Source organism: Tritonibacter horizontis, from assembly GCF_001518015.1.
GTDB lineage: Bacteria > Pseudomonadota > Alphaproteobacteria > Rhodobacterales > Rhodobacteraceae > Epibacterium > Epibacterium horizontis.
The window spans coordinates 55,946-105,056 of record NZ_LPUY01000135.1; the positions used below are offsets into that span (position 1 = coordinate 55,946).

The following is a 49,111-nucleotide window of genomic DNA, read 5'->3' on the forward strand; positions in this document are numbered from 1 at the left end:
TGCGGAGCTGACAGAGGTGGAGGCGCGGATCAGCCGGCTTACTCAACGTCCGGACCCGGATGGTCTGCCGTTGGTCAAGGTTTCGGCAGGCACCTGGACGACGCTTGTGTTGCTGCGTGGTGTTGACAGCCTGGTGGGCACACCACCAGATATTCGCCTGCGTTTTGTCGCCGCGGAGCAAGTCCTGGATATCGCTCATCGAGAGGTGGTGATCGGCTTTCGCAATCGCCGCCCGACGGAAACGTCGCTGGCCGGGCGCAAACTGGCGGCGGTGGAGTTCGCCCCCTATGCCGCTGCGGGTGCGCCTGACCGCTGGATCCGCGTGGTCGCTGACACCCCATCTGCGCGCTGGGTTGCGCAAACCTCTGGCGGCGATACAGTTTGCGAAGTCAACAGTCCGCGCAATGCCCTGGATCTGGCGCTAGCGGGGCAGGGAACGGCTTTGCTGCCTTGTTTCATTGGGGACACTGAACCGGGGTTGCAGCGAGTTGGCAATGTGGTGTCGGAACTAAGCCACGACCAATGGCTGGTGACCCATGACGCTGACCGCCACCTGCCAGAGGTCCGGCGCGCCATAGATCGGATGTGCCGCTTGCTGTCACGCACCGGCGCCTGAGCTGGGGTCGCGCGCAGATCGGTCTGCTTGCCCAGAGCGATGTGGCAGATTGCTTTGCCACACCATTTAGCAGATTTCGCACCCGGACTAGGCCCGGCCCCCGCATCTGCGCGCGGGGCCGGGCCAGGGATCAGCTGAACAGCAAACCACCATTGATGTCGACGTTGGTACCGGTCAGGAAGGCGGCATCATCGCTAGCCAGATAGGCCACCAGATTGGCGACATCTTCGGGCGTGCCCTGCCGTTTGAGCGGGGTGGCGGCTTCGACGTTGCGGCGCGCCTCATCCTTGGTAAAGATGTTGTGGAAATCCGTGTCGATCATGCCGGGGCAGAGGGCGTTTACACGGATGTCCGGACCCAGCTCTTTGGCCAGGCCACGTGTCAAGGTCATCACCGCCCCTTTTGATGTTGCATAGGCCACCGCGCCGCCGCCGCCGCCATCGCGGCCGGCTTGCGATGCGACATTGACGATCGCCCCTTTGGACATATGCGGCAGGCAGGCCTTGATCATCGTGACCGTGCTGGTCAAGTTCAGGTTCATCACCGCATGCCAATGATCCATCGACATCTCTGCCAGGGTTTTGCGGGCAATAAGGCCCCCGGCGTTGTTGACCAGAATGTCGACGCTGCCGAAAGTCTCAAGAGCCGTCGCCACCAGTGCTTCGGCGCTTTCCGCTTTGTTCAGGTCGCCCTGAACCGCAATTGCGCTGCCGCCGGCCGCTTCGATGTCCTTGACGACCTGTTCGGCCCCCGCAGAGGATGCGAAATAATTGATGACAACGCGGGCGCCCTGTTCCGCCAGTTTCAGCGCACAGGCGCGTCCGATATCGCGTCCGCCACCGGTGACGATTGCCGTCTTGCCTTGGAGGTTCATGGTTTTTCCTTTCACTGTCGTGTTCAACGACACGTCCTGCAATTTTGCCTGGGTGTCTTGTTGCCGGAGCAAGCCCTTCAGAAGAATGAACAGGCGCGACTTCTGGGAGACGCCGCGCCTGTCACCGATGCCGCGCAAGGAGCAGTCTCGATCAGCAAGCTGTCGCAACTCCCCCAGGCGCGGCGCCGTTCCCGCGGAACTGGGCCGCGTTTGGCGACTTCGGCACAAGGGGTGGCGTATTTGTCGCGGCTTGTCAATTCTTGTATCCCAGATTGAATACTAAATACGACCGCTCTATACTAAGGCTGCGTCACTGCGCTCTGGGAAATCAACTGGCATTCATCGCCGCAACCCCATATTGAGCGTCGACGCGGGAGGAGCCACGATGCCGAAAGTTGAAACTGCGCCGGAAGGCCGCTCCAGTGTCGAGCGAATCGTTGATTTCCTGTATAAGGAGATCACCTCCATGCGGATGCTTCCCGGAACGCGAATATCCGAGACAGACATCGCAGGAAAATTCGGCGTGTCCCGGCAACCTGTACGCGAAGCGTTCACTCATTTGGCAAATATGGACCTGATTCTGGTGCGCCCCAAACGGGCCACCGAGGTCAAAAAGCTCTCGATCAAGGCAATCGAAAAGAGCCGCTTCGTCCGCGCCGCCGTTGAGGCTGCCGCTCTGCGCGAAGCCGTTAAACACTGTGATGCCGCCGCCGGCTTTCAGCTGGAAGCCTTGCTGGCCTTGCAGAAAAAGGCCCTTGCAGAGCGCGACTACCGCGCGTTTTCAAAGTTGGACTACGATTTTCACAAGACGGTTTGTGACATCGGCAAGGTCCCCTATGCGTTCGAAGTGATTCGCGAAGAAAAAGAAAAAGTCGACCGGCTTTGTATGCTTGGCCTTGCGAAAGAAGACCGGATGCCTCTGCTGGTAGAGGATCATGAAGAGATCACCGACGCAATCAAGGCTGGCGATGCCGAACGCGCAGTCGACGCCGGCATGCTGCATCTGACTCGACTGGACGACACGATTAAGTCTATCCGCATCAACAGCGCAGCCTATTTCGACGACAACGCATAATTCGCTGCGGCTGTCGCCCAGCCCCGCTTTCCAAGAGGTCCGTGCAGGGAAAACCCCCGCCGCTGACAACTTGAAGACCCAGCGCATAAGATTCTTCTTGTATCCAAGTTTTGCGACAAGTAATCATGATGCTGCACATGGCCGCCAAAGAAAGCGCGCCGATCGAGTTGCATTCATGCAAGGGAGGAATAGCATGACATTCAATTTCCGCACTACATCACTTGCCCTGGCCTCGGCTGTGACGCTCGGGTTGGCATCTACTGCCGGCGCGACCGAAATGCGTGGCTGGAACATTCACGTCGAAGACTACCCCGTGTCCCACGGCATGGAGGCCTTCATTTCCGAGGTCAGCGAAAAGACCGGCGGCGAGATCTCCGGCAAGGTCTATCACAACGGCGTTTTGGGCTCGCAGCCGGACGCCATCGAACAAATGCGCCTCGGCGTCATGGATTTCGGTGTGTTCAGCCTTGGGCCGATGGGCCAATCTGTTCCCGAGACCAACGTCGTATCGCTGCCGTTCATCTTTGCCAGCGTGCCTGACATGTACCGCCTGATGGACGGTGAAGTGGGCGACGCCATCGGCGTTGGAATGGAAGCCAAGGGAATCAAGGCGTTGGGTTGGTATGCCGCTGGCGCGCGCTCCTTCTATAACTCTGTCCGTCCGATCAACACGCCCGCAGACGTCGAAGGTCTGAAGGTCCGCGTGATGTCGAACGACCTGTTCGTCAAAATGGTCGAAAGCATGGACGGCAACGCCACCCCGATGGCCTTTGGTGAGGTCTATCAGTCGATCAAGACCGGCGTTGTGGATGGCGCGGAAAACAACCCGCCGTCCTACGAGTCCACCAACCACTTTGAAGTCGCGAAATACTACTCGCTGACCGAGCACCTGATCATCCCCGAATGCCTCTGCATGAGCCTGAAAACCTGGGAAAAACTGACCCCGGAACAGCAGGACATCGTAATGACTGCCGGCCGCGCCAGCGCCGAGCATCAGCGTGAGCTCTGGGCCGAGCGTGAAGCGGCAAGCATGGAAGCCGTCACCGCAGGTGGCACCGTGGTCAACACCATCGCGGACAAGGCGCCGTTCCAGGAAGCAATGACCCCGGTCTACGAGGCATTCCTGGCCGCCAATCCGGAATTGACGGATCTGGTCAACATGATCCGCAACGCTGAATAAGCGACGCGTAAACCCTGGGCGGGACCTTTCATGGTCCCGCCCTTGTTGAAAGGCATCCCATGACGTCCGAGCCCGTTCTCATCCGCAGGATTGAACACCTGCTTGACCTCCTGCGCCAGGCCTGTCTCGCAGCGGCCTCAGTGGCGCTGGTGACCCTGATCGTCACTTTTGGCTGGCTGGTTTTCGGCCGCTACGTGTTGAACGCAACACCCACCTGGGTCGAACAACTGGCCCTGCTGCTGATCTGCTACATCGCCTTTCTCGGCGCGGCGGCCGGTGTGCGCGATGATACCCATATCGGCGTCAACCTGTTTCGCGACATGATGCCTCCCGTGGTGCAAAAACTTTTGATGATCCTCATCGACATTGCACTTGGCGTATTTGGGGCTGTGATGTTGTTCGCCGGACTGACTCTGATGTCTTTTGGCTGGGACACATTGTTGCCGATGCTGAACATTCCCGAAACCGTGCGGACCGCAGCCATCACGTCGCTCGGCGGATTGATGATGCTCTTTGCGGGAACCCGCGCGCTGTTGCGGATCGTACGGTTTAGCGCCTGGACACCAAACTCCGAAAACGAGGAATTTTAAATTGGGTCTTCTTTTGCTGCTTGGGGTGTTCGCCGTTGGCGTTGTCATCGGCGCGCCCGTTGCCTTTGCCATGGGGATCGCGGCCGCGGTGACCTTCTGGTTCGAGGGCTTCCCGACGCTGATCACGTTTCAGCGCGCCACGGCCGGAGTCTCCGTGTTTTCGCTGCTGGCCATTCCGTTTTTCATTTTCGCGGGCGAGATCATGCTGCATGGCGGTATCGCCAAACGGCTGGTCAATCTCGCCTCGGCGCTGGTGGGCCACTTCAAGGGCGGCCTGGCCATGGTCAACATCTTCTCCTCGATGTTGTTTGGCGGCATTTCCGGCTCTGCGGTGGCGGATATCTCGGCGCTTGGCTCCCTGCTGGTTCCCGTGATGAAAGAGCGCGGCTATCGGCCGGATTTTGCGGTCAATGTCACCGTAACCTCCTCCATTGCCGGCATCGTGATCCCACCAAGCCACAACATGATCATCTTTGCAGTGGCAGCGGGTGGCGGCATTTCCCTGTCCAAGCTGTTCCTGGCCGGCGTGATCCCTGGCATCCTGATGTGTGTCAGCCTGGCAATCGCCGCATGGATCCTGTCAGTGCGTCACAACTATCCCGCCGAACCCTTTCCGGGCTGGGGTGTTGTGGGACGCGCAGCGATGGACGCCATTCCGGGGTTCATGACGGCTGTCATCATCGTCGGCGGCACCCTGTCGGGCGTCTTCACGGTCACGGAATCCGGTGCGTTTGGTGCCATCTACGCGCTACTTCTGACGGCCTTTTATTATCGCAGCCTCACTTGGAAGGCCTTGATGTTGTCGGTGACCGGCGCCGTGCGGACCACCGCGATGGTGATGATCCTGATCGCCTTTGCCAGCTCCTTTGCCTATCTTCTGGCGCTCTATCAGGTACCGGCAAAGCTGTCGGGGCTGCTCGGGGCGATCTCTGACAATCCCATCGTCATCCTGCTGATGATCAACGTGATCCTGCTGGTTCTCGGTATGATCATGGATATGGCGGCGCTGATCCTGATCTGTACGCCGATCTTCATGCCCATTGCGGTGGGGCTCGGGATGGATCCGACACAATTCGGCATCATGATGCTGATCAACCTCGGTATCGGTCTGTGCACTCCGCCTGTCGGCACCTGTCTCTTCGTTGGCTGTGCGGTCGGACGGGTCAAGATCGAGGACGCCGTGCGCACGATCTGGCCCTTCTACCTCGCGATCTTTGCCGCGCTGATGCTGGTCACCTATGTACCCGCCGTGTCGCTCTGGTTGCCGTCGGTAATGGAGTAAGCCGGCACGCCCACGCGCGCCACCGATCAAGTCCCCCGCCGAAACCTCTTCGGCGGGGGACTTTCCATGTCAGCATGCATCCATGCAGGGTTTTGCTTTTGATACAGGAAGTGCACTTTGCTTGGGAAACCACGGAAAGTGCCGAACAAGACGCGTAAGGATGGTTATGTTAAAGATACCTCTCTGGCCGAGGCGATAGCCCAAGCCAGAGAGATTTCCATTCCGGTTCCACCTGTGCCCATCGTCATGAAAACCAGGCGCAGTCTGTGATCGACAGATCAGCCGCGCTGGGGACCTTCCCGTTCGGCCGAGGCCGCCCAAAGGTTGATATCCATATCTTGTGCATAGCCATCAATGCGAGACAGTTCTTCTGCAGTGAACTCGAGATTATCGACTGCTCCGACGCAATCAATAACCTGTTCAGGCTTTGAGGCCCCGATCAGCGCCGAGGTGACACGCCCGCCGCGCAGCACCCAGGCCAAAGCCATCTGCGCCAGTGTCTGGCCGCGCTCCTGGGCGATTTCGTTCAAGCTGCGGATGCTGGCCAAGGCCGTGTCAGACAGAAAATCCTTGCGAAGAGATTTGCCTTGGGTTGCCCGACTGCCCTCGGGAATGCCGCCGAGGTATTTCGAACTCAACATCCCTTGTGCCAGCGGTGAAAAGACAATCGACCCGATGCCGAGGTCTTCAAGCGTATCCACAAGCCCGTCCTCCTCGATCCAGCGGTTGAGCATCGAATAGCTGGGCTGATGGATCAGGCAGGGCGTTCCCAGCTCTTTCAGGATGGCAGCGGCCTCGCGCGTGCGTTGCGCGTTGTAGGAAGAAATTCCGGCGTATAGCGCCCGCCCGGACCGCACGATGTGATCAAGCGCCATCATCGTTTCCTCAAGCGGGGTGTCGGGATCGAACCGGTGGGAATAGAAGATATCGACGTAATCCAACCCCATCCGCTTGAGCGATTGATCACAAGACGCGATGAGGTATTTGCGGCTGCCCCATTCACCATATGGGCCCGGCCACATGCCGTAACCCGCTTTCGAAGAAATGATCATTTCGTCCCGATAGGGCGCAAAGTCACTCTTCATCAGCGCGCCAAAGGCCGTTTCCGCCGATCCCGGCAACGGTCCATAATTGTTGGCCAGATCAAAATGCGTAATACCGAGATCAAATGCAGTCCGGGTGATCTCCCGCTTGGTCTCATGCGGGGTGTCGTCACCGAAATTGTGCCACAACCCCAAAGAAATCGCAGGAAGTTTCAGCCCTGAGCGGCCACAGCGGCGGTAGGGCATCTTGTCGTATCGGGTCTCTGCGGCGGTCCATGTCATTGGTCTATCCTTTATCGCTTTGTTCTTTTGCACCGAAGTGTTGAAACGGGTCGGCCTTCAGCTATTGGTGATATCGCACAAAGGCGAAGGCCTGACTGTCGGGACCCCAGCAGGGGACATTGATCGTGCCCTGCCCGCCAAAAAGATCGGTCAATTTCTCGCTCTTGCCACCCTGAGCAGGCATCAGCCTCAGTTCGACCTGCTTGCCAAAGGGGTGGCCCTGCGTGCCCGCCGGATAGGCCAGGTACAGCACATGTCGCCCGTCAGGTGACGGGTGCGGAAACCAGTTTACCGTGGCCTCATCCGTCATCCGTTCAAGGTCGCTGCCATCCAGACGCACCCGCCAGAGTTGAACCGAACCGTCCTGTTCGCCATTGAACCAGATCCAGGTGCCATCCGGGGTGAAATCCGGTCCGTCACAATGGTCAAACCCTTCGGTCACCTGGGTTTCGTGCCCTCCGCCGACCGGGATTGTGTAGACCTGATAGCCCGCGCCGCGATTTCCGACATAGGCCAATGTGGCGCCATCCGGCGACCAACCATGCCAGTAGGAGGGCGTCTTTTCCGTGACCCGCCGGGGCGTGCCGCCGCCAGCCGGCAGCGTGTAGATCGCGCTTTCGCCAGCTTCGGTCTGGTCACTGATCACCAAGGTATTACCGTCCGGCGAAATACCATGGTCGTTGTTGATCTGACTGGCAAATCCTGTGTCAATCGGGTGTCGCGTCGGCACATCAAGCGGCACGCTAAAGAGCCGCCCGTCACCGTTGACAATCAGCCCCGTGCCGTCGGGTCGCCAGTTCGGGGCCTCGATATGTTCTCCGACAGACAGCAAGATCGTTTCCCTGCGGTGTTGCAGGTCATAGAGAACAATTTCGCTCTTCATCGCCGCGGTCCTTTTTCGGTTGTACCGACGCGTCATGCCATCGCGCAGAGTTGCTAGGCATATAGTTACGCAGAGGCCGTAGTGAAGTTCAAGACGCAGCACGGTGCGTTGCATGGGTGCCGACATCCTGCCGCAGGCTTGCCGAGGTCGGGCCAAAAGACCAGTTCGGCGAGCGTCCAGATGTTCGGACCTTCAGTACAGGCTGTCCCGCAGATCCTCGACCTGCGTCGACAGGCGGTCCGCCGGATAGGTCCCGATTTCTGGCAGCGTACAAACCAACAGGCTCTCGGTCGTGCCCGCCTGGATCAGACTTGAACCGTCGGGTCCAACCAGAACGGAGCGTCCGCCAAAGCGCAGGCCGTTTTCTTGACCGCAATAGTTCGCATAGGCGACAAAGGCGCGGCTCTCATACGCCCGTGCTGGCACCAGAATTTCCTGCACATGTTCGTAACCCTCTGGGTTTGCGGTCGGGACCAGGATCACCTCTGCGCCGTTCCGGGCAAGATGGCGTGCGATTTCCGGGAACTCGATCTCGTAGCAGATCAACAGCCCAAAACGCAGTCCCGCAAAAGAGAAGACCGGAGCAGGCGCGTCACCGGGGTGAAAGACCGATTTCTCCATCTCGCCAAACAGCATATGTTTTCGATGATGCGCCAGGATCTCGCCCTCGGGACCAAATGCAGTAACGCTGTTGAAATGCTGGTCGCCCTCGCGTTCTGACCAGCCCGTTACCAGGGCGCAGCCGGTTTTCCGGGTCAAATCAGACAGATGTCGCATCCAGGGTCCGGTCCTGTCTTGCGCCTGTTGCCGGTGGGCGGCCGGACCGTTGTAGCCGGGCAGCATCAGTTCCGGTGCGACCAGCATATCGGCACCCGCCGCCGCAGCCGCCACAAGCGCCTGCGACAGGGATGCCATTGCGAGCTCGGCCTTTCCTTCGGCAGGCTGTGGCTGCAGTAATGCAAGTTTCATGTTCACTCCTCTTCCGCTGGACGGGGCATGACGCTCAGTCAGGCAAATCAACCGGGCCATGTTCGGGATAAAGATCCCCCGGGCCCGGATTCCCCGCTGCGCTTTGGCCGCCAAGATGGGTCAGGATGCCCCAAACGGCATTGAGCGACGTCTGAACAGCGCCTTCGACCCAGGCCGGTGTCCAACTGACGCCATCGCCGGCAAGAAAGATCCCCCGGTGTTCGGGCGCCATTTGGTCCTGCATGAAATGGCCGAAAATACGGTGGTTGTAGCGGTAGTGTCCCGGCAACGCGCCCTTGAACGCGCCGAGGAAGTTTTCGTCCGATTCCCAGCTGACGCAAATCGGCTCCCCCCGGATGTGAGAGGCGATATCGACGTCCGGGAAAATCTTCGAGAGCGCGCCAAGCGCCAGTTCGACACGGCGTTCCGCACTCAGCGGCAGCACCTTGAGCGCATCCGTCATCCAGGCATAACTCAGACAGATGACGGCCGGCTGGTCCGGGCCGTTGTCAAAAAGATAGGTGCCACGCGTCAGCCGATCCGTCAGGGTCATGGACATGACAGGTTGGCCTGTCGCCGGGTCAATGTCATTCCAGAAAGGTCTGTCGACCATAACAAAGGTTTTGGCGGCCTGCATGTAGCGGGTTCGGTCCAGCGCCATCCAGAGCTTCTGGTCAAACAGGTCTTCTTCGGTTTCAATGGAAGTGGTCAGCAGATGGGTCTGACAGGTCGCAAGCACCGCCGGGTAATCGGTTTCATTCACCCATTGATCGCGCACCCGGATCTGATCCCCGGCCCGGGTCAAGGCCGTGGCCCGACTGCGCGTCGCGCCGCCGTTCAAACTGGCGAGTGTCGTCCCGTCGGGCCAATGGGCGCAGGGCACGGACAAGTTCCAGAGCCGATGCAGGACATTTTCGACACCCCCAACAATATAGCGCTGGTCGTCATCCAGTCTCAGCAAATTCACCCGGAGGATCTCAAGCATCGAATTCGGAAAATCAGAGTCCCATCCGCCGGTGCCAAACCCGACCTGTCCGAAGACTTCGCGGTGGCGGAAATTCAACTTCTGGAACGGCTTGGAATTGACGATGAAATCATAAAACGTCCGCTCGTCCCAGTCACGGACAAGCGGGTTCCACAGAGCTTTGATGCCGGCGATATCCTTGTCCCGGACCGCAGCCTGCAGGTCGGGAAACGCCGCCTGTTCGCGCAGGGCGGTGTCGTAGGCTTCGGCGATTTCCTGATAGAGCGGCGGCAAATCCTGCAATGTGCGGGCAAAATGGCGCTGGCCTTCCAGTTCGATAACCGTCGAACCGGCAGCAGCACTGAGCGGGTTGGGAAACGGCCGACTTTCACAACCGGCAAGATCGACGTAGTGATAAAACCCCCGCGACGAGATTGGAAAACGCATTCCCCCCAGTTCCGCGATGATCCCCTTCGTGCCCTCAAAGGTCCGCGACCGCAGCCGCCCGCCAAACTGCGAGGCTTCATAGACGACCGGGCGCAGCCCCAGTTTCATCAGCTCGAAGGCCGCCACCACTCCAGCCGCACCCGCGCCGATGATGGCGACTTCGGTTCCGTGGACATCTTTGGGGAGTTGCCCAAGCCCCGCAGGATGCGCAATCCACTCTTCATATGCGAATGGAAAATCCGGGCCAAAGGCCGTTATTGCAGTCAAGTCGCCTCTCCTTTGTCAACGACAGAGCCGTGCTCCGTGTGACATCTGTTTTCTGTCGCCGTGACATGTCGCAGCGCGTTTCAAGGCGAGGATTACATGAATGACGGCGGGCCGAAAGGCACATCGCGCACAGGATTTCCACCCGCGGCAAATGTTAGCCAAGAACCCGTTTCAGGCCAGATTGAACCGCCTGAAGAGGCGCAAGATAGCGGTCGATAATGCTCGATGTGGGGTCCTGGCTTGCCGCGATCCCGATATTGAGAGCCGCGACCACGCGCCCGTGGGTATTCTGAAGCGGCACCGCCAGCGACCTCAGGCCCAGTTCAACCTCCTGATCAATCATGGCATAGCCATTGCGCCCAGCCTCGGCGATCTCTTGCATGATGTCATCTGGGTGGGTCCGGCTATAGACCGTGCGCGGCGCAAGATCGGAGCGTTCAACCAGCGCGCGGGCCTGCGCGGGCGCAAGGTCGGCCAGCAGCACCCGCCCCATGGATGTGCAATGTGCCGGCAGCCGCGAGCCAGGCATCAACCCGATCGACATGATCCGGGTGGTCGCGGACCGGGCGAGGTAGACAATCTCGGTTTCATCAAGGATCGACACCGAAGAGGACTGACCCGTCCGGGCTGACAATTGCTCCAGCCAGGGCTGCACGATCTGCGGCAACGGCAGCGCCGCGAGAGTGCCCATGCCAAGGCGCAGCACCCGTGGGGTCAGCTGAAAGTATTTGCCATCATAATCCGCATATCCGGTTTCATGCAGGGTCAGCAGGCAGCGTCGCGCGGTGGCTCTGTCCAGCCCTGTCGCGCGTGCCGCATCCGTGATCGTCAAACGGGGGGTTTCCGCGCGAAACGCCTCGATCACCTGCAGCCCCTTTGCAAAAGAGGCGATATAGTCCGTTCTGTTCACCATACGCACAGCATTCTTCACATGTTGAACAAAGGTCAATATGTGAATAAATTGCTGGTCCAATGGAGATTGTTTTCTTACCTCAGGGTCAGGAGGTATCTCATGGACAAACGTATTTCTTCTGCCGCAGAGGCCGTGGCTGAAATTCCAGATGGCGCCACAGTGATGATCGGCGGGTTTGGGGGCTCCGGTGCCCCGATCGAGCTGATCCACGCATTGATCGACCAAGGGGCCAAGCACCTGACCGTGGTCAACAACAACGCTGGGAATGGCCATGTCGGTCTGGCGGCGCTGATCGAGCAGGGCCGCGTTGACAAGCTGATCTGCTCCTTCCCGCGCTCTGCGGATCCGAGCGTATTTGTCGAGACCTACAAGGCCGGGAAAATCGAATTGGAGATCGTCCCGCAGGGCACACTGGCCGAGCGCATCCGCGCGGGTGGGGCCGGCATTCCGGCGTTTTACACGCCAACCGCCTTTGGCACCGAAGTCGCCGAAGGGAAACATATCGAGGTTTTTGACGGTCGTTCCTATGTGCGCGAGCGGTGGCTCAAGGCCGATTTCGCGTTGATCAAGGGTGAATTGGGCGACCCACACGGCAATCTGACCTATCGGATGGCCGCGCGAAATTTCAACCCGGTGATGGCAACAGCCGCCACCACCACCATTGCGCAGGTGTCCAGCTTTGTACCGCTGGGCGGGATCGACCCTGAACATGTTGTGACGCCTGGTATCTTCGTGCAGCGCCTTGTCGAAGTACCGACCCCAGCACAGGAAGAAGAGCTCAACCGGGCGGAGGCCGTATACCCATGACCGATATCAAACTTTCCAACGCGCAGATCGCATGGCGCGCGGCACAGGACATCGAGGATGGTGCCTATGTGAACCTCGGCATCGGTTTTCCAGAAATGGTTGCCCGCTTCCAACCCGAAGGCAAACAGGCGATTTTTCACACCGAAAACGGTGTATTGGACTTTGGCAAGGCCCCAGAACCCGGAGACGAGGACTGGGACCTGATCAATGCCGGGAAAAAGGCGATCACCTTGAAGCCCGGCACGGCATTCTTTGACCACGCCGACAGTTTCGCCATGGTGCGCGGCGGTCACCTGGATGTGGCGATCCTGGGGGCCTATCAGGTTGCACAGAACGGAGATCTCGCCAACTGGTCCACCGGAAAAGGCGGCATCCCGGCGGTTGGCGGTGCCATGGATCTGGTGCAATCGGCCCGTCGTGTCGCAGTCCTGACTGATCATGTGACCAAGACCGGCGCGCCGAAACTGGTGTCACATTGCACCTTGCCGTTGACCGGCGTCGGCTGTGTGACCCGCATTTATTCCTCGCTCGCAGTGATCGACGTCTGCGACGGACATTTTGTGCTGCGTGAAAAACTGCCGTCCTGCTCGATGGAGGAGCTTCAGGCGCTGACCGGCGCGCCGCTTCATACCGATGGCCCGGTGGCCGATCTGATTTGCCCGGAGGAACTGGCATGACCGAAGTCTTTATCTGTGACTACCTGCGCACACCCATCGGACGCTTTGGCGGCGCCTTGGCAGCGGTGCGGGCCGATGACCTGGGGGCAATCCCGATCCGCGCCCTGATGGGCCGTCACGACATCGACTGGAGCCAGGTCGACGAGGTCTACTATGGCTGCGCCAATCAGGCGGGCGAGGACAATCGCAACGTCGCGCGCATGTCTGCGCTGCTGGCGGGGCTGCCCGTGGATGTACCGGGCGTGACGCTCAACCGGCTCTGCGGGTCAGGTATGGATGCGGTGATCACCGCCGCCCGTGCGATCCGCGCCGGCGAAGCGGACTTGGTGCTGGCAGGCGGCGTTGAAAGCATGAGCCGCGCACCCTTCGTGATGCCCAAGGCAGAAAGCGCCTATTCCCGCGCGAATGCAGTCTATGACACCACCATTGGCTGGCGGTTCGTCAACCCGTTGATGAAGGCGCAACACGGCGTCGACTCGATGCCGGAAACCGCTGAAAATGTCGCGGACGACTTTGCCATCAGCCGCGAGGATCAGGACGCCTTTGCGCTCCGGTCACAACAGAAGGCGGCCGACGCGATTGCGAACGGCAGGCTGGCCCAGGAGATCGTCCCGGTGACGATCAAAACCCGCAAAGGGGAAACTGTCGTGACGACAGACGAACACCCGCGGGCCACCTCTTTGGAAAAACTCGCCGCACTCCGACCAATTGTGCGCGAGGACGGCACCATTACCGCCGGCAATGCCAGTGGCGTGAACGATGGGGCGGCAGCGCTGATCCTGGCGTCCGAAGCCGCGATCAAACGCCACGGGTTGACCCCCATCGCGCGGGTTCTTGGCGGTGCCACAGCAGGCGTTGCACCCCGGATCATGGGATTTGGGCCGGCGCCGGCGTCGAAAAAACTGATGGCCCGTCTTGGCCTGAGCCCGGATGATTTCTCTGTCATCGAACTCAACGAAGCTTTTGCCTCTCAGGGGTTGGCAACCCTGCGGGCACTTGGCATCGACGACGACGATGCGCGGGTCAATCCGAACGGAGGCGCCATCGCCCTTGGTCACCCGCTGGGCATGTCAGGCGCCCGCATTGCCGGAACCGCAATGCTGGAGCTGAAATCCGGTGAAAAGAGCCTCTCCACCATGTGTATCGGCGTTGGCCAAGGCATTGCCCTGGCATTGGAAGCCTTGTGACCCCACTCTAGGTGACAAGGCCCGGCCCATCGGATGATGGGGCCGGGCCTGCAACAATCGCATCTGATATTTAGCAGGATCGGCGGATCCGGCATCCCTCGCGGAAGCCATGACGCCAGATCGAAGGTCTTACTTTTTCAGGTTGGTCCAGATCGTGTCGTAAACAGCCTGCACATCCTGTTCACAGGCTTCGATAAACACGGTCTTGCCGGCATCCGCAGTCGGGTTCGCCTCTGGCAATGCCCGCAGAGCCTCGTCCAGCAGCGGGGCAACGCCCTCGACCCCGGCACCGTAGCGGGTCCAGTTCGTCAGCGCCGCCGCGTTCTCCGGCACCAGAAGGAAATCCATGAATTTCAAGGCATTCTCGCGGTTGGGCGCGTCCTTTAGCAACACGACATTGTCCATCCAGGCAATGTAGCCCTCCTTTGGAAAGGCATATTCCACATTGGCGCCTTCCTCGCGCGCCTTGGCGCTGAACCCGTCATAAATCATCCCGGCCGCCGCGTCGCCCGACACCAGCACTTCCTTGGCCGTGTCAGAGTTGAACGATGCCCAGCCCTGTTTTGCGCTTTGCAACATATCGTTCAGCGCCTTGAGCTGTTCGCGATCCGTGGAGCATTGCGGAATGCCCATATGGAGCGCCGCCATCGCCATGACCTCGCCCTGACTGTCGAGCACATTGATCTTGCCCTGCAGTTCCGCCGGCGGGTTGAACAGAATGCTGGTCGAGGAAATGTCGCCGGAATAAACGTCCCGGTTTACCGCAAAGCTGGTGGACCCCCACTGATAGGGGATCGAGTGCTGACGCCCCGGGTCAAAGCTGGGGTCGGCCCAGAGGGCGGAAATGTTGCCCTTGTTCGCCAGTTCGCCCTCGGCAATCGTGTCCAGCAAACCTTCTGATGCCATGATCTTGACCATGTAATCGCCGGGCACCGACACGTCATAGGTGCCCATACCCCCGGCTTTGAGCGAGGCAAGCATCGCCTCGTTGGAATCGTAGGTGTCCATGACCACGTCGATCCCGGTTTCTGCGGTGAACTTATCCACCAGTTCTTGCGGGATGTATTCGAACCAATGGTACACGACCACCTGACCGTCTGCCGCCGCGACGGACGTCATTGCGCCAAGCGTCAGGACGGCTACGCTGGATCTCAAAAGAGCTTTCATTGTTCTCTCCATCTGTTGGTTATTTTGTTTTTTCTGATTTGCTGACGACGTATGAAATCGTCACGAGTAAGATCGAAACGCCAAGCAACAGCGTCGATATCGCCATGATGTTCGGCTTTATCCCCTGCTTGACCGACCCGAAGATAGCCGTTGGCAGGGTTTCGATGCCGGCCCCCTTGACGAAATTCGTGATGATGAAATCATCAAGAGAGACGATAAATGCGAGCAGAAAACCGGAGATAACTCCCGGCATCATCATCGGGAGCAATATGCGGGTGAAGGCCTGTCTTTTGGTTGCGTACAGATCCTGTGCGGCCTGTTCATAGCTGGCATCGATACCCTGCATCCGCGCGGCAATCGGCAAATAGGCAAACGGAATACAGAACGCGATATGCGCAATCAGGATGGTGCCATAGCCGCGTGTAAACCCGACCGAATTGAAAAAGATCAGCGTGGCGACGGCCAGAACAATTTCCGGCACCATCAGCGGCAGGCTGATCAGGCCGAAGGACAGGCTGCGCAGCTTGAACGCGCCACTTCGGATCATCGCGGTGGCAGCAAGGGTTGCAATCGTGGTGGCGACGGTTGCCGCGATGATCGCAATGGTAAAGGAATTCCAGGCCGCCGCTTTGAATTTTTGGCTTTCGGGGCCGGAAAACACATCCACGTACCAACGCAAACTGACCCCTTCCCAATTGGTGATCGAATTGCTGTCGTTCAACGAATAGACGGTCACCACCAGCAACGGCGCATAAAGGATCAACAGGCATACCAACGTGATGGCAAAGAAACCTGGATAGCTCTTGATATCGAGTTTCGCGCGTCGCATCAGCCCGTTCCCTTCTGTGCCCTGGCCTGCTGGCGGGCGAAGATGAGCAGCAGGATCAGGACCATGGTCAACAGCACCATGGATGCCGCCGCGCCAAAGGGCCAATTGCCGGCGTTGCCTTTGAACTGCTCCTCAATCAAGGAGCCGATCATGAAATTCTTGGCCCCGCCCAGCAGGTCGGGCGCAAGAAACGACCCCAACGAAGGGACAAAGACCAGGATGCATCCCGCAACGACCCCCGGTTTCACCGCCGGCAGCAGGATGCGGCGCAGGGTCACCCATTTTGAGGCATAAAGATCCGCTGCGGCTTCGCTCAGGGAAAAATTGTAGCGTTCGACGCTGGCATAGATCGGCAGCACCATAAACGGGAGGTAAGAGTAGAACAGCCCAAGCTGCACGGCGAAATTTGTGTTGATGATCGTGATCGGCTCGTTGATCAGCCCGGTGCCGACTAGAAAATCGTTGATTGGTCCATTGTCCCGCAACATGAATTTCATCGACACGGTGCGGATCAGCAAATTCACCCAATAGGGGATGGTGATCAGAAACACCCACATGGGGCGGAGTTTTTCGGGTCGGGTAGCGATGAAATAGGCGGTCGGAAACCCGATCAGCAGCGCCATCAGCGTCGCCGTCGCCGCCTGCCAGATCGAGCGCCAGAAAATCGCGATATAGGTCCATTCAATCGTTGGCGGTTCATCGCCAAAAAGCCCCCGATTGAAGAAAAACTGATCATAGGCCGCCGTGCTGAATTCCCAAATCACGCCGCCCCGGAACTCTTTGGTCAGAAACGAATAAACCAGCATCATGAAAACCGGCGCGAGGACAAAGACCCCCAAGAACGCCCAGGCAGGAAGCAAAAGCCAGGGGCGCGCGTTCTTGTAGGTGTCCGCCGCGGTGCCGCCGCTGCTCGCCGTGCCGCCTGCCATCAGTCCATCAGGAGGCGCGCGGCCTCCTGCTCCATGTTGACGTAGACTGCACTGCCCGGCTCAAAAATCCGCTTGTTGCCACGGTCCGAATTGGAGGTGCGCACCACCAGATTGGGACCCTCGTCCAGATCGACCAGCGTCGTGATATCGGTCCCGGCAAAGATGTTTTCCCTGACCCGACCGCGCAGCCCTTCGGCGTCGGTCGGCGCATCGGACATAAAGAGCCGTTCCGGCCGGACGGATATATGCACTCGGGCGCCGATACGAACCTCCTGGTCCGATTTGCCGCTGAGGATATGACCGCCACCCAGACTGCAGATGGCGCGCCCGTCCCGAACTTCACGTACCGTAACCTCCAACAGATTGGTTTCGCCGATGAAATCCGCCACGAACATATTGTGAGGGCGTTCATAGATGTCCCGCGCCGCGCCAAGCTGTTGCAGCGCGCCGGCGGACATAACCGCGATGCGATCTGACATGGTCAGCGCTTCTTCCTGATCGTGGGTGACAAAGATAAAGGTGATGCCCGTTTCGCGCTGAAGATGTTTCAGTTCCATCTGCATGGCCTTGCGCAATTTGAGATCCAGCGCCGACAGCGGTTCGTCCAGAAGCAGGACCTTGGGCTTTGGCGCCAGCGCGCGTGCCAGCGCCACCCGCTGTTGCTGGCCACCGGAGAGTTGCGCCGGTCGACGGCTGGCAAAGTCCGACAACTGCACCAGTTCCAGCATCTCGCCGGCGGCACGCCGGGATTCAGGCCGCGATTGACCCCGCATCTCCAGACCGAAGGCGACATTGTCCAGAACCGTCATCTGCGGAAACAACGCATAGTTTTGAAATACGGTGTTCACCGGACGCTTGTTCGGCGGCAAATCGGCGATTTCGTCGCCAAATAGAAAGATCGCCCCTTCGGTGACCTCTTCAAAGCCGGCGATCATCCGCAACAATGTCGTCTTGCCACACCCAGAAGGCCCCAGAAGCGTAAAAAACTCGTTGTCATAGATCGACAGGGAGACCGTGTTAAGCGCCGTAAAGTCACCGTACCGCTTGACCGCACCACGAACATCTATGGCAATTTTTCTGCTGTCTGACACGACAAACTCCGTCTTTCCGAGTTAGACAGAACCATAGGAACCGGTCGACAATTGCCCAAGAATTCTGTCACTTAGCATTGCTTAACCTCTGCCTAAGGCAAGGGGTAGAATATGAGCGGCGCGCCCAAAATCCGTGCAGCGCGAGAACCCTGGCTCAGGCCGGCACGCGCCCCGTCAGTTCCGCCAACAGCCGGTCCATCATACGGTCACATTCTGCCAGTTGCGCCACTGCAATAAATTCGTCCGCCTTGTGCCCCTGCCCCGTCATTGACCCCGGACCGCAAACGACAGTGGGAATGCCCAGACCGGCAAAGACCCCGGCCTCGGTGCCAAAGGCAACTTTGATCGTCTGATCGGAGTGCACCAGGCCTTGCACCAGCCGCGTCACCTCTGCCTTGGGTGAGATCTCCAGGCCGGGATACGAATTGATGGGGTGGATCTCGATATCAGCCGTCTCAAACCGCAGCCTGTGAGCGGCGCGCACCATTTGTGCGCTGTCCTGGATCCGCGACAGGATGCCCTTTGGATCATCCGCAGGCAGATGTCTGTATTCAAACAATATTTCGGCCCGAACGGGTACGATGTTCAGCGCCTCTCCCCCCCTCATACGGCCGACATGAACCGTCGAATATGGGATGTCATAGGCGCTGTCCTGCGCGCCGACCATGGCCAGGGTGTCCTGGATCTTGCGCAACTCCGCAAGGAAATCCCCGGCGACATGCAGCGCATTCAGGAAACGCGGCGCCAGGGCGGAATGCCCGCTCTGGCCGTGACATACCGCGCTGAGCGATCCCTTTCCCTTGTGGCCGATGGCGACCTGCATTTCGGTAGGCTCGCCCACGATACAGGCGCGCGGCAGGCCGATGCTGCGCTCCAGATCGCCACTCATGTGCTGGACGCCGACGCAACCGACCTCCTCGTCATAGGACAGCGCGATTTTGAGCGGCTCCGCCAAAGCAACACCCGCCGCGCGCTCGGCCAGAGCCAGAACGCAAGCGAGATAGCCCTTCATGTCGGTGGTTCCACGCCCATAGGCCCGGTCGCGGTCCAGCGTCAGCCGAAAGGGGTCCCGCGACCAGCTTTGGCCGTCGACCGGCACGACATCCGAATGCGCCGACAGCAGGACGCCTTTGCCAGCCGGGCCGAGCGACGCAAATAACCCCGCCTTCTGGCCACAGGGGCTCGCAAGACGGTGCACCGTAAAGCCGAGGTTGGACAGAAACGCCTGAACATAGTCTACCAGCGCCAAATTGGACTTTGCGCTCACCGTGTCAAAGCCGATGAGCCGATCCAGAATTTGCAGTGTCCTACTCATATTCAAGTCGCCTCCCGGTCTGGTGTTGGTGGCAAAGGGGTCAGTCCAGCGCGAGTTCAGTGATCTCACGACGGAACGGCAGTGCATCGCCGATGTCAGCGCCGTCCAGTTCGCGGGCATAGCGATGCCCGGCATACGTCGCCCAGGCAATCGGTCCCGGCGCGTTGGCATCGCCGATGATCGTGACGGATTTCAGCCCGGCATCGGCCCATTCTCCTTCGCGTGCTTTCAGCCCATCATAGACCGCGCTGTTTTCCTTGCGGGCTGCGACCATGACCACGGCGTCGCATTCATAGGTTTGGGTTCTGTTGGTATAGACGCAATTGCTGACAACGTGATGCGGATGGATCTCGGTTAAGCCGCGGTTCAGCACGATCTCCACCCCGGCATCGACCAGCCGAGGGTGGATTGCGATCTGTTCAAGCGTGTTGTTGGTCCAGTCGGACACATAGGCCGACGGCGTGATTAGCGTCACATCGGCGCCGCCCTTGGCCAGCATCTCCGCCAATACGCCGCCCATATAGTAGTGATCGTCGTCAAAAACGATCACTTTGCCACTTGGAACCGTACCCTCCATCAGGTCATCCGGCGTGTAGATATTTGCGCCCTCGGCAATCGGCATCGGGACCACATGCTGGCGGGCCACGCCATCGGCACGCCAGGTCGCACCGGTTGCAATGCAGATGTTTTCAAATCCGAAATCGAGGATGCTGTCCGCGTCGAGCGCACTCTCAAGATAGATCTCCACATTGCCCCGCTGAGAGAGCTGATATTGCCGGTAATCAACAACGCGTCGCCACGCCGAAAGACCGGGCAGCTTGGCCTCCCGCACCACGCGGCCGCCAATTTCGGTGCGTGCCTCGGCAACGGCAACATCATATCCGCGACGACACAACGCCCAGGCCGCCTCCAGCCCCGCCGGCCCGGAACCGACCACCAGAACCGAGCGGCTGGCGCCTTTGGCGTTCATTTTTTCGGGATGCCAGCCTTTGCGCCATTCTTCCATGAAGGTCGGGTTCTGGGTGCAGCGGCTGATCGACATCGTCATATCACCCGTGATGCAAATATTGCAGCCGATACATTCGCGGATGTCCTCCACCCGGCCTTCTTCAATCTTCTTTGGCAAAAAGGGGTCCGCAATCGACGGGCGGGCACAGCCGATGAAATCCAGCGTCCCGGATCTGACCATCTTTGCCATCACATCGGGGCTGGTAAAGCGACCGACACCCACGATGGGCTTGTCGGTCAATTCGTGAATGCCACGCACCAATTGTTCCTGCGCGCCCTCTTCCTTGAACCGTGACGGACCAGAGCAGTCCTCCCAGGTGCCATGGGCCAGGTCCCAAAGGTCCGGCAGATCCCTGTTCATTTCGATGAAGTCGCGCACTTCGGCGTTGGAAAACCCAAGCGTGCCAATGGACTCGTCCAGACTGACCCGCAGGGTGATCCCCATGGTGTCGCCCACCGCGTCCCGTATATCTGCGACAACTTCGTTGACGAAACGCGCCCGGTTTTCCAGGCTGCCGCCATATTCATCACTGCGTTGATTGGTCGCCCGGCTCAGAAAATGCTGAAAGATGCCAAACCCATGCGCGCCATAGAGACAGATCAGATCGAACCCCGCCTCGCGGGAGCGTTTGGCCGCGTTCACGAACCAGCGGCGCAGGTCTTTGATGTCGCTCTTGTCCAGGGCGCGCGCCTGCACCGGGTCGTTGGTAAAGGTCCGGATCGGCAGCGCGGAGGGCGCCAGTGGCACTTCCTTGGTGTATAGATTGGGGCCATTGATACCGGAATAGGCCAGCTGGATACCAGCCAAGGCCCCGTGTGACTTCATCCGCTCCGACATCTTTCGCAACATCGGAATGTCTTTGTCTTCCCAGAGCCGCAGCTCGATGAAGGGCGTGATTTCCGAGGTGTGATGCATTTCGCATTGTTCAGTAAAGATGACCCCCCAGCCGCCTTCGGCCTTGATGCCGCGCATCTCTGCCGCCGCCGATGGGTCCCGATAACCGCCGCCATTGCAATGCGGTACTTGATACAACCGGTTTTTCGCAGTGACCGGGCCAATGGCCATCGGTTCAAACAGAATATCGTAGCGTGGATCGCGCAATTTCGGCTCCTCAGAGTGTGGCTGAGGACAGGATAGCGACGGGATCGAGCGGCGAAAGACAGCGTTGCAAAACCGAGGGTTAGGGAAAGACTAAGCCCCCGGAGCCTGCACTGCCAAATTTGGAAACCCACCACTGTCGCGCTGCTCTTTGCAATGGCAGACAAATGCCCGGATCGTATTGGCCCGTTCCGCATCGGTGGGCATCAGCAACCCCATGCGCATCGGGCGCGCGGGTCGCCGCAGCGGGATAAATTTCAATGGTTTACCATCCGGTGACACATTGCTCAGCGGGCGAATATTGGCGATCGAATAGCCAAACCCGTTTGCCACGAGACTGCGCATGACAGCCATATCCTTGGTCCGTTCCGCGATCTGTGGCTTGACCGGCAGACCGCCGAAGAAGGACAGGAAATATTCCGAGCTGAACGGCAGATCCAACAGCACCATCGGGTGCAAAACAAGATCTGTCGCCGCGATATCGCTGTTCTGTGCCAGCGGATGATCCGGTGCGACCACGACATAGGGCGGCAGCTCCAAAAGCGGTTCAAAAACCAGATCGGCCGGAAGGTCGAGGTCGTAGGTCAGGGCCACATCAATTTCGGCGCGCCGCAACGCGCTGAAAATTTCGGCCTGATTCAACTCCATCTGCCGGACCCGCACCTCGGGAAAGGCGGTTTCAAAACTGGCCCGGACCGACGGCAGAATGACCTGAGCAAACGTGACCAGCCCGCCAACATTGAGCGGCCCGCGTACGGTGCCGGAAATATCACCCGCAAGTTCGTTCAGACGGTCCGCCTCCCGCAGGATCAGGGTCACCTGTTCCAGCATGCGCCGACCGGCCTGGGTCAGGGACAGGCCTTGCGCATGTTGACGGACAAACAGCGGCAGGCCAAATTCTCGTTCCAATTGGGTGATCGCGGCGGAAATGGATGGCGACGAGACGTTCACCTTCTCCGCCGCTTGCGCAATGGAGCCCAGCTCCCCCACCGCGGCAAAGTATTCGAGCTGACGTAATGTGAACCGCAGTGGCATTTGAGGCGTCCTTTGCCGGGGCGCGACATCTGCTTCGGCCCTCGCTCCAAATCGGCTTGAGCGCGGGGTATTTGTCAAGGGACAGGTCGCGCTCCGGGGCCTCGGGAAGGGCGGAACGTGTACCGCCGCCCAAAACGCCTGTTGCGGCACCGCTTTCCTGATCAGTCGTCGCCGGGGACACCATAGGAAGGGGCCTCGCGCGGATCCAGCGCGCGCTGGATGTAGGCCTCCAGTTGCGGTTTGTAGACCTCCCAAGCGGTCGCGACCTCTTCAATCGGGCAGCGCTCCGTCCAGTCGCAGCGAAGGTCTGCCACCGGCCAGCTGACCTTGTCGACGATCTTCAGACCCGCGGAATGAACCGGACCGGCTTCGCCGCCCGCCGCCAGCCCTGCCCGCAGCGCGGCGACCAAACGGTCGCCGATATGTCCCTTCGCCGCACAAAACCCATCCACAATTGCCTGTGGCACCGTATCGTTCGCCAGAAGGTTGCCCCCTGATGCCACGTTCCTGCCCTGTGCCTGCGTCCAGATACCCAGTGAGTTCGGCCCGGAATGGATGGCCGTTGATCCCGTACAGTCAATCGCGATGACCTGCCGATATTCTGTGAACTGGCTGTGCTTGATAAGGGCTGCCATCGCCTCATGAGCTCTCAGACCGCTATGCATCAGATCCAGCGCTTTGGGCCCAAGCGCCGGGTCCGTGACATTCTGCGAGGCCACGGCACCGACCCCGGCGCGCGCAAACGAACAGCGCGCGGCGACGGCCGGGGAGGAGGAGGAAATGGCCAGACCGAACATGCCGGTTTCCGCGCAACGGGCCACAAGGGAAAAGGTCATGCGTTTACTCCGGGATAACGGCGGTGCCGTCGATTTCGACCAACCATTCAGGACGCGCCAGGGCCTGCACCACCAGCCCGGTCGAAACGGGATAAACCCCTTTGATATAAAGCCCCATGGTACGATACACGGCCTCGCGGTGGCGCACGTCGGTGATATAGACGACCACTTTGACCAGATGCTCCATCCGGCCGCCTGCTTCTTCAATCAGCTGCTGGATGTTCTGCATCACTTTGTGGGTTTGCTCGACCGGATCATGGCTGTCGATGTTGCGGGCATCGTCGAGGTTCTGCGGGCACTGTCCCCGCAGATAAACCGTCTTGCCGCCTTCGGTGACCACGGCCTGACACAGGTCATTGTCCAAGTTTTGCTCGGGATAGGTGTCGGCGGTATTGAACTTGCGGATGCGTCTGTGCGCCATGAGAGGAGTCCCGTTTGTTGGCCATTTGCGATGTGAGGGCGCGCGGTCAGGCGCGGTCGGGCTGCGCCTCTAGGGTCGCACGATGATAGTCCAGGTATTTGCGCTGGGTGTGAATTTGGTCGGCCACGTGTTTGGCGTCATGCCAGACCCCCCAGATAAAAGAGGATCCCCGCCGCGACTGCCAAGGCAGGCCAAGGAAGTAGACTCCGGGCTGATCGGAGACCCCACGCTGATGCACCGGCGCGCCCGCATCATCAAAGGTATCGACCTTTAGCCAGCTGTAATCACGTGAAAATCCTGTTGCCCATATGATCGACGTGATCCCGGCCTCTGCCAGGTTGAGCGCCCGCTGCGGTGACGAGACGCAGGCCGGGTCGGGCGGGATCTCGCGCGCATCGGGTTCAGGGGGCAGGTCGATACCATAGCGAGCCGCGTAGGCATCGGCGGCGTCCAGCATCTTGAGATAGCTGGCATCGCCTGCCGCGAGATTGGCCGCCAGATCGCCGGCCAAGGTGACGACACCCGCCTCGTAGGTTTCGGTTCGCCCGACAAGCGTCATGCCCTGCGCTGCCAACCGTCTGAAATCAACCGTCTCGCCGCCCCTGGCGCCGCTGACCGAAATGGTCACATGGTCTGTCCCCGGTGCCATCGCCGACACATCCCAAAGTCCCAAAACGCCCAGCCACCAGCAGAAATCCCGCCCCCGATAGCGGCGAGGTGGCCGTTCGTGCGGACCAACCGAGAGGTAGACCTTCCGGCCTGCCTCCATCAGTTCCCGCGCGATCTGGCCACCCGACGACCCCGCCCCGACAACCATCACCGCGCCATCTGGCAATTGGTCGGGGTTGCGATACCCATGCGAATGCAGCTGCATCAACTCCGCAGTTTCCGGTATAACGGAAGGGATCACCGGCTTTTGAAACGCACCCGTGGCACAGACGATGTTTTCGGCCTCAATCACGCCGTCGGTGGTTTCGACGCGAAACCCACGGTGGCCAGGGATCCGCTCGGCGCGCAGCACTTCGACACCGGTGCGGATCGGCGCCGCGATCATCCGGGCATAATCTTCGAGATAGTCAGCGATCGCATCCTTTGACGGGAAATCGTCCTTGTCGATCTGCGCAAACTCCAGCCCCGGAAAGCGATCATGCCAGGCGGGACCATTGGCCACCAGGCTGTCCCAGCGGCCAGTCCGCCATTGTTCGGCAATCCGGTGTTTTTCCAACACGAGATGCGGGATGTTCAGCCTGCCGAGGTGTTCGCTCATGGCGACCCCCGCCTGACCGCCACCGACAACCAAGGTGTTTACCGTCTCGTTCTGCATGTCGCACCCTTTCACGGTCGTCCCGGTCCCGCTCGGATCGGTTGAAATATAGTGTCATTCATCGGCCAGCCCCCGAAACAGCAGGCGCGGCTGCCTGCCCGGCTCAGGGCTTGATCGACAATCTGTCAGCTCCAACACCGGGGAAAAACAAATGTCTCTCTCATCGTCGGTTCGGCTTTCCCTAAGCAGGGGACCCCACCCCGCCTGAGGTCGGCGCGCGATCCGGTCGGGGGCGAAAAAACTTGTAACTTCCAGTTGATTGGATAGTTTTTCCCTATTCATTCAGGGAGGAGTGAAACGTGTTCAATAAAATAGTCGGGGCCGCAATCGGCCTTTCCATGCTTGCGGGTGGCGCACAGGCCACGGAAAAAATGCGGATTTCGCTGCAATTGCCGCTGACGAGCCACCTGGGACAGAACCTGTCGCTGTTCGAAAAAGAGGTCGAGGCCCGGACCGATGGGGCCATTGATGTCGAAATCTACGACAGCGCCACGCTGTACAAGGACAAGGAAGTTCCGGCGGCTGTGGGATCCGGTGCGATCGAGGCGGGCGTGGCTTCGCTGACGCGCTATGTGGGCGATGCGCCGGTTGTGGACGTTTTCTACATGCCGTTCCTGCTGAATTCCGAGGACAAGGTCCGCGCAGCCGTGGCCGAGGGCAGCCCGGTGCGCAGCATGATCGAGGAAGAAGTCGCCAAGACCGGCGGTCAGATCCTGTTCTGGCAGGCTTATGGCGGCGCGATCATCCTGTCGAACGACGGTCCGATCAAATCGCCGTCTGACATGAAGGGCAAAAAGGTCCGGGTTTTTGGCAAGACGCTTGGCGATTTCGTCACCGCGGCAGGCGGCGCTCCGACGCTGATTTCCGGCTCGGAACAGTACCTCGCCTACCAGCGCGGCACGGTTGATGTCGGCATGACCGGCGTATCTGGCGTCAAATCCCGCAAACTGTGGGAGGTCATGGACACCATCACCGTCACCAACCACGCCGATATCGAATTTGTCGTGGTTGTGAACACCGACTGGTGGAACAATCTTTCCGCCGAACTGCAGGACGAAATTCGCGCCGCTGCAACTGTCGCGCAAAACGATGTCCGGGATAAAATGGCCGCAATCGAAGCCGAGGCCTATGCCGCGGCCAAGGAAAACGGCATGACCATCGTAGAGCTGAGCGACGAGGATATCGCCGCCTGGAAGGCCGTCTCGCAACCCGTCTATGACTCCTATCTGGCATCGACCGGTGAGATTGGCGAAAAGATCCTTGAGGCCGCGAGCCAGTAATTGTCACGCCCATCGTGACATCGAGCAGCCCGGTTCCGGGCTGTTCTTTCCGCCTCTGCACCTACGGATTTCCCATGCAATATGTTTCCACTCTGTCCCGCTGGGCAGGCGTCCTGGGGGCGTGGCTTCTCGCGCTGACCGGCGGGATGCTGACCTTTGAAGTGATCGCGCGCTATTTCTTTGTGAAACCAACCACCTGGGCTGCCGAACTTAGCCAGCTCTGCCTGATCTGGGGATGTCTGCTGGCAATGGGATGGGTTCTCAGCCAACGGCAACACATCACCGTCAATGCAGTCACGAACCTTCTTCCACGCGGCCTGCAAAAACTCTGCATCGCTGTGTCGCTTGCGGTCATGATCGTCTTTTCGGTCATCGTAACGATCTGGGGCTGGGAGATTTTTTATGACAGCTGGCAGCGCGGACGCACCACCGGTTCGTTGCTGAACCTGCCAAGCTGGGTGGCCGAACTGGCCGTGCCGGTGGGTTTTGCGCTGCTGACCGCGCAAGCCCTGACAGAGCTTATCGGCCTGCCGAACAGTTCTGCCACCTCATTGGGGAGCAGCCACGAATGAGCATTCTTCTCATCCTTGCCGGGCTTTTTGCGCTGTTGCTGATCGGGGTGCCGGTCGCCTTTGCGCTGGGGGGTATTGGCCTTGCGATGCTGATCGGCGGCGGGTTCTCGCCGCTGATGGCCCCGCAGGCGATCCTGTCCACGCTCGACGGGTTCATCCTGTTGGCGGTGCCGCTGTTTCTGCTGATGTCGAATGTGCTTCTGAAAGGTGGCGTCGGGCGCGACCTGTTTGGGGCCGTACAGGCCTGGGTCGGGCATTGGCCCGGCGGACTGGCGGTTGCGACGATCCTCAGCTGTGGGCTCTTCGCGGCGATTTCCGGGTCTTCGGTCGCCACGGCTGCCACGATTGGCACCGTTGCCATCCCCGAGATGGTCAATCGCGGCTACAACCGCCGGTTTGTCTACGGATTGCTGGCGGCCGGCGGCACCCTTGGCATCCTGATACCGCCCTCCATCCCGATGATTGTCTTCGGCTTCGTGGCAGAAGAATCCGTGATTGCGCTGTTTCTTGCAGGCATCGGGCCGGGGCTGACACTGGTTCTGCTGTTCATCGGCTTTTCAATCCTGCATGCGCGGTTTTCGGACAGCTATACCCCGATGCCACGGGCAAGCTGGCCTGAACGGCGGATCGCCAGCCTGCGCGCCTTGCCCTCTGTGGCATTGGCGGTGTTGATCGTGGCGGGACTGTACTCTGGTGCATTCACCCCGACAGAGGCCTCTGCCGTCGGCTTTGCCGCCGCACTGGTGATCACCGGACTGGTGTTGCGTACGCTGACCTGGACCAGCCTATGGGAGGCCATCCGCGACAGCGCCCGCACCACCACCGCGATCCTGCTGATCATTGCCGGTGCAAAGATCTTTGGCAAAGCCATCGCGCTTTATCGCATTCCACAGGATATTTCCGCCTTTATCGCCAGCAATATAGACGGACCATTGGTGTTTATCCTGCTGGTTTCCGTGGTTCTGCTGCTGATGGGGCTGGTGTTTGAAACCCTGTCGATGATCCTGATCATGACCCCGGTCTTGCTGCCTGCCGCGATGGGGCTGGGGTTCGATCCGATCTGGTTCGGGATCTATATGGTCATCATGGTCGAATGCGCCCTGATTACGCCGCCGGTGGGGCTAAACCTCTATATCATTCAAGCGGTGGCGCGGGTGTCGCTGGGCGAAGTGGCGCGCGGGGTCTGGCCGTTCCTGCTGCTGATGCTCGCCACTGTGGCGCTGCTCTATCTGTGGCCCGATCTGGCCCTCTACCTTCCTTTCAAATGGTGACCTCATGACCCAAGCTTCCCGTCTTCGTGCCCTGCTGGCAGAGGATCGCTGCCACATCATGCCCTGCTGCTATGATGCCCTGTCGGCCAAACTGATCGCACAGGAAGGTTACGCGCTGACCTTTATGTCCGGCTTTGCGGCCTCTGCCAGCCGGATCGGCGCACCGGATCTGGGCCTGATGAGCTATGGCGAGGTGGTGGACCAGGCTCGCAACATCTGCGATGCGATCACAATTCCGCTGCTGGCCGATGGCGATACCGGTTATGGCAACGCAATGAATGTCCGCCGCACGGTGACAGGTTTTGCCAAGGCCGGCGCGGCCTCGGTCATGATCGAAGACCAGCTCGCCCCCAAACGCTGCGGCCATACACCGGGCAAGGCCGTGGTGGGTCGCAACGAGGCCTTTGACCGCATCCGCGCCGCCGTCGATGCCCGCACCGCCCTGCAGGAAGAGGGCGGCGATATGCTGATCCTCGCCCGGACCGACGCACGCCATGAACACGGCCTGAGCGAAGCGATTGACCGGGCGGCCAGATTTGCGGAACTCGGCGCCGATATCCTGTTTGTCGAAGCCCCCCGGTCAGAGGCTGAGATGCGCGAGGTCTGCGCCGCCCTGCCCGGCCCCAAGATGGCGAATATCGTCGAAGGTGGTGCAACGCCGGATCTGCCCAACGACGTTCTGCGCGACATTGGCTATTCCATTGCCGCCTATCCTTTAACGTTGATGGCGGCTGCGATGCAGGCAATGGTCACCACCCTGCGCGGCATGCGGGACGACAGCCGTACCGACCTGATGGATTTTGGCGAACTGCGCCGCCGGATCGGGTTCGACGATTATTATGCAACCTCAGAGCGTTACGATACCTCCAAACGCGAAACATAACGCGCGTCGACGTCAGCCTAGCGCATAGAGATCCAGCTTGACCGATTGCTGTGCGCGACCGCCAACACCGACGAACAATGTGGTGTTGACCCAGTCGTAGCGTGGATCCCCTGTCTCCAGCCGGGCGTGGGTGCGCATGTAATACGCAGCGGGGTCCACTGCATCGCCGCGCGCGACCGCCTCCAGCACGGTTTTCGGCCCATGCCGAAAGCCGTAGTTGACGATTTCGATCGTCGCACCATCGTCGGTTTCCATCGCATAACGGGTGTCCAGCTCCGCCAGCCCGTTTTCAAAAACCGTCTGCCAATCCGCCCCGAGGTTCAGAATGCGTCCCGACAACCGGGGACCTGTGACGTGGCCCCCGATTATGGGGATGATCCGGCGCTGCCCTGCGCGCCCTGGCCCCATTTCGCGAATGGTATCCAGGGTCACATCCAGGGTGCAAACCAGGTCGAATGCAGGCGCGGGCAAATTCATTTCAGAAGCCTTTCACTGAATTAACTGTTTACCTATGTAACAAACTCGACGTAACATGGCTACAGCAAGCAGGAGGATGCCAATGGCCAAGCAAACAATCCAACGTGTCGCTGACTTTGATCTCGAGTCATCAGATCTGGAAGAGCTGTTTGGCTACAATCTCAAACGTGCCTATATCATCGTGCAGAACGATTTTCGCGAGGCTCTGGGCCAGGACGGACTGTCCGCCCGCGTCTTTTCCGCGCTGTCGCTCACGGTCAAATACCCGAACATCACCCAAAGCGAACTGGCCCGCATGATGGGCATTGAACGCTCTGGTCTTGTGGCGATTGTCGACGAACTCGAAGGCCGGGGCTGTCTGTCTCGGGTACAGGTTCCGACCGACCGGCGCGTGCAGGCGCTGGTTCCAACCGACAACGGGCGACGGCTTTACCAGGAGACAATCGCGGCGGTGCGCGCGCATGAGGATCGGCTTTTTAGCGACATGACAGAGAGCGAGAAGACCACGCTGTTGGCACTGTTGAAGAAAATTCGCCAAAAGGGAGAGCAGGAATGAGTTTGCAGGATTGGGCCGGTCACACGGCCATCGTCACCGGCGGGGCCTCCGGCCTGGGCGCGGCAACGGCGGCTCGTTTGGCGGCGGATGGGCTGAAAGTGGCGCTGTTTGACCTCAACCAAGACAGCGGCGCGGCCCATGCAGCCAAGATCGGCGGTCGCTTCTTCAAGGTCGATGTCTCCGACCCCGCCTCTGTCGCGGCCGGGATCAGCGCCGTACAGGAGCAGTTCGGCGGGCTGCGTGTGCTTGTCAATTGTGCCGGTATTGGCGGCGCCGCGAAAACCGTTTCGCGAGGCGCCCCCCATGACAGCGCCCTGTTTCAAAAGACCCTGATGGTCAATCTGATGGGCACCTTCAATTGTGCCAGCCAGGCGGCCGCACAGATCTGCGCAGCCGACCCTATCGGGCCAGACGGGGCGCGTGGTGTCATCATCAACACCGCCTCGGTAGCGGCCTTTGACGGGCAGATCGGGCAATTGGCCTATGCCGCCTCCAAGGGGGGCATTGTCAGCATGACGCTGCCCATGGCGCGCGACCTGGCCGACAAGGGCATTCGGGTCTGCACCATTGCACCGGGTCTGTTCCTGACGCCCCTGCTGGATGAGCTGCCGCAAGAGGTGCAGGCCTCGCTTGGCGCGCAGGTGCCTTTTCCCTCGCGGCTTGGCGATCCGGAGGAATACGCGGAAATGGTCCGTCACATCACCCGCAACTCCATGCTCAACGGCGAGACGATCCGACTGGACGGGGCCATTCGCATGGCTCCGCGCTAGGAGACGGGGATGAACACGCTGGATCCAACAGATTTCTGGACGCCCGAATTCGACATCCAGACCCGCGACGATGGTACAATCCTGATGGCGCAGACCAAAGAGCTGCCGCCTCACTTGCCGACCCTTGCGGATTATCTAGACAAATGGGCCGATGCCACGCCCGACGCGCCGTGGATTGCCCGGCGCGCAGAGCGTCCCGACGACGGGGCCTGGCGCACAATATCCTATGGCGAAGCTCGCGGTGCCGCCCGCAAGATCGGTGCGCAATTGCTGGATATGGGGCTTGGGCCACATCGGCCGCTTTTGATCCTGTCGGGCAATTCTCTGGAGCACGCCCTGCTGGGGGCGGCCTGTTTCTACGTCGGCATCCCCTACGCTCCGGTCAGCCCCGCCTATTCGCTGGTGTCAAAGGATCATGGCAAGCTCAAGGATATCGCAGCGCTGCTGTCTCCCGGTGCCATCTACGCCGACGATGGCGACGCCTTTGCGGCGGCGATCGCGGCGATCCACAGCCCTCAAATGGCGGTCATCACCCAACGCGGCGCGGGAACCGTCCGGTTTGACGACCTACTGCAGGGCGCTGGCGAAACATCCGCGGCCGCCCGCGCTCTTGTGTCCTCCGATACGGTGGTCAAATACCTCTTTACGTCGGGATCAACCGGCACCCCCAAGGCCGTGATCAACACAAACCGCATGATTTGTGCCTCGCAGGCCATGATCCGCGATTGCTACAGGTTCCTTGAAAAACGCCCGCCCGTAGTGCTCGACTGGGCGCCTTGGAACCATACGGCGGCCGGCAACAAGGTTTCATATCTGGTGCTGACGAATGGCGGCACCTACTACATCGACGATGGCAAACCCGCGCCCGGCAAGTTCGGCGAAACCCTGCGCAACCTGCGCGAAATCGCCTGTACCTGGTATTTCAACGTCCCGGTTGGCTGGGACATGCTGATCGACGAACTGGAATCCGATCCCGCGCTGGCCGGGACGTTCTTCAGCCAGCTTGGCATGATGTTTTATGCCGGCGCTGGCATGGCGCAAAACACATGGGATCGGCTGCGTGCCATCGGGCGCCAAACAACCGGACGCGAAGTCCTGCTGTCCACCAGCCTCGGCGCCACCGAAACCGCGCCCTTTGCATTGTCCTGTACCGAGGTGCAGGAATTTGCCGGCAACGTTGGGGTGCCTGCCGCCGGGCTCAGCATGAAGCTGGTTCCGGTCGGGGACAAATTGGAACTGCGCCTGAAGGGGCCAACCATTACACCCGGCTATCTGGGCGATCCGGAAAAAACCTCCGAAGCCTTTGACGACGAGGGGTATTACTGCATGGGCGACGCCCTGCGCCCGGCCAACCCAGAGGATTTTTCCAAGGGGTTTTTCTTTGACGGCCGGGTGGCGGAAAACTTCAAGCTCAACACAGGCACCTGGGTGACGGTCGGGGCGGTGCGTGCCGCCCTGGTCGATGCGATGGACGGCCTGCTGCGCGATGCGGTGATCGTGGGCGAGAACGAGGCGGAACTGGGGGCCTTGCTGATCCTGTCCGAACGCGCGCGGCAGATGGAAAAGACAGCTCTTGTCACCGCGCTGACAGAGAAACTGACCCAGGCAAGCAGCCGTGCCACCGGCTCTGCCACGCGGGTGCGCCGCGCCGCGATCCTGACGGACGACCCCAGCTTTGACAAGGGCGAGATCACGGAAAAAGGTTCGTTGAATCAACGTGCCTTGCGGGCAAATCACGCGGATAAGATTGCCGATCTGTTTGCCGGAACAGCCGGAATACGAACAGCCTGAACACATCCGCAGCCCAGGACGCTGCAATAGGATCTGCAATAGTCAAAATCAAAGAGCGGCCCTGATATCGCATCATGGGCCGCTCTTTTCTGTGAGGGTTTCCGGCGCAGCCCTCAGGCTACAGGGCGTCGATCAACCAGACCAGCCAAAGCGTGATCGCGGGAAACGCCGCCAAAAAGACAACCCGGATGATATCCGTCACCACAAAGGGCAAGGCCCCCCGGTAGGTCTCGGAGATCGGCGTTGTCTTGGCAATCGAGTTGATGATGAACAGGTTCATGCCCACCGGTGGCGTGATCAGCCCAACCTCCACCACGATCAGAACCAGAATGCCGAACCACAGGCCAAAGTCACCCGCGCTCATGCCAAAATCGAGCGCCGACATGATGGGAAAGATGATCGGCACGGTCAACAGAACCATCGACAAACTATCCATCACACAGCCAAAGAGCAGATACATGATCAACACGATAGTCAGCACAAACCAGGGCGAAAACCCTTGCGCCCCCACCCAGGCCGAGGCGTCTTGCGGCAGTTGCGTCAAGGACAGGAAGTTGTTGTAGATCCCTGCCCCCAGGATGATGAGAAAGATCATGCCACTGGCACTGGCGGTCGTCAGGATCGACTCGCTCAGCCGGGGCCAGGACATTTCGCCACTGAACAGCGCGACCAGAAAGGTGCCCGCCGCTCCCACGGCTGCGGCTTCGGTCGGGGTAAAGATGCCGCCATAGATGCCGCCGACCACCGCGCCGAAAATCACGATCACCGGCCAGACCTTGCCCAGCATCACCAACCGTTGGCCCCAGGGCATGCGCGGGCTGACGCCGGCCGCATTGGCCCGAACCCGCACCCAGATGGAAATGGCGATCATATATCCAATCGCGGCAAGGATGCCGGGGATGAACGCCGCCACGAACAGCTTGGCAATATTCTGTTCCGCCAGAATGGCGTAGATCACCAGAATGACCGAGGGCGGGATCAAAATGCCCAAGGTCCCCCCGGCCGCAAGTGCGCCGGTCGACAGCGAATCCGGATAGCCATACCGGCGCAGCTCTGGCAGGGCCACCTGCCCCATGGTTGCCGCCGTGGCCAGCGACGAACCACAGATCGCACCAAATCCGGCACAGGCACCGACGGCTGACATGGCCACACCACCCCGGCGATGTCCCAGAAAGCTCTCTGCCGCCTTGAACAACGAGGTCGACATCCCGGAGAGGGTCGCGAATTGTCCCATCAGCAAGAACAACGGGATGATCGAGAAGGAATAGTTGGAGAAGGTGCCATAGGTCAGCGTCTTGAGCTGATTGAGTGTCATCATCGGAGAGCCGATCACCAGATAGGTCCCTCCGACGCCAACCGCAATCATCGCCAGCGCAATCGGCGCGCGCAGGAAGACCAGCATCAGCAGGACTGGAAAGGACCAGATCGCCAGTTCGAAATTGCTCATGGCGTGATATCCTCATAACCGGCCAACCGCCGCGCGGCCCGCAGCGTGCAGAAAAGGGCGACAATGACAAAACCGACCGCCCCGACGAGTCCCGCAGCATAGCCTTGCCAGACGGGGATTTGGGCAATCAGGGTCGTCTCGCCATAAGAAAGCTTGTCCTGCATCCCGAGGTAGAGCCGATGGGTGCCGATGATCGCCACGCAGGCCATCGCCACGTTGAAAACAAGATCAATCGCCTGATCCGCTTTCTTCGGGATCGCCCATTGAAACAGATCCACCCGCGCGTGGGCTTCGCGCAATTGCGCCCAGGGCAGGAACGCAAAGACCGCGACCGCCATGCCGATTTCAGTCATGTCGTAGATGCCGCGGATGGGGCCAAGACCGATGTCGAGCGAAATCACCGCGCGCCCGAGGATGGAAAGGCAGGTCAGAAAGGTGATGGCAAGCAGGACAACGCCGCCAGCCAGGGCAAGAAGATGCGCCAGAGCGTAGACAAGGGAATTGAGGTGCCGGTACATGAGGGTCCCGAATTTAGAAGAAGCCGCGTGAAAAGAGAGGGCGTTGCCGCCCCCTCAGGTTTGCGTCGCGGTCTTAGCCGCCGTGCTTTTTGATCAGGGCACGGGCTTCTTCGATCAATGCCGCTCCGTCAATGCCTTTGCTTTCCATATCGGCGATCCAGCGATCCACGACAGGTTCAGCCGCTTCTTTCCAGCGTGCGACCTCGGCTTCATCCAGGGTCACGACCGTATTGCCGGCATCCACGGCGATTTTCTTGGCTGGGGCGTCCATGTCCCACATCACCTGCGTGGCGAAGGTGGACAGTTTGGCACCGGATTCCGCATCCAGAATGGCCTTCAGATCATCTGGCAAGGCGTCGTATTTGGCCTTGTTCATCACCAGAACGATAGCCGCAGTATAGAACGCCTCATCCCCGGCGAATTCCGTGTGGTTGCCGACCAGTTCGGACAGCCGGATCGCCGTTGTCACTTCCCACGGGATCACGGTGCCTTTGACAACGCCTTTGGACAGGGCCTCGGGAATGGCTGGTAGCGGCATGCCGACCGGCTCCGCCCCCAGTTCGCCAAGCAGATCATTGATGATCCGGGTCGGTCCACGCAGGGTCAGGCCCTTGAGATCCTCAAGTTTGTTGACGCCATCCTTGGTGTGGATCAGGCCGGGCCCATGAACCCAGGCCCCCAGGACCTTCACATCCTTGTATTCGTTGTTCTGAAAGTCGTTCTCGACCATCTCCCAATAGGCCGCAGCCGTGGCAACCGGATCGGTCATCATGAATGGCAGTTCGAACACCTCGGTCCGCGGGAACCGGCCCGGCGTATAGCCGACAACCGTCATCGACAGATCCACCACGCCATCGCGCGCCTGATCCATCAGTTCCGGCGGACGCCCGCCCAGAGACATCGCATCAAAATGCTGGATCTTGATCCGCCCGTCAGAGGCCTTTTCGACGCCTTCGGCCCAGGGTTTCAGAATTTGCGCAGGAACAGGGGCCGGCGGCGGCAGGAACTGGTGCAACCGCAATGTGACCTCTTGCGCCGCGACCACGCCACCAAGCGCCGCTGCGGCCACCAGGCCCGCAATCGTGCCCGTGATAAAGTTACGTTTCTTCATGTCATCTCCTCCCTAAAGTGACAAATGTGCTCTGTCGGCGTTCCTCCACGCCCGAGCGATCAGTTTACCTGAATTTCGCAGGTCGCTTTTCCAGAAACGCCCGCATTCCCTCCTTTGCGCCGTCCGATGTTTGCGCCATCGCCGCCGCCAGACTTTCGGTAAAGAAGCCTTCGGACCGTGGCATGTCCTGGATCCGCGAAATAGCCTGCAACATCAGATAATTTGAAAACGGTGCATTGTCAGCAATCTTGCGGGCCAGTTTCCTTGCCAGATCATGCCCTTCGCCGCTGCCAACGCTGTAGTGGCACAAGCCCAGCGACAGACCTTCCTCCGCCCCATAGTTGCGGCCAGTGAGCATCATCTCCCGCATTCTGTCCGCGCCCAGCAACCGGCCGACCCGCACCGTCGCACCACCGCCAACAAAGATCCCGCGCCGCCCCTCGGGCAACTGAAAGCGGACATCCGGCTCGGCGATACGCACATGGGTCGAGGCCGCAATTTCCAGACCGCCACCAATGACGGCCCCGGTCAGAACCGAGATCACCGGCAGGCCTCCGAACTCGATCAGCTCCGACACACGATGCCAGTTGCGCGAATGATAGACGCCCTCGATCGGGTCGCGGTGTTCATGCTCTGACAGATCAAGCCCGGAACAGAAATGGCCGCCCTCTCCCCGCAAGATCACCACATGCACCCCCTCGGGCGGCTGGGCAAAGAACGCCTCAAGCTCCGCAATAAGCTGGTCGTTCATGGCGTTGCGCTTTTCAGGACGGTCAAAAGCAAGCGTTGCAATATCGCCGTCAATCTCGACGCGCGTCACGTTGCCCTGTCCAGAAACATCAGCCATGCGGGTTCTCCTTGTTCTCTAAATTTGTTGTATTGGATAACGATTATGATGTATAGCATTTTTAAAAGGGGAGGCACGCATATGGTTGATTTCAGCGCCGTTAAGGCAATCGACTTTCACACCCATGCAGAGGAACCGTGCAACCACGGGCGGGATGACGGCTACAACGAATTCCAGGCCGGGATGGCGACATATTTCAAGAACCCCGCAGGGGCCGAGGGCATGCTGCCGACCGTTCAAGACACCGCCGCCTACTACCGCGAACGCAACATCGCGGCGGTGATCTTTCCGGTGGATGCCGAGCGCGAAACCGGGTTCCGGCGATATTCCAACGAAGAAGTTGCCCAGATCTGCGCCGAGAATGACGACATTCTGATCCCCTTCGCCTCGATCGACCCGCACAAAGGCAAGGCCGGCGCGCGCGAGGTCAAACGCCTGGTCCGCGACTTTGGCGTGCGCGGGTTCAAGTTTCACCCGACCATGCAGGGGTTTTTCCCGAACGACCGGGACGCCTGTTATACCGTCCTCGAAGCCTGCGCCGAAGAGGGTGTCATCACCCTGTTTCACACCGGCCAGACGGGCGTCGGCTCCGGCATGCGCGGTGGCATGGGGATGCGGCTCAAATACTCCAACCCGATGCATCTCGATGATGTGGCCGTGGATTTTCCGGACATGCCGATCATCCTGGCCCACCCCAGCTTTCCCTGGACCGAAGAAGGGCTCGCCGTCGCCCAGCACAAGCCCAACGTCTATTATGACATGAGCGGCTGGAGCCCGAAATATTTCCCCGAAACCTTCATCCGCTACGCGAATTCGATCCTCAAGAAGAAGATGCTCTTCGGCTCTGACTGGCCCGCGCTTACGCCGGATCGGTGGCTGGCGGATTTCGCTGACGCCCCGTTCAAGGACGAGGTCCGCCCTTTGATCCTCAAGGAAAACGCGTTGCGTCTGCTGGGAGAGAGCAATGGCTGAACTTGCCCCCCTGGATGAGACCATCACGCTGGACGCCCTGGACCGGGATCCTTTTCCGATCTATCGCCGCCTGCGCGCAGAGGCCCCGGTATGCCGCGTCAAGGCGGCGGGCCGGACGTTGCTGACCAAGGCCGCAGATACCAAATACGTTAAGGACAACCCGCAACTGTTCAGCTCGGACGACCCCAACACGCCGATGAAGCGCGCCTTCTGGTCGCACACGTTGATGCGCAAAGATGGCGCGGAACATCTGCGTGAACGCATGGCAATGGCGCCCGCCTTTGCCCCGCGCGTCATCCGCGACGATTGGGTGCCACAATATCAAAAAGTGGCCGAAGACTATGTGAGCCGCCTTCCCCGTGGCGAAATGGTCGATCTCTTCCCCGCGCTCAGCGGTCCCTATTGCGCCCGCGGCCTTGCCATCCTGCTGGGGATCGAGGACGCCAGCGATGCCGACATGCAGCGGTGGAGCCAGGCCCTGATCGACGGGGCCGGGAACTTTGGCTGGCGGGACGAACCATTTGCCCGCGCCGACCGCGCCAACGAAGAAATGCATGCCCTGTTCGACAAGATACAGGATCGCCACAAGGCCGCCCCCAACAACTCCGCATTTTCCGTTATGTTGAACGCGGCGGAGCCGATCCCGGAAAAACAAATCTACGCCAATATCAAGATCGCGATCGGCGGCGGCATCAACGAGCCTCGCGATGCCCTGAATACAATCGTTGTCGGACTGCTGAGCAATCCGGACCAACTGGCCGAGGTCAAGCGCAACGCCGATTGGGACAAGGCCTTTGAAGAAGGGGTGCGCTGGGTTGCTCCGATTTCTGCCTCGTCACGGCTGGTCACAGAGGACACGGAAATCCGGGGCTGTTTCGTGCCCAAAGGCGACACGGTGATGACCATCCAGGCCAGCGCCAACCGGGACGAAGAGGTGATGGAGGACGGCGAGATCTTTAACGTCTACCGCGAGAAGATCCTGCATCAGTCCTTTGGCAACGGTCCGCATTTCTGCCAGGGCACACATGTGGCGCGACGCGCCGTGGCCCAGGTCATGCTGCCACTTCTGTTCGACCGGTTCCCGAACATGACCCTGCCCGATCCCGACGCGGTCATCTGGCGGGGCTTTGGATTTCGCGGTCCGATCCAGCTGCCGGTTCTGTTGAACTGAACCTGCGGCGCAATTCATGGTTGCAGCGCCATGCGAACAAACGTAGCACAAGATCAAAGTCGGAGTTGATCAGAATGACTATGTTTCGCGCTGCACTCATTTTGGGTTTGCTGTCTGCCGTCGGACCCTTTGCAATTGATACCTATCTGCCGGCGATGCCTGCAATTACGGCCGCTCTTGGGACCGATGTTGCCGCCACCCAGCTGACGTTGACCGCCTATTTCGTGGCCTTTGGGGTGGTGCAGCTGTTTTATGGTCCGTGGTCGGATCAGGTCGGGCGAAAAATGCCGCTCTATGCCGGCCTGGTCATTTTCACCGCAGCGACCGTCGGATGCGCAATGGCGCCCGGCATCGGCTGGCTGATCGCCTTTCGGGCCCTGCAAGGGGTCGGCGGCGCGGTGCTGATGGTCGTGCCACGGGCGGTGATCCGCGACATGCATACAGGTCCGCAGGCGACCCGGCTGATGGCGCTGGTGATGCTGGTGATTTCAATCTCGCCGATGCTTGCACCGCTTGCCGGGAGCGGGCTTCTGGCGGTCGGGGACTGGCGGTTGATTTTCTGGGTGCTCAGCATCGCGGCCGTGCTCAGCCTGCTGCTGACAGCCACCGCATTGCCGGAAACACTGGCTGCGGAAAAGCGCGTCCCCGTCAACATCTCCAATCTGTGGCAAGGCAGCAAGATCCTGTTTCGTGATCCGGTCTTCATGGGTTTGACGTTCATTGGCGGTTTTGGCTTTGCCAGTTTCATGGTCTTCATCGCCAGCGCCGCCTTTGTCTATTCCGGGCAATTCGGGCTGAGCGCAACAGGGTTCAGCCTGGCCTTCGCAATCAATGCTGTCGGGTTTTTTGCTGCCTCCCAGGCCGCTGGCCCCTTGGGTGAAAAACTCGGGGTGCTGCGGGTGATCCGCCTGGCTGCCCTTGGTTTTGCAGGTTTTTCCGGCCTTTTGCTGTTGGTCGGACTGTCTGGGTTTGCCAGCCTGCCGGTCATTGTTGCAGGTCTCTTTTGTGCCAACGCCTGCCTTGGATTGATCATTCCGACCACAATGGTGATGGCGCTCGATCCGCATGGCGAGATTGCCGGCCTGGCTTCCTCCCTCGGCGGGACACTTCAGATGGTGACCGGCGGCGTTATGGTCGCCTTCACCGGGCTGTTCTTTGACGGAACCGCTGTGCCGATGATTGCCTCCATCGCCCTTTGCGCGGCCTTGTCTCTGGCGCTTGCTCTGCGCACGCTGCGCGTCTTGGACCCCCGCGCGGCCGAGGCGGTTGCAAACCCAAAATAAAGCGCATGGCAGCCAGTCCGCTGGCCGCCTTGATATTCGGCCATATTCACGCTATATTGCGCAATAATGACCGATGAGGGCACGCCATGCATATCGCAAACTTTGCCGAAGGTGGACAATTCGAACCCCGTAAAATCGCGGCGGTTCTACGCACCTCTGCCGAAGAGGTCGCGCTGACGGTTGGGCTGAACAAAGACGCCTTGCAGCGCCGCGTCAGGATCCAATCCGACAAGACCCAGCGTCGTTTGCGCGAATTGGTCGAGGTCCTCAACAAGGTCGAACCGCGCTTTGGCTCGGAACTGATGGCCTATGCCTGGTACAGATCGGAACCTTTGCCGGGATTTGATGGCCGCACCGCAATGCAGCTGGTGCAGGAGGGCAAGGCGCAACAGGTCCTGGAGTATATTGACGCCGTTGACGCCGGTCTCTTTGCCTGATGCCGATGGCTGACGGGCGCTATCAGGGCCCGCTCTACCGTGCGCTGAACCCGGTCTATGCGCGCGAACCGCTGTCAGGACGGGGGGCGGAACGCTACGGGGGGCGGTTCAACCCGGTGGGCGTGCCCGCGCTCTATACTGCACTGGATCCCGCCACCGCCCTGCGCGAGGCCCATCAGGTCGGAAGTTTGCAACCCACGATCCTGGTGTCTTATCAGGCCGATCTCGGCCCGGTTTTCGACACTGGCGACGCCGAGGGGTTGACCCGCTTCGGGCTGTCAGAGGACGACCTGGCCGATCCGGGCTGGCGGACCGCGATGCTCGACGGGCGGCGCGTCGCGACCCAGGAGTTTGCCAGTGCGCTGATCGCGGCCGGCTACGCGGGCCTGCTGGTTCGCAGTTTTGCCAAGGGAGCGACCGCCAGCAATCGCAACCTCGTTCTGTGGCGCTGGACCGTTGATAGCTGCACCCTGGAAGTGATCGACGATCAGAACCGCCTGGGACGGATGTAACACGGCACTCACCTAGCGGCAGACCGGTCCCGTGGTCTGCCGGATCACCAAGGCAACTGGCGCCTTCACCGTGGCGACCGGGCCGTCAGGCGTCGCAATGCGATCCAGCAATAATTTTGCCAGCTCCCGGCCCAGGTGTTGCGGCGCAACCGCAAGCGTCGTCAGGGGCGGCGTCGCCACGGCGGCCTCTTGAATGTCATCAAACCCGACCACCGACACCTCGCGACCGGGCGTTTTGCCCGCCCTGAGAAGCGCAAGACAGGCCCCAAGGGCAACCATGTCGCCATTGCAGACCACCGCCGTCACCTCAGGGTGGGCCTCCTGCAATTTGCACATGGCCTCAAGGCTGGTGACCTTGTCGTCGCCGCTTGGCCAGACCAGCGGTGGGCCAAGCCCCCGCTCCCGCAGGGTCGTCGCATATCCGGAAATCCGTTCGCACCGCACCGAACTGTCCTGAACCCCCCCCAGATAGGCAATACGACGGTGCCCCAGATCTGCCAGGTGATGCGTCGCCTCTGTCGTTGCAGCGGCGTTTCGAATGCCAAGGTGATCAAAGTCGTCCCGCCCCGGCCGCAGAAATGTCACCGTCGGGATCTTGCGCGACGCGATAAGGTCATAGGTCTCGTCAGGGGTGTCCTGCGCGGGCACCCAGAGCAAGCCACCCCGGCCATGACGTATGAAGGCTTCGACATGCCTGCCCTGACGGTGGGCATCGTCACGCGCGTCCAGAATGGACACCAGGTATCCTGCGTCCTCCAACAGATCTACCGCACCGCTCACCACCTCGGCGTTGAAGGGGTTGGACAGCTGGTTGATAATAAACCCAATTTCGCGATTTTCACCGGATCGCATCGTAGCGGCGCGCTGATCCGGCACATATTGCAGACGCTTTGCGGTCTCCAGAACCTTCTGACGGGTCGTCTCGGAAATCCGGCCCGTGCCCCGCATCACCTGACTGACAGTGGGCACCGAAACTCCGGCTTCGCGCGCAACGGTCGAGAGTGTGGGTTTTTTCGTCATGTCATGCTGCAATCGCTCGGCGAAGGGATTTCAACGTGGATGCGTGAAGCGGCCGTGACCTTCAAGCAAAAACACCGCGAGGCGGCTGACCTCACACAGTCCCCAAGGCGCCAGATTCATGTTGACTGTGATATAACGTTATATCACAGTTGCCCCATTGCGGCCAGCCAAAAGCCCTTCGCAGGGGCCGGTGACGCCCGATTAGGGAGGAAATCATGTTTTCAATAAAATCACTTGCGGCCACAGCCGCGATCCTATTCACAACGGCACCGCTTCAGGCCGAAGTTCTGTTCTGGTCAACCCAGGCCCGACCCGTCGAAGAAGCCCAGGCCATGCGCGAACAGGTCCTGTCCGGTTTCGAGGCCGGTGTTGACTATCAACCCAACGAAGATGGTCCCTGGCTGACGCGCCTTCAGGCGGAGCTTCAGGCCGGTTCCGGTTCCATTGACCTGCTTGGGGCACTGCACGGCAATTTCTCCGCGCTGGACCCCGAGACGCTGATGGATCTCGACGATCTGGGTGTGGCCTCCAAGAGCGAGACCTTCAACAACCTTGCGAAACTCGGCACTGACAGCCTGCAATATATCCCGTGGATGCAGGCCAGCTACATCATGGCCGCCAACAAGGAAGCCCTGCCCTATCTGCCCGAAGGGGCCGATATCGACGCCCTGACCTATGACCAGCTGATTGCCTGGAGCAAAGCGGTTCACGAGGCGACAGGCGAAGCGAAATTCGGCTTCCCGGCTGGGCCCAAGGGTTTGAAACACCGGTTCTTCCAAGGCTATCTCTACCCGTCCTACACCAATGGCGTGGTACGGACCTTTGCCTCTGACGACGCAGTTGTCGCTTGGGAAAAGTTCCGCGAGCTTTGGGAACATACCAACCCGGCCTCGACGAATTTCTCGTTCATGCAGGAACAACTGCTGTCGGGCGATGCCTGGATCGTGTTCGATCACACCTCGCGACTTGCGCAGGCCTTCAACGAGCGGCCGGATGATTTTGTCGCCTTCCCAGCCCCGTCTGGCCCAACCGGGCGCGGCTTCATGCCGGTTCTGGCCGGGATTGCAATCCCCAAGACCGTGACCGATGCCGAAGGCGCCAAGGCGCTGTTGGCCTACATGCTTAAACCGGAAACGCAGATTGCGACCTTGAAAGCGACCAACTTCTTTCCCGTCGTGGATGTCGACCTGCCGGACGATCTGCCGCCATCGGTCAAAGCCGCCGGCGCTGCCGTGGCCAAAATGAGCGCGGCATCGGATGCGAACCCCGGCCTCTTGCCGGCCGGCCTCGGTGACAAAGGCGGCGATTTCAACCGCGTTTTCGTCGACAGCTTTGAACGTATCGTGCTTGCGCGACAAGACATCCGGCAAGTGCTGGATGATCAAAAGGGCCAGCTTGCCGCCATCATGGAAGAAACCGGTGCGCCCTGCTGGGCTCCGGATGCCCCGTCCGAAGGCGCCTGCCCGGTCGAGTAAACAGCGCACCCGCGCAAAACGGTGTCCGGGCTTGTCACGGCCCGGACGCCTCTACCCCAAGTCATCTATCCTTTGAATTCGCGGGGGGCATCCCCCCGACTGCCAGGAGCGCGCTTATGAACGCCCGTTTGCTCCCCTATGTGCTGATCCTGCCGGTCACGTTGTTTCTCGGTGTGTTCTTCCTCTACCCTTTTGTCTTGGTTGCTAAACTGGCTTTTGTGGGGTCGGAAGGACTGTCGCTGGAGAATTTCCGTGACGTGATCAGCTATTGGAAGTTTCCGATTTCGTTGAAGAATACCATGTTGCTGGCCGCGGTCGTCGTGCCAGTGCAGCTCGCTCTGGCGCTGCTGATGGCGACGATGGTCAACCGGATGGAGAAGGGCCGTGATCTGGTTCTCTATATCTGGACCATTCCGCTAGGGATTTCGGACCTGGCCGCCGGGATCATCTGGCTGGCGATCTTTGAACAATCCGGCTTTCTCAACTCGATGATGACCGGGCTTGGCCTGTCGGACGGGCCGGTCAATTTTCTATCCTATCAGAACCCCGGCATCGTGTTTCTCGCCATCGCCCTGGCCGAGATCTGGCGCGCGACCGCGATCATGCTGGTGATCCTCGTGGCGGGGATCGGCCTTATCCCCAAGGAATACTACGAAGCCGCCGAAGTGTTTGGCGCATCGCCCTGGCAACGGTTCCGGCGCATCACCCTGCCAATGCTGCGTCCTTCGCTGCAAACGGCGCTGATCCTGCGGGTGGTGCTCGCGTTTGAGGTCTTTGCAGTTGTCGCGGCCCTTGGGGGGACGTTGTTCCCGGTGCTGATGGGGGAAATCTACGCCTATCAATTCGACCTGCAAAACACCAATGCCGCCGCCGCGCTGGCGCTCATCGTGCTGGCAATCTCCGTGGTCTTCACGCTGATCATTCTGCGTGCGTTGCGGGTGCCCAAAGGAGCCACGATATGACCGATGCTGCAACCACGCTGGTCGATCAAAGCCGAACCCGCAGCAGCGGGCGGTGGCTTTATGCGGCATCTATCACATTGCTTTGTGCCTGGGTGATCGTGCCGCTCTACCTGCTGCTGATCAACACGCTGTCGGCACCGGAAACGGTGAACAGCTTCCCAAAATCCTTTATCCCGGAATTCGATCTCGGAAGCTTGCAGTTCTTTGCCGGGTTTCGCGGCATGCTGGAAGCGCTGAGAAACTCGATCGTGGTGGCGCTGCTGACCATGGTGATGTCGGTGCTGATCGGAGCACCGGCGGGCTATGCCCTGTCGCGGTTCGAGTTTCGCGGCAAGGAGCTGTTTCGCATGCTGATCCTGCTGACCCGCGCCTTCCCCCTGCCGCTACTGGCGTTGCCTTTGGCGGTGCTGTTCATCCGGACAGGTCTGGACGACACCGCCTTCGGTCTGGCGCTTGTCCACACCACCCTGGCGTTGCCCTTTGCGGTTCTGATCACTTTCTCGCTGTTTTCCGGCATCCCGGTGGAACTGGAAGAAGCCGCCTGGACATTGGGCTGTACCCGGCTCACCGCCTTTACCAAGGTGGTCCTGCCCCTGATCCTGCCCGGCATAACCGCCAGCGCAATCTTTGCCTTTGTCATTTCCTGGAACGAAGTCTTTGCCGCTGCAGTGCTGACCATCGAGAACCGCACGCTGACGGCATTTCTGCTCCAGACCCTGGGCGAGGCCCCCATGCACCTGAAATTCGCCGGCGGGTTCATCCTCGTGGTACCGGCGCTGATCTTTATTTTTGCGGTACGCAAGTACCTGTTTGCGATGTGGGGCATCGCGAACCGCTGAAGCGGCGACCGAAAGAAGGAAAACTCATGGCTGAAATTCAGATCAAAAACGTCGCGAAGCGCTTTGGCAGCTATCAGGCGCTGCACGACATCAACCTGACCATTGCAGACCAGGAATTCATGGTGCTACTGGGCGCCTCGGGCTGCGGTAAATCCACCCTGCTGCGGATCATCGCCGGGCTGGAAACCCAATCCACCGGCGAGGTCTGGATCGGCGGGCGTCGCATCGACCATCTGCCACCCAAGGACCGTGGAATCGCCATGGTGTTTCAGAACTACGCCGTATTTCCACATCTGACGGTGTTTGAGAACATCGGCTTTGGGCTGCGCATGCAGAAACTGCCCAACGATCAGGTCACGCGTCGCGTTCAGCGCACGGCAGAACTGATGCATATCGAACAATTGCTGAAACGGTACTCGGGCGAGTTGTCCGGTGGTCAGCGCCAACGGGTCGCTGTCGCGCGCGCTCTGGCGATGGAACCGGACGTGATCCTGATGGACGAACCGCTGTCGAACCTTGATGCCCTGCTGCGTCTTGAGATGCGCGCCGAACTGAAAGGCGTGCTTGCCGAAAGCAACACCACCGCGATCTATGTGACCCATGATCAGGTCGAGGCCATGAGCCTCGCCGACCGGATTTCAGTCATGCATCAGGGGCGCATAGTACAAGCGGCATCGCCGGTCGAAGTCTATCGCAACCCAGCCGAACGGTTCGTAGCGGGTTTCATCGGCAATCCGCCGATGAATTTCCTGCCGGCCGTCAACAGCGGCAATGGTCAATGGACCGTGGCAGGACGCAGCCTGCCGGGCCCCCAAAGCGCCGCTGGAAACCTCGACTTCGCGATCCGGCCTGAAGACCTGAGGATCGCATCCGAAGGACTTACTGCCCGCGTCCGCTTGGTGGAGCCGCTCGGCGCCCATCTACTGGTGACCTGCGACGTCGAGGGCACCATGTTCCGGGCCATTCTGGACAGCGACATGGCCATCCGGGCCGGCGATCACCTCACCCTTGCGCCAATGCAGGATCGTATCCGCTGGTTCGATCCCGAAACGACACGCTCCGTCGCCTGACGGACCTGGAGAAGACACCATGAGCCAGCCGCTCTATGACCGGGCTGTCGAGATCCTCGCGCGCAATGATCTTGGCTATTACACCGTGCCGACACATGGCCTCTATCCCTTTCAATGGAACTGGGACAGCGCGCTTTCGGCGCTTGGGCAATCCTATGTGAATGAGGCACGCGCCTGGACCGAAATCGAAACTCTGTTCGTGCATCAGTGGCCGGATGGCATGGTCCCCCATATCATTTTCCACAAGGAGGACGACGGCTATTTCCCCGGACCGGCGGTCTGGGATACCGGGCGCGCCGTGCCCACCTCTGGGATCACGCAACCGCCCGTGACCGGCTTTGCGGTGCGCAAGCTTTATGAACGGGCCAGGGATCAACCGATGGCCCGCGCCAGAGCGCAGACCTTGCTGCCAAAAATCCATGCCTGGCATGATTGGTTTTTTGCCACCCGAGACCCAGAGCGCACCGGCCTGGTCGCGATCATTCACCCATGGGAATCCGGGCGCGATAACTCCGCCGATTGGAACGCCGCCCTGTCCCGGGTGCCGACCGAAGATCTCGACACCTCTCACCGGCGTGACATCCTGCACGCAAACCCGTCCCACCGACCGACCAATGAACAGTATCAACGCTATTTCTGGCTGGTAAAACACTTTCGGTCGCTTGGCTGGGACACCGCCCGTCTGCACGATGGATCCCCCTTTCGCGTGGTTGACCCCGGGTTCAACGCGATCCTGCTGCGGTCCTGCAGCGATCTTGCCTGGCTGGCCAAAGAGCTGGGCGAGACGGAAATCGCCGCAACGGCGAAAACACAGGCAGAGAAAGGCCTCGCCGCGATGGACGGGCTGTGGAGCGCGCTACATCAGCAGTATCTCTGCTATGACCGTGTCCTCGACGCTCCGATCCCGTGTCTGACCGTCGGGGGGTTGCTGCCCATCTTTGCCGGGATTTCGCCAGAGCGATCCACCCAGATCGCCGCCCGGCTATCAGCACTGGCAGAGCGCACCACCTTCATGATCCCGAGCCATGACCCTAACACCCCGGAATACGATGGGGAGCGGTATTGGCTGGGCCCGACCTGGTTGATCGTGAACTACATGATCGCCGATGGGTTGACCCGCGACGGACACATCGACATTGCCGCCCGGATCGTGACCGACTCCATGAAGTTGATCGTCGAGAGCGGGTTTTCCGAATACTACGACCCGATGACAGGCGCGCCCTGCGGCGGCCCACATTTCACCTGGACAGCCGCCATGGTGATTGAGTTCCTGAAACAAACCGGAAGCGTGACATAGGCCGCTCTGACCGCGCCCGCTATTGCCAGCTCGCGGTCTGTGACTGCCAGTTCGTCGGGATGGGCGCGGCCGACGGCGCCGACAAAATCACGTCGGTTCGGGCAGCACAACAATCTGGAACCAGTAGTCGCGAAGACGGGCAATCGCCTTGAAGAACCCGTCCAGGTCCACCGGTTTCACGACGTAACTATTCGCCCCTTGGGCGTAACAGGCGTCGACATCCTCGGGATCGCGAGAGCTGGTCATGACAATTACCGGAATTTTCTTGAGCGCCTCCGCCCCTTTGATCTCGGCGAGCACCTCGCGGCCATCTCGGCCCGGCAGGTTGAGATCAAGCAAGATCAGGCAAGGGCGGTCCGGCGCGTTCTCTGCGTATTTGGCCCGCTGGAACAGATAGTCGAGCGCCTCATCCCCGGTACTGCACCAGGCAATGGGATTGGCGAGATTGTGATCTTCGGTCAGGGCGGTCACACAGGCCTCGTAGTCATCCGGGCTGTCTTCGACTATCAGGATTGTTGCCGACGGGTTCATCTTTATATGTTCTCGCTCTTTGTGTATTTGGCGACGTCGTCCACCGCCGGTGGCAGGGTGAAATAAAAAGTCGTCCCCTCCCCCGGGACAGACGTCAGGGTGATCCTTTGGCCGTAATCCTCAATGATCTTGCGCACAAAAGATAGCCCCGCTCCGGTGCCCGGACCAAAATCAGCCTCCAGGTTCAAACGCTGAAACAGGCGAAATATCTTTTCGTGATTGCGTGACTCTATGCCGATACCATTGTCGCGGACATAGAATACACTGTGGAATGTCTCGCCTTTGATGACGACCTCTTGCAGGAATCCGACATCGACAGATTTTTCCTGAGAACCGTTGTATTTCAATCCGTTGGCGATCAGGTTTCGAAACACTGTTTTGACTTTGGACGGTTCGGCATGCAGCAGCGGCATCGCGGTTTCGACCCGGACGTTGGCACCACGTTCAGTGATCCATTCCCGCATTTCACCAATCACATCTGCCACGATCTGCGCCGGGTCAATCTCGCGCCGCTCGCCGCCACCGCGCCCGAGCCGAGAAAAGAACAGGATGTCAGAAATCAGCTGCTCCATCCGTTTGGTCAAGGCCACCATCCGCTCGATCCGTTCGCGCCCCTTGTCCGAGACCTCCTCTCGCGAGAGGAAATTGGCGTTGATCGCAATGCCCCGTAGTGGCTCTTTCAGGTCATGCGACGCGGTATAGGCAAACTCGTCCAGCTCCCGGTTGGAACGTTGCAGTTCGACGACAAGCGCGCTCTGCCGGGCCGCATGGGCCTGTTCCCGCTCCAGCTCTTTTTGCTGCAATTCGTATTTTGCCTGCCGCTGGTAGACAGCGACGCCGCCAACGCCCATCAGGCCGACCATCAACAACCCGATGACAATCAGGCTGGTGTTCAACCGCCACTGGCTC

Annotated in this window: 49 protein-coding genes (1 of these 49 only partly in view); 25 read left to right on the top strand and 24 right to left on the bottom strand. The window is 60.1% G+C overall.

Annotation, left to right across the window (positions count from 1 at the left end):
- Positions 1-616, top strand: partial view of a LysR family transcriptional regulator gene (locus TRIHO_RS21680; protein WP_082705276.1) — the 3' portion only. The gene continues 266 nt to the left of window position 1, outside the view; the window shows 616 of its 882 coding nt (coding positions 267-882); the start codon falls outside the window, past its left edge; its stop codon occupies positions 614-616.
- 130 nt (positions 617-746) lie between these two features.
- Here the strand turns inward: TRIHO_RS21680 and TRIHO_RS21685 are convergent, their stop codons facing one another.
- Entirely contained in the window at positions 747-1,490 is a 744-nt protein-coding gene (locus TRIHO_RS21685) for an SDR family NAD(P)-dependent oxidoreductase (protein ID WP_068248811.1), read from the bottom strand.
- Between the two features lie 385 nt (positions 1,491-1,875).
- Between TRIHO_RS21685 and TRIHO_RS21690 the strand changes: the two genes are divergently transcribed.
- From TRIHO_RS21690 to TRIHO_RS21705, 4 genes are all read left to right on the top strand, one after another.
- On the top strand, positions 1,876-2,565 hold the full coding sequence (locus tag TRIHO_RS21690) for a GntR family transcriptional regulator (protein WP_068248721.1): 690 nt from the start codon (positions 1,876-1,878) through the stop codon (positions 2,563-2,565).
- Between the two features lie 193 nt (positions 2,566-2,758).
- Complete coding sequence (locus TRIHO_RS21695; RefSeq protein WP_068248723.1) at positions 2,759-3,745, top strand: TRAP transporter substrate-binding protein; 987 nt, start codon at positions 2,759-2,761, stop codon at positions 3,743-3,745.
- A gap of 59 nt (positions 3,746-3,804) precedes the next feature.
- Entirely contained in the window at positions 3,805-4,335 is a 531-nt protein-coding gene (locus tag TRIHO_RS21700; RefSeq protein WP_106406214.1) for a TRAP transporter small permease, read from the top strand.
- 1 nt (position 4,336) lies between these two features.
- Positions 4,337-5,617 carry a TRAP transporter large permease gene (locus TRIHO_RS21705; RefSeq protein ID WP_068248725.1) on the top strand — a complete coding sequence of 427 codons (1,281 nt, stop codon included), beginning with the start codon at positions 4,337-4,339 and terminating at the stop codon, positions 5,615-5,617.
- A gap of 278 nt (positions 5,618-5,895) precedes the next feature.
- Here TRIHO_RS21705 and mgrA read toward each other — a convergent pair whose 3' ends face one another.
- The 5 genes from mgrA to TRIHO_RS21730 all read right to left on the bottom strand — a co-directional run bounded on the left by mgrA (position 5,896) and on the right by TRIHO_RS21730 (position 11,385).
- Positions 5,896-6,942 (bottom strand): L-glyceraldehyde 3-phosphate reductase, encoded by a 1,047-nt coding sequence (gene mgrA / locus TRIHO_RS21710; RefSeq protein ID WP_068248727.1) that lies wholly within the window; start codon positions 6,940-6,942, stop codon positions 5,896-5,898.
- Between the two features lie 61 nt (positions 6,943-7,003).
- A complete protein-coding gene (locus TRIHO_RS21715) occupies positions 7,004-7,825 on the bottom strand; it encodes a TolB family protein (RefSeq protein ID WP_068248728.1) in 822 nt (273 codons plus the stop codon).
- A gap of 192 nt (positions 7,826-8,017) precedes the next feature.
- A complete protein-coding gene (locus tag TRIHO_RS21720; protein ID WP_068248730.1) occupies positions 8,018-8,794 on the bottom strand; it encodes a carbon-nitrogen hydrolase family protein in 777 nt (258 codons plus the stop codon).
- Between the two features lie 34 nt (positions 8,795-8,828).
- Positions 8,829-10,472, bottom strand: coding sequence for a flavin monoamine oxidase family protein (locus tag TRIHO_RS21725; RefSeq protein ID WP_068248732.1), 1,644 nt, complete (start codon positions 10,470-10,472; stop codon positions 8,829-8,831).
- A 154-nt stretch (positions 10,473-10,626) separates the two neighbouring features.
- Positions 10,627-11,385 carry an IclR family transcriptional regulator domain-containing protein gene (locus tag TRIHO_RS21730; RefSeq protein WP_068248815.1) on the bottom strand — a complete coding sequence of 253 codons (759 nt, stop codon included), beginning with the start codon at positions 11,383-11,385 and terminating at the stop codon, positions 10,627-10,629.
- A gap of 99 nt (positions 11,386-11,484) precedes the next feature.
- Between TRIHO_RS21730 and TRIHO_RS21735 the strand changes: the two genes are divergently transcribed.
- Genes TRIHO_RS21735 through pcaF form a run of 3 tightly spaced genes read left to right on the top strand, consistent with a single transcriptional unit; the run spans position 11,485 to position 14,056 of the window.
- Complete coding sequence (locus TRIHO_RS21735) at positions 11,485-12,192, top strand: 3-oxoacid CoA-transferase subunit A (RefSeq protein ID WP_068248734.1); 708 nt, start codon at positions 11,485-11,487, stop codon at positions 12,190-12,192.
- Positions 12,189-12,869 carry a 3-oxoacid CoA-transferase subunit B gene (locus TRIHO_RS21740; protein WP_068248736.1) on the top strand — a complete coding sequence of 227 codons (681 nt, stop codon included), beginning with the start codon at positions 12,189-12,191 and terminating at the stop codon, positions 12,867-12,869. The genes TRIHO_RS21735 and TRIHO_RS21740 overlap by 4 nt, the downstream gene beginning before the upstream one ends.
- Entirely contained in the window at positions 12,866-14,056 is a 1,191-nt protein-coding gene (gene pcaF, locus TRIHO_RS21745) for a 3-oxoadipyl-CoA thiolase (protein WP_068248738.1), read from the top strand. The genes TRIHO_RS21740 and pcaF overlap by 4 nt, the downstream gene beginning before the upstream one ends.
- A gap of 129 nt (positions 14,057-14,185) precedes the next feature.
- On the opposite strand, the gene TRIHO_RS21750 is transcribed toward pcaF, so the two are convergent.
- The 10 genes from TRIHO_RS21750 to TRIHO_RS21795 all read right to left on the bottom strand — a co-directional run bounded on the left by TRIHO_RS21750 (position 14,186) and on the right by TRIHO_RS21795 (position 25,110).
- The gene (locus TRIHO_RS21750; RefSeq protein ID WP_068248740.1) at positions 14,186-15,223 is read right to left on the bottom strand and encodes an extracellular solute-binding protein; all 1,038 of its coding nucleotides are present in this window, start codon (positions 15,221-15,223) and stop codon (positions 14,186-14,188) included.
- Positions 15,224-15,242: 19 nt separating this feature from the next.
- Positions 15,243-16,052 (bottom strand): ABC transporter permease, encoded by an 810-nt coding sequence (locus TRIHO_RS21755; RefSeq protein ID WP_068248742.1) that lies wholly within the window; start codon positions 16,050-16,052, stop codon positions 15,243-15,245.
- Positions 16,052-16,981, bottom strand: a complete 930-nt coding sequence (locus tag TRIHO_RS21760) for an ABC transporter permease (protein ID WP_068248744.1) — start codon at positions 16,979-16,981, stop codon at positions 16,052-16,054. Before TRIHO_RS21760 ends, TRIHO_RS21755 begins: the two co-directional genes overlap by 1 nt.
- A complete protein-coding gene (locus TRIHO_RS21765) occupies positions 16,981-18,072 on the bottom strand; it encodes an ABC transporter ATP-binding protein (RefSeq protein ID WP_068248746.1) in 1,092 nt (363 codons plus the stop codon). Before TRIHO_RS21765 ends, TRIHO_RS21760 begins: the two co-directional genes overlap by 1 nt.
- A 154-nt stretch (positions 18,073-18,226) precedes the next feature.
- The gene (gene argE / locus TRIHO_RS21770) at positions 18,227-19,387 is read right to left on the bottom strand and encodes an acetylornithine deacetylase (RefSeq protein WP_068248748.1); all 1,161 of its coding nucleotides are present in this window, start codon (positions 19,385-19,387) and stop codon (positions 18,227-18,229) included.
- Between the two features lie 40 nt (positions 19,388-19,427).
- Entirely contained in the window at positions 19,428-21,497 is a 2,070-nt protein-coding gene (locus tag TRIHO_RS21775) for an oxidoreductase (protein ID WP_068248750.1), read from the bottom strand.
- A gap of 90 nt (positions 21,498-21,587) precedes the next feature.
- The gene (locus tag TRIHO_RS21780; RefSeq protein ID WP_068248752.1) at positions 21,588-22,529 is read right to left on the bottom strand and encodes a LysR family transcriptional regulator; all 942 of its coding nucleotides are present in this window, start codon (positions 22,527-22,529) and stop codon (positions 21,588-21,590) included.
- Between the two features lie 161 nt (positions 22,530-22,690).
- The gene (locus TRIHO_RS21785; RefSeq protein WP_068248754.1) at positions 22,691-23,365 is read right to left on the bottom strand and encodes a DUF1028 domain-containing protein; all 675 of its coding nucleotides are present in this window, start codon (positions 23,363-23,365) and stop codon (positions 22,691-22,693) included.
- 4 nt (positions 23,366-23,369) lie between these two features.
- Positions 23,370-23,786, bottom strand: coding sequence for a RidA family protein (locus TRIHO_RS21790; protein ID WP_068248756.1), 417 nt, complete (start codon positions 23,784-23,786; stop codon positions 23,370-23,372).
- A 46-nt stretch (positions 23,787-23,832) separates the two neighbouring features.
- Entirely contained in the window at positions 23,833-25,110 is a 1,278-nt protein-coding gene (locus tag TRIHO_RS21795; protein ID WP_068248758.1) for a flavin-containing monooxygenase, read from the bottom strand.
- A gap of 299 nt (positions 25,111-25,409) precedes the next feature.
- On the opposite strand from TRIHO_RS21795, the gene dctP reads away from it, so the two are divergent.
- The 4 genes from dctP to TRIHO_RS21815 all read left to right on the top strand — a co-directional run bounded on the left by dctP (position 25,410) and on the right by TRIHO_RS21815 (position 29,116).
- Positions 25,410-26,390 carry a TRAP transporter substrate-binding protein DctP gene (gene dctP / locus TRIHO_RS21800; protein ID WP_232367857.1) on the top strand — a complete coding sequence of 327 codons (981 nt, stop codon included), beginning with the start codon at positions 25,410-25,412 and terminating at the stop codon, positions 26,388-26,390.
- A gap of 74 nt (positions 26,391-26,464) precedes the next feature.
- The gene (locus tag TRIHO_RS21805) at positions 26,465-26,962 is read left to right on the top strand and encodes a TRAP transporter small permease (protein ID WP_068248760.1); all 498 of its coding nucleotides are present in this window, start codon (positions 26,465-26,467) and stop codon (positions 26,960-26,962) included.
- Positions 26,959-28,233, top strand: a complete 1,275-nt coding sequence (locus TRIHO_RS21810) for a TRAP transporter large permease (protein WP_068248762.1) — start codon at positions 26,959-26,961, stop codon at positions 28,231-28,233. Before TRIHO_RS21805 ends, TRIHO_RS21810 begins: the two co-directional genes overlap by 4 nt.
- A 4-nt stretch (positions 28,234-28,237) precedes the next feature.
- Entirely contained in the window at positions 28,238-29,116 is an 879-nt protein-coding gene (locus TRIHO_RS21815; protein WP_068248764.1) for an isocitrate lyase/PEP mutase family protein, read from the top strand.
- 12 nt (positions 29,117-29,128) lie between these two features.
- Here the strand turns inward: TRIHO_RS21815 and TRIHO_RS21820 are convergent, their stop codons facing one another.
- A complete protein-coding gene (locus tag TRIHO_RS21820) occupies positions 29,129-29,593 on the bottom strand; it encodes a DUF3237 domain-containing protein (protein WP_068248766.1) in 465 nt (154 codons plus the stop codon).
- An 82-nt stretch (positions 29,594-29,675) separates the two neighbouring features.
- On the opposite strand from TRIHO_RS21820, the gene TRIHO_RS21825 reads away from it, so the two are divergent.
- From TRIHO_RS21825 to TRIHO_RS21835, 3 genes are read left to right on the top strand one after another with little or no spacing between them, the layout of a single operon-like run.
- Complete coding sequence (locus TRIHO_RS21825) at positions 29,676-30,149, top strand: MarR family winged helix-turn-helix transcriptional regulator (protein WP_232367858.1); 474 nt, start codon at positions 29,676-29,678, stop codon at positions 30,147-30,149.
- Positions 30,146-30,919, top strand: coding sequence for an SDR family NAD(P)-dependent oxidoreductase (locus TRIHO_RS21830; RefSeq protein WP_068248770.1), 774 nt, complete (start codon positions 30,146-30,148; stop codon positions 30,917-30,919). The genes TRIHO_RS21825 and TRIHO_RS21830 overlap by 4 nt, the downstream gene beginning before the upstream one ends.
- Before the next feature lie 9 nt (positions 30,920-30,928).
- Entirely contained in the window at positions 30,929-32,710 is a 1,782-nt protein-coding gene (locus tag TRIHO_RS21835) for a feruloyl-CoA synthase (protein WP_068248772.1), read from the top strand.
- Positions 32,711-32,828: 118 nt separating this feature from the next.
- Here the strand turns inward: TRIHO_RS21835 and TRIHO_RS21840 are convergent, their stop codons facing one another.
- From TRIHO_RS21840 to TRIHO_RS21855, 4 genes are all read right to left on the bottom strand, one after another.
- Positions 32,829-34,157, bottom strand: a complete 1,329-nt coding sequence (locus TRIHO_RS21840; protein WP_068248774.1) for a TRAP transporter large permease — start codon at positions 34,155-34,157, stop codon at positions 32,829-32,831.
- Entirely contained in the window at positions 34,154-34,675 is a 522-nt protein-coding gene (locus tag TRIHO_RS21845; protein ID WP_068248776.1) for a TRAP transporter small permease, read from the bottom strand. The genes TRIHO_RS21840 and TRIHO_RS21845 overlap by 4 nt, the downstream gene beginning before the upstream one ends.
- 73 nt (positions 34,676-34,748) lie before the next feature.
- Positions 34,749-35,786, bottom strand: a complete 1,038-nt coding sequence (locus TRIHO_RS21850) for a TRAP transporter substrate-binding protein (RefSeq protein WP_068248778.1) — start codon at positions 35,784-35,786, stop codon at positions 34,749-34,751.
- 64 nt (positions 35,787-35,850) lie between these two features.
- Positions 35,851-36,633, bottom strand: a complete 783-nt coding sequence (locus tag TRIHO_RS21855) for a crotonase/enoyl-CoA hydratase family protein (protein WP_068248780.1) — start codon at positions 36,631-36,633, stop codon at positions 35,851-35,853.
- Positions 36,634-36,714: 81 nt separating this feature from the next.
- On the opposite strand from TRIHO_RS21855, the gene TRIHO_RS21860 reads away from it, so the two are divergent.
- From TRIHO_RS21860 to TRIHO_RS21880, 5 genes are all read left to right on the top strand, one after another.
- Positions 36,715-37,605, top strand: coding sequence for an amidohydrolase family protein (locus TRIHO_RS21860; RefSeq protein WP_068248782.1), 891 nt, complete (start codon positions 36,715-36,717; stop codon positions 37,603-37,605).
- Positions 37,598-38,776, top strand: coding sequence for a cytochrome P450 (locus TRIHO_RS21865; RefSeq protein ID WP_068248784.1), 1,179 nt, complete (start codon positions 37,598-37,600; stop codon positions 38,774-38,776). The genes TRIHO_RS21860 and TRIHO_RS21865 overlap by 8 nt, the downstream gene beginning before the upstream one ends.
- A gap of 80 nt (positions 38,777-38,856) precedes the next feature.
- Positions 38,857-40,059, top strand: coding sequence for a multidrug effflux MFS transporter (locus TRIHO_RS21870; protein WP_068248786.1), 1,203 nt, complete (start codon positions 38,857-38,859; stop codon positions 40,057-40,059).
- 86 nt (positions 40,060-40,145) lie between these two features.
- A complete protein-coding gene (locus TRIHO_RS21875) occupies positions 40,146-40,496 on the top strand; it encodes an MbcA/ParS/Xre antitoxin family protein (protein WP_068248788.1) in 351 nt (116 codons plus the stop codon).
- Entirely contained in the window at positions 40,496-41,008 is a 513-nt protein-coding gene (locus TRIHO_RS21880; RefSeq protein ID WP_068248790.1) for an RES family NAD+ phosphorylase, read from the top strand. Before TRIHO_RS21875 ends, TRIHO_RS21880 begins: the two co-directional genes overlap by 1 nt.
- A gap of 12 nt (positions 41,009-41,020) precedes the next feature.
- Here TRIHO_RS21880 and TRIHO_RS21885 read toward each other — a convergent pair whose 3' ends face one another.
- Positions 41,021-42,028 (bottom strand): LacI family DNA-binding transcriptional regulator, encoded by a 1,008-nt coding sequence (locus TRIHO_RS21885; RefSeq protein WP_068248792.1) that lies wholly within the window; start codon positions 42,026-42,028, stop codon positions 41,021-41,023.
- A gap of 215 nt (positions 42,029-42,243) precedes the next feature.
- Between TRIHO_RS21885 and TRIHO_RS21890 the strand changes: the two genes are divergently transcribed.
- The 5 genes from TRIHO_RS21890 (at position 42,244) to TRIHO_RS21910 (ending at position 47,671) form a co-directional block, all read left to right on the top strand.
- Entirely contained in the window at positions 42,244-43,503 is a 1,260-nt protein-coding gene (locus TRIHO_RS21890; RefSeq protein ID WP_068248794.1) for an ABC transporter substrate-binding protein, read from the top strand.
- Between the two features lie 116 nt (positions 43,504-43,619).
- Complete coding sequence (locus TRIHO_RS21895; RefSeq protein ID WP_068248796.1) at positions 43,620-44,465, top strand: carbohydrate ABC transporter permease; 846 nt, start codon at positions 43,620-43,622, stop codon at positions 44,463-44,465.
- A complete protein-coding gene (locus TRIHO_RS21900; protein WP_068248798.1) occupies positions 44,462-45,304 on the top strand; it encodes a carbohydrate ABC transporter permease in 843 nt (280 codons plus the stop codon). The genes TRIHO_RS21895 and TRIHO_RS21900 overlap by 4 nt, the downstream gene beginning before the upstream one ends.
- A 26-nt stretch (positions 45,305-45,330) precedes the next feature.
- Complete coding sequence (locus TRIHO_RS21905) at positions 45,331-46,374, top strand: ABC transporter ATP-binding protein (RefSeq protein WP_068248800.1); 1,044 nt, start codon at positions 45,331-45,333, stop codon at positions 46,372-46,374.
- Positions 46,375-46,393: 19 nt separating this feature from the next.
- A complete protein-coding gene (locus TRIHO_RS21910) occupies positions 46,394-47,671 on the top strand; it encodes an MGH1-like glycoside hydrolase domain-containing protein (RefSeq protein WP_068248802.1) in 1,278 nt (425 codons plus the stop codon).
- An 87-nt stretch (positions 47,672-47,758) separates the two neighbouring features.
- Here TRIHO_RS21910 and TRIHO_RS21915 read toward each other — a convergent pair whose 3' ends face one another.
- Complete coding sequence (locus TRIHO_RS21915) at positions 47,759-48,202, bottom strand: response regulator (RefSeq protein ID WP_068248804.1); 444 nt, start codon at positions 48,200-48,202, stop codon at positions 47,759-47,761.
- Between the two features lie 2 nt (positions 48,203-48,204).
- On the bottom strand, positions 48,205-49,111 hold a 907-nt coding region (locus tag TRIHO_RS21920; RefSeq protein ID WP_131811240.1), incomplete at its 5' end, for a sensor histidine kinase.

Excerpts from the sequence above, each read along its gene's own strand:
- TRIHO_RS21685 (WP_068248811.1), bottom strand. The coding sequence starts at position 1,490 with ATGAACCTCCAAGGCAAGACGGCAATCGTCACCGGTGGCGGACGCGAT.
- TRIHO_RS21690 (WP_068248721.1), top strand. The coding sequence starts at position 1,876 with ATGCCGAAAGTTGAAACTGCGCCGGAAGGCCGCTCCAGTGTCGAGCGA.
- TRIHO_RS21695 (WP_068248723.1), top strand. The coding sequence starts at position 2,759 with ATGACATTCAATTTCCGCACTACATCACTTGCCCTGGCCTCGGCTGTG.
- TRIHO_RS21700 (WP_106406214.1), top strand. The coding sequence starts at position 3,805 with ATGACGTCCGAGCCCGTTCTCATCCGCAGGATTGAACACCTGCTTGAC.
- mgrA (WP_068248727.1), bottom strand. The coding sequence starts at position 6,942 with ATGACATGGACCGCCGCAGAGACCCGATACGACAAGATGCCCTACCGC.
- TRIHO_RS21715 (WP_068248728.1), bottom strand. The coding sequence starts at position 7,825 with ATGAAGAGCGAAATTGTTCTCTATGACCTGCAACACCGCAGGGAAACG.
- TRIHO_RS21720 (WP_068248730.1), bottom strand. The coding sequence starts at position 8,794 with ATGAAACTTGCATTACTGCAGCCACAGCCTGCCGAAGGAAAGGCCGAG.
- TRIHO_RS21730 (WP_068248815.1), bottom strand. The coding sequence starts at position 11,385 with ATGGTGAACAGAACGGACTATATCGCCTCTTTTGCAAAGGGGCTGCAG.
- TRIHO_RS21735 (WP_068248734.1), top strand. The coding sequence starts at position 11,485 with ATGGACAAACGTATTTCTTCTGCCGCAGAGGCCGTGGCTGAAATTCCA.
- TRIHO_RS21740 (WP_068248736.1), top strand. The coding sequence starts at position 12,189 with ATGACCGATATCAAACTTTCCAACGCGCAGATCGCATGGCGCGCGGCA.
- pcaF (WP_068248738.1), top strand. The coding sequence starts at position 12,866 with ATGACCGAAGTCTTTATCTGTGACTACCTGCGCACACCCATCGGACGC.
- TRIHO_RS21750 (WP_068248740.1), bottom strand. The coding sequence starts at position 15,223 with ATGAAAGCTCTTTTGAGATCCAGCGTAGCCGTCCTGACGCTTGGCGCA.
- TRIHO_RS21755 (WP_068248742.1), bottom strand. The coding sequence starts at position 16,052 with ATGCGACGCGCGAAACTCGATATCAAGAGCTATCCAGGTTTCTTTGCC.
- TRIHO_RS21760 (WP_068248744.1), bottom strand. The coding sequence starts at position 16,981 with ATGGCAGGCGGCACGGCGAGCAGCGGCGGCACCGCGGCGGACACCTAC.
- argE (WP_068248748.1), bottom strand. The coding sequence starts at position 19,387 with ATGAGTAGGACACTGCAAATTCTGGATCGGCTCATCGGCTTTGACACG.
- TRIHO_RS21780 (WP_068248752.1), bottom strand. The coding sequence starts at position 22,529 with ATGCCACTGCGGTTCACATTACGTCAGCTCGAATACTTTGCCGCGGTG.
- TRIHO_RS21785 (WP_068248754.1), bottom strand. The coding sequence starts at position 23,365 with ATGACCTTTTCCCTTGTGGCCCGTTGCGCGGAAACCGGCATGTTCGGT.
- TRIHO_RS21790 (WP_068248756.1), bottom strand. The coding sequence starts at position 23,786 with ATGGCGCACAGACGCATCCGCAAGTTCAATACCGCCGACACCTATCCC.
- TRIHO_RS21795 (WP_068248758.1), bottom strand. The coding sequence starts at position 25,110 with ATGCAGAACGAGACGGTAAACACCTTGGTTGTCGGTGGCGGTCAGGCG.
- TRIHO_RS21805 (WP_068248760.1), top strand. The coding sequence starts at position 26,465 with ATGCAATATGTTTCCACTCTGTCCCGCTGGGCAGGCGTCCTGGGGGCG.
- TRIHO_RS21810 (WP_068248762.1), top strand. The coding sequence starts at position 26,959 with ATGAGCATTCTTCTCATCCTTGCCGGGCTTTTTGCGCTGTTGCTGATC.
- TRIHO_RS21815 (WP_068248764.1), top strand. The coding sequence starts at position 28,238 with ATGACCCAAGCTTCCCGTCTTCGTGCCCTGCTGGCAGAGGATCGCTGC.
- TRIHO_RS21820 (WP_068248766.1), bottom strand. The coding sequence starts at position 29,593 with ATGAATTTGCCCGCGCCTGCATTCGACCTGGTTTGCACCCTGGATGTG.
- TRIHO_RS21825 (WP_232367858.1), top strand. The coding sequence starts at position 29,676 with ATGGCCAAGCAAACAATCCAACGTGTCGCTGACTTTGATCTCGAGTCA.
- TRIHO_RS21830 (WP_068248770.1), top strand. The coding sequence starts at position 30,146 with ATGAGTTTGCAGGATTGGGCCGGTCACACGGCCATCGTCACCGGCGGG.
- TRIHO_RS21835 (WP_068248772.1), top strand. The coding sequence starts at position 30,929 with ATGAACACGCTGGATCCAACAGATTTCTGGACGCCCGAATTCGACATC.
- TRIHO_RS21840 (WP_068248774.1), bottom strand. The coding sequence starts at position 34,157 with ATGAGCAATTTCGAACTGGCGATCTGGTCCTTTCCAGTCCTGCTGATG.
- TRIHO_RS21845 (WP_068248776.1), bottom strand. The coding sequence starts at position 34,675 with ATGTACCGGCACCTCAATTCCCTTGTCTACGCTCTGGCGCATCTTCTT.
- TRIHO_RS21850 (WP_068248778.1), bottom strand. The coding sequence starts at position 35,786 with ATGAAGAAACGTAACTTTATCACGGGCACGATTGCGGGCCTGGTGGCC.
- TRIHO_RS21855 (WP_068248780.1), bottom strand. The coding sequence starts at position 36,633 with ATGGCTGATGTTTCTGGACAGGGCAACGTGACGCGCGTCGAGATTGAC.
- TRIHO_RS21860 (WP_068248782.1), top strand. The coding sequence starts at position 36,715 with ATGGTTGATTTCAGCGCCGTTAAGGCAATCGACTTTCACACCCATGCA.
- TRIHO_RS21865 (WP_068248784.1), top strand. The coding sequence starts at position 37,598 with ATGGCTGAACTTGCCCCCCTGGATGAGACCATCACGCTGGACGCCCTG.
- TRIHO_RS21870 (WP_068248786.1), top strand. The coding sequence starts at position 38,857 with ATGTTTCGCGCTGCACTCATTTTGGGTTTGCTGTCTGCCGTCGGACCC.
- TRIHO_RS21875 (WP_068248788.1), top strand. The coding sequence starts at position 40,146 with ATGCATATCGCAAACTTTGCCGAAGGTGGACAATTCGAACCCCGTAAA.
- TRIHO_RS21880 (WP_068248790.1), top strand. The coding sequence starts at position 40,496 with ATGCCGATGGCTGACGGGCGCTATCAGGGCCCGCTCTACCGTGCGCTG.
- TRIHO_RS21885 (WP_068248792.1), bottom strand. The coding sequence starts at position 42,028 with ATGACGAAAAAACCCACACTCTCGACCGTTGCGCGCGAAGCCGGAGTT.
- TRIHO_RS21890 (WP_068248794.1), top strand. The coding sequence starts at position 42,244 with ATGTTTTCAATAAAATCACTTGCGGCCACAGCCGCGATCCTATTCACA.
- TRIHO_RS21895 (WP_068248796.1), top strand. The coding sequence starts at position 43,620 with ATGAACGCCCGTTTGCTCCCCTATGTGCTGATCCTGCCGGTCACGTTG.
- TRIHO_RS21900 (WP_068248798.1), top strand. The coding sequence starts at position 44,462 with ATGACCGATGCTGCAACCACGCTGGTCGATCAAAGCCGAACCCGCAGC.
- TRIHO_RS21905 (WP_068248800.1), top strand. The coding sequence starts at position 45,331 with ATGGCTGAAATTCAGATCAAAAACGTCGCGAAGCGCTTTGGCAGCTAT.
- TRIHO_RS21910 (WP_068248802.1), top strand. The coding sequence starts at position 46,394 with ATGAGCCAGCCGCTCTATGACCGGGCTGTCGAGATCCTCGCGCGCAAT.
- TRIHO_RS21915 (WP_068248804.1), bottom strand. The coding sequence starts at position 48,202 with ATGAACCCGTCGGCAACAATCCTGATAGTCGAAGACAGCCCGGATGAC.